General features: G+C 62.5%; 52 protein-coding genes and 2 riboswitches (1 of these 54 running past the window's edge). Of the genes, 31 read left to right on the top strand and 21 right to left on the bottom strand.

Going from position 1 to position 57,542, the window contains the following annotated elements; genetic code table 11:
• The 3 genes from RE4_RS26240 to RE4_RS26230 all read left to right on the top strand — a co-directional run.
• Positions 1-1,107, top strand: the 3' portion of a protein-coding gene (locus RE4_RS26240) for a PucR family transcriptional regulator (RefSeq protein WP_020906015.1). The gene continues 429 nt to the left of window position 1, outside the view; the window shows 1,107 of its 1,536 coding nt (coding positions 430-1,536); the start codon falls outside the window, past its left edge; the stop codon is at positions 1,105-1,107.
• A 60-nt stretch (positions 1,108-1,167) separates the two neighbouring features.
• Positions 1,168-1,282, top strand: a riboswitch (SAM riboswitch).
• 53 nt (positions 1,283-1,335) lie between these two features.
• On the top strand, positions 1,336-2,661 hold the full coding sequence (locus RE4_RS26235) for an aminotransferase class V-fold PLP-dependent enzyme (RefSeq protein ID WP_019746685.1): 1,326 nt from the start codon (positions 1,336-1,338) through the stop codon (positions 2,659-2,661).
• A gap of 210 nt (positions 2,662-2,871) precedes the next feature.
• The gene (locus RE4_RS26230; protein WP_060939646.1) at positions 2,872-3,486 is read left to right on the top strand and encodes an LLM class oxidoreductase; all 615 of its coding nucleotides are present in this window, start codon (positions 2,872-2,874) and stop codon (positions 3,484-3,486) included.
• On the opposite strand, the gene RE4_RS26225 is transcribed toward RE4_RS26230, so the two are convergent.
• Positions 3,465-4,343, bottom strand: coding sequence for a DNA-binding transcriptional regulator (locus RE4_RS26225; RefSeq protein ID WP_060939660.1), 879 nt, complete (start codon positions 4,341-4,343; stop codon positions 3,465-3,467). The genes RE4_RS26230 and RE4_RS26225 overlap by 22 nt on opposite strands.
• Before the next feature lie 143 nt (positions 4,344-4,486).
• On the opposite strand from RE4_RS26225, the gene RE4_RS26220 reads away from it, so the two are divergent.
• Together RE4_RS26220 and RE4_RS26215 are read left to right on the top strand one after the other, a co-directional pair.
• Positions 4,487-5,485, top strand: a complete 999-nt coding sequence (locus RE4_RS26220) for an alpha/beta hydrolase family protein (RefSeq protein WP_060939659.1) — start codon at positions 4,487-4,489, stop codon at positions 5,483-5,485.
• Complete coding sequence (locus RE4_RS26215) at positions 5,478-6,689, top strand: saccharopine dehydrogenase family protein (RefSeq protein WP_060939645.1); 1,212 nt, start codon at positions 5,478-5,480, stop codon at positions 6,687-6,689. Before RE4_RS26220 ends, RE4_RS26215 begins: the two co-directional genes overlap by 8 nt.
• Here the strand turns inward: RE4_RS26215 and RE4_RS26210 are convergent, their stop codons facing one another.
• Positions 6,690-7,034 (bottom strand): PH domain-containing protein, encoded by a 345-nt coding sequence (locus RE4_RS26210; protein ID WP_019746690.1) that lies wholly within the window; start codon positions 7,032-7,034, stop codon positions 6,690-6,692.
• A 93-nt stretch (positions 7,035-7,127) separates the two neighbouring features.
• On the bottom strand, positions 7,128-7,505 hold the full coding sequence (locus RE4_RS26205; RefSeq protein ID WP_020906022.1) for a hypothetical protein: 378 nt from the start codon (positions 7,503-7,505) through the stop codon (positions 7,128-7,130).
• Positions 7,506-7,568: 63 nt separating this feature from the next.
• On the opposite strand from RE4_RS26205, the gene RE4_RS26200 reads away from it, so the two are divergent.
• Positions 7,569-8,147 carry a CGNR zinc finger domain-containing protein gene (locus tag RE4_RS26200; RefSeq protein WP_060939644.1) on the top strand — a complete coding sequence of 193 codons (579 nt, stop codon included), beginning with the start codon at positions 7,569-7,571 and terminating at the stop codon, positions 8,145-8,147.
• Positions 8,148-8,306: 159 nt separating this feature from the next.
• Positions 8,307-9,914 (top strand): ABC transporter substrate-binding protein, encoded by a 1,608-nt coding sequence (locus RE4_RS26195; RefSeq protein WP_060939643.1) that lies wholly within the window; start codon positions 8,307-8,309, stop codon positions 9,912-9,914.
• A gap of 341 nt (positions 9,915-10,255) precedes the next feature.
• Here RE4_RS26195 and RE4_RS26190 read toward each other — a convergent pair whose 3' ends face one another.
• Positions 10,256-11,758: an MFS transporter gene (locus tag RE4_RS26190; RefSeq protein WP_019746694.1), complete on the bottom strand. Its 1,503-nt coding sequence runs from the start codon at positions 11,756-11,758 to the stop codon at positions 10,256-10,258.
• 158 nt (positions 11,759-11,916) lie between these two features.
• Here RE4_RS26190 and RE4_RS26185 point away from each other — a divergent pair, with 158 nt between their 5' ends.
• Positions 11,917-12,591, top strand: coding sequence for a TetR/AcrR family transcriptional regulator (locus RE4_RS26185; protein WP_029254375.1), 675 nt, complete (start codon positions 11,917-11,919; stop codon positions 12,589-12,591).
• Here the strand turns inward: RE4_RS26185 and RE4_RS26180 are convergent.
• Positions 12,581-13,540 carry a DMT family transporter gene (locus RE4_RS26180; RefSeq protein ID WP_060939642.1) on the bottom strand — a complete coding sequence of 320 codons (960 nt, stop codon included), beginning with the start codon at positions 13,538-13,540 and terminating at the stop codon, positions 12,581-12,583. The two genes, RE4_RS26185 and RE4_RS26180, sit on opposite strands and share 11 nt — an antisense overlap.
• Positions 13,541-13,686: 146 nt before the next feature.
• Here RE4_RS26180 and RE4_RS31805 point away from each other — a divergent pair, with 146 nt between their 5' ends.
• Positions 13,687-14,091, top strand: coding sequence for a YHS domain-containing protein (locus tag RE4_RS31805; protein WP_306305301.1), 405 nt, complete (start codon positions 13,687-13,689; stop codon positions 14,089-14,091).
• 79 nt (positions 14,092-14,170) lie between these two features.
• Here RE4_RS31805 and RE4_RS26170 read toward each other — a convergent pair whose 3' ends face one another.
• From RE4_RS26170 to RE4_RS26160, 3 genes are all read right to left on the bottom strand, one after another.
• The gene (locus RE4_RS26170; protein WP_201799167.1) at positions 14,171-15,493 is read right to left on the bottom strand and encodes an MFS transporter; all 1,323 of its coding nucleotides are present in this window, start codon (positions 15,491-15,493) and stop codon (positions 14,171-14,173) included.
• On the bottom strand, positions 15,477-16,004 hold the full coding sequence (locus RE4_RS26165; protein WP_019746699.1) for a carboxymuconolactone decarboxylase family protein: 528 nt from the start codon (positions 16,002-16,004) through the stop codon (positions 15,477-15,479). The genes RE4_RS26170 and RE4_RS26165 overlap by 17 nt, the downstream gene beginning before the upstream one ends.
• A gap of 73 nt (positions 16,005-16,077) precedes the next feature.
• Positions 16,078-17,508, bottom strand: coding sequence for an MFS transporter (locus RE4_RS26160; RefSeq protein ID WP_020968303.1), 1,431 nt, complete (start codon positions 17,506-17,508; stop codon positions 16,078-16,080).
• A gap of 251 nt (positions 17,509-17,759) precedes the next feature.
• Here RE4_RS26160 and RE4_RS26155 point away from each other — a divergent pair, with 251 nt between their 5' ends.
• The 3 genes from RE4_RS26155 (at position 17,760) to RE4_RS26145 (ending at position 19,556) form a co-directional block, all read left to right on the top strand.
• On the top strand, positions 17,760-18,566 hold the full coding sequence (locus RE4_RS26155) for a DUF8832 domain-containing protein (RefSeq protein WP_060939640.1): 807 nt from the start codon (positions 17,760-17,762) through the stop codon (positions 18,564-18,566).
• 198 nt (positions 18,567-18,764) lie between these two features.
• Complete coding sequence (locus tag RE4_RS26150; RefSeq protein ID WP_031332788.1) at positions 18,765-19,130, top strand: metal-sensitive transcriptional regulator; 366 nt, start codon at positions 18,765-18,767, stop codon at positions 19,128-19,130.
• A gap of 159 nt (positions 19,131-19,289) precedes the next feature.
• Positions 19,290-19,556, top strand: coding sequence for a 6-carboxytetrahydropterin synthase (locus RE4_RS26145; protein WP_223257977.1), 267 nt, complete (start codon positions 19,290-19,292; stop codon positions 19,554-19,556).
• A 41-nt stretch (positions 19,557-19,597) separates the two neighbouring features.
• Here the strand turns inward: RE4_RS26145 and RE4_RS26140 are convergent, their stop codons facing one another.
• Both RE4_RS26140 and RE4_RS26135 read right to left on the bottom strand, forming a co-directional pair.
• Positions 19,598-21,199 (bottom strand): ABC transporter substrate-binding protein, encoded by a 1,602-nt coding sequence (locus tag RE4_RS26140; protein WP_060939639.1) that lies wholly within the window; start codon positions 21,197-21,199, stop codon positions 19,598-19,600.
• Positions 21,200-21,367: 168 nt separating this feature from the next.
• The gene (locus RE4_RS26135) at positions 21,368-21,805 is read right to left on the bottom strand and encodes a hypothetical protein (protein WP_060939658.1); all 438 of its coding nucleotides are present in this window, start codon (positions 21,803-21,805) and stop codon (positions 21,368-21,370) included.
• 111 nt (positions 21,806-21,916) lie between these two features.
• Here RE4_RS26135 and RE4_RS26130 point away from each other — a divergent pair, with 111 nt between their 5' ends.
• Complete coding sequence (locus RE4_RS26130) at positions 21,917-22,591, top strand: class I SAM-dependent methyltransferase (protein WP_020968309.1); 675 nt, start codon at positions 21,917-21,919, stop codon at positions 22,589-22,591.
• On the opposite strand, the gene speB is transcribed toward RE4_RS26130, so the two are convergent.
• On the bottom strand, positions 22,555-23,511 hold the full coding sequence (gene speB, locus RE4_RS26125) for an agmatinase (protein WP_003941134.1): 957 nt from the start codon (positions 23,509-23,511) through the stop codon (positions 22,555-22,557). The genes RE4_RS26130 and speB overlap by 37 nt on opposite strands.
• A gap of 146 nt (positions 23,512-23,657) precedes the next feature.
• Between speB and RE4_RS26120 the strand changes: the two genes are divergently transcribed.
• The 4 genes from RE4_RS26120 to RE4_RS26105 all read left to right on the top strand — a co-directional run bounded on the left by RE4_RS26120 (position 23,658) and on the right by RE4_RS26105 (position 30,306).
• Positions 23,658-24,293 carry a helix-turn-helix domain-containing protein gene (locus RE4_RS26120; protein ID WP_020968310.1) on the top strand — a complete coding sequence of 212 codons (636 nt, stop codon included), beginning with the start codon at positions 23,658-23,660 and terminating at the stop codon, positions 24,291-24,293.
• A gap of 133 nt (positions 24,294-24,426) precedes the next feature.
• Positions 24,427-25,272 carry a carbon-nitrogen hydrolase family protein gene (locus RE4_RS26115; RefSeq protein ID WP_021342734.1) on the top strand — a complete coding sequence of 282 codons (846 nt, stop codon included), beginning with the start codon at positions 24,427-24,429 and terminating at the stop codon, positions 25,270-25,272.
• Entirely contained in the window at positions 25,269-26,957 is a 1,689-nt protein-coding gene (locus RE4_RS26110; RefSeq protein ID WP_060939638.1) for a flavin monoamine oxidase family protein, read from the top strand. The genes RE4_RS26115 and RE4_RS26110 overlap by 4 nt, the downstream gene beginning before the upstream one ends.
• A gap of 127 nt (positions 26,958-27,084) precedes the next feature.
• Entirely contained in the window at positions 27,085-30,306 is a 3,222-nt protein-coding gene (locus RE4_RS26105; protein WP_060939637.1) for an NAD-glutamate dehydrogenase domain-containing protein, read from the top strand.
• On the opposite strand, the gene RE4_RS26100 is transcribed toward RE4_RS26105, so the two are convergent.
• Complete coding sequence (locus RE4_RS26100) at positions 30,283-31,800, bottom strand: PucR family transcriptional regulator (RefSeq protein WP_060939636.1); 1,518 nt, start codon at positions 31,798-31,800, stop codon at positions 30,283-30,285. The two genes, RE4_RS26105 and RE4_RS26100, sit on opposite strands and share 24 nt — an antisense overlap.
• Before the next feature lie 128 nt (positions 31,801-31,928).
• Between RE4_RS26100 and gabT the strand changes: the two genes are divergently transcribed.
• Positions 31,929-33,293 carry a 4-aminobutyrate--2-oxoglutarate transaminase gene (gabT, locus tag RE4_RS26095; RefSeq protein ID WP_007727077.1) on the top strand — a complete coding sequence of 455 codons (1,365 nt, stop codon included), beginning with the start codon at positions 31,929-31,931 and terminating at the stop codon, positions 33,291-33,293.
• Between the two features lies 1 nt (position 33,294).
• Entirely contained in the window at positions 33,295-34,740 is a 1,446-nt protein-coding gene (locus RE4_RS26090) for an NAD-dependent succinate-semialdehyde dehydrogenase (protein WP_060939635.1), read from the top strand.
• 52 nt (positions 34,741-34,792) lie between these two features.
• On the opposite strand, the gene dszD is transcribed toward RE4_RS26090, so the two are convergent.
• The 3 genes from dszD to RE4_RS26075 all read right to left on the bottom strand — a co-directional run bounded on the left by dszD (position 34,793) and on the right by RE4_RS26075 (position 37,172).
• Positions 34,793-35,371 carry an NADH:FMN oxidoreductase DszD gene (gene dszD, locus RE4_RS26085; protein WP_003941189.1) on the bottom strand — a complete coding sequence of 193 codons (579 nt, stop codon included), beginning with the start codon at positions 35,369-35,371 and terminating at the stop codon, positions 34,793-34,795.
• A 208-nt stretch (positions 35,372-35,579) separates the two neighbouring features.
• Complete coding sequence (locus RE4_RS26080; RefSeq protein WP_019746727.1) at positions 35,580-36,053, bottom strand: YbaK/EbsC family protein; 474 nt, start codon at positions 36,051-36,053, stop codon at positions 35,580-35,582.
• A 15-nt stretch (positions 36,054-36,068) separates the two neighbouring features.
• Positions 36,069-37,172, bottom strand: coding sequence for a membrane protein (locus tag RE4_RS26075; protein WP_003941129.1), 1,104 nt, complete (start codon positions 37,170-37,172; stop codon positions 36,069-36,071).
• Between the two features lie 126 nt (positions 37,173-37,298).
• Between RE4_RS26075 and RE4_RS26070 the strand changes: the two genes are divergently transcribed.
• The 3 genes from RE4_RS26070 (at position 37,299) to RE4_RS26060 (ending at position 41,856) form a co-directional block, all read left to right on the top strand.
• The gene (locus RE4_RS26070) at positions 37,299-37,883 is read left to right on the top strand and encodes a TetR/AcrR family transcriptional regulator (RefSeq protein ID WP_029254386.1); all 585 of its coding nucleotides are present in this window, start codon (positions 37,299-37,301) and stop codon (positions 37,881-37,883) included.
• Positions 37,884-37,928: 45 nt separating this feature from the next.
• Positions 37,929-38,102, top strand: a riboswitch (M-box (ykoK) riboswitch).
• A 346-nt stretch (positions 38,103-38,448) separates the two neighbouring features.
• Positions 38,449-41,142, top strand: a complete 2,694-nt coding sequence (mgtA, locus tag RE4_RS26065) for a magnesium-translocating P-type ATPase (RefSeq protein ID WP_060939657.1) — start codon at positions 38,449-38,451, stop codon at positions 41,140-41,142.
• 9 nt (positions 41,143-41,151) lie between these two features.
• Positions 41,152-41,856: an MgtC/SapB family protein gene (locus tag RE4_RS26060; protein ID WP_003941187.1), complete on the top strand. Its 705-nt coding sequence runs from the start codon at positions 41,152-41,154 to the stop codon at positions 41,854-41,856.
• Positions 41,857-41,874: 18 nt separating this feature from the next.
• Here the strand turns inward: RE4_RS26060 and RE4_RS26055 are convergent, their stop codons facing one another.
• The 5 genes from RE4_RS26055 to RE4_RS26035 form a co-directional block, all read right to left on the bottom strand.
• A complete protein-coding gene (locus tag RE4_RS26055) occupies positions 41,875-43,236 on the bottom strand; it encodes a lipase family protein (protein ID WP_030534835.1) in 1,362 nt (453 codons plus the stop codon).
• Positions 43,237-43,300: 64 nt separating this feature from the next.
• Entirely contained in the window at positions 43,301-43,750 is a 450-nt protein-coding gene (locus tag RE4_RS26050; protein WP_037125435.1) for a GNAT family N-acetyltransferase, read from the bottom strand.
• 18 nt (positions 43,751-43,768) lie between these two features.
• On the bottom strand, positions 43,769-44,245 hold the full coding sequence (locus RE4_RS26045; protein ID WP_060939634.1) for a GNAT family N-acetyltransferase: 477 nt from the start codon (positions 44,243-44,245) through the stop codon (positions 43,769-43,771).
• Positions 44,246-44,419: 174 nt separating this feature from the next.
• On the bottom strand, positions 44,420-45,541 hold the full coding sequence (locus RE4_RS26040) for a DUF475 domain-containing protein (RefSeq protein WP_060939633.1): 1,122 nt from the start codon (positions 45,539-45,541) through the stop codon (positions 44,420-44,422).
• A gap of 137 nt (positions 45,542-45,678) precedes the next feature.
• Positions 45,679-46,254, bottom strand: a complete 576-nt coding sequence (locus tag RE4_RS26035) for a TerD family protein (protein ID WP_020906049.1) — start codon at positions 46,252-46,254, stop codon at positions 45,679-45,681.
• Between the two features lie 243 nt (positions 46,255-46,497).
• Between RE4_RS26035 and RE4_RS26030 the strand changes: the two genes are divergently transcribed.
• The 9 genes from RE4_RS26030 (at position 46,498) to RE4_RS25990 (ending at position 56,750) form a co-directional block, all read left to right on the top strand.
• Positions 46,498-47,643, top strand: coding sequence for a hypothetical protein (locus tag RE4_RS26030; protein WP_030534832.1), 1,146 nt, complete (start codon positions 46,498-46,500; stop codon positions 47,641-47,643).
• A gap of 92 nt (positions 47,644-47,735) precedes the next feature.
• Positions 47,736-48,893: an HpcH/HpaI aldolase/citrate lyase family protein gene (locus RE4_RS26025; RefSeq protein ID WP_021342746.1), complete on the top strand. Its 1,158-nt coding sequence runs from the start codon at positions 47,736-47,738 to the stop codon at positions 48,891-48,893.
• Positions 48,890-50,179 (top strand): phosphoribosyltransferase family protein, encoded by a 1,290-nt coding sequence (locus RE4_RS26020; RefSeq protein ID WP_019746736.1) that lies wholly within the window; start codon positions 48,890-48,892, stop codon positions 50,177-50,179. Before RE4_RS26025 ends, RE4_RS26020 begins: the two co-directional genes overlap by 4 nt.
• Positions 50,176-51,285: a cysteine protease StiP family protein gene (locus RE4_RS26015; protein ID WP_021342748.1), complete on the top strand. Its 1,110-nt coding sequence runs from the start codon at positions 50,176-50,178 to the stop codon at positions 51,283-51,285. The genes RE4_RS26020 and RE4_RS26015 overlap by 4 nt, the downstream gene beginning before the upstream one ends.
• A gap of 56 nt (positions 51,286-51,341) precedes the next feature.
• Positions 51,342-52,139: a hypothetical protein gene (locus RE4_RS26010; RefSeq protein ID WP_060939656.1), complete on the top strand. Its 798-nt coding sequence runs from the start codon at positions 51,342-51,344 to the stop codon at positions 52,137-52,139.
• Positions 52,140-52,166: 27 nt separating this feature from the next.
• Entirely contained in the window at positions 52,167-53,561 is a 1,395-nt protein-coding gene (locus tag RE4_RS26005) for a TerD family protein (protein ID WP_060939632.1), read from the top strand.
• 158 nt (positions 53,562-53,719) lie between these two features.
• Entirely contained in the window at positions 53,720-54,613 is an 894-nt protein-coding gene (locus RE4_RS26000) for an SGNH/GDSL hydrolase family protein (RefSeq protein ID WP_060939631.1), read from the top strand.
• 40 nt (positions 54,614-54,653) lie between these two features.
• On the top strand, positions 54,654-56,210 hold the full coding sequence (locus RE4_RS25995) for a TerD family protein (protein WP_060939630.1): 1,557 nt from the start codon (positions 54,654-54,656) through the stop codon (positions 56,208-56,210).
• An 84-nt stretch (positions 56,211-56,294) separates the two neighbouring features.
• A complete protein-coding gene (locus tag RE4_RS25990) occupies positions 56,295-56,750 on the top strand; it encodes a tellurite resistance TerB family protein (protein ID WP_003941110.1) in 456 nt (151 codons plus the stop codon).
• A 56-nt stretch (positions 56,751-56,806) separates the two neighbouring features.
• Here RE4_RS25990 and RE4_RS25985 read toward each other — a convergent pair whose 3' ends face one another.
• Complete coding sequence (locus tag RE4_RS25985; protein WP_046377875.1) at positions 56,807-57,328, bottom strand: 2-oxo-4-hydroxy-4-carboxy-5-ureidoimidazoline decarboxylase; 522 nt, start codon at positions 57,326-57,328, stop codon at positions 56,807-56,809.
• Positions 57,329-57,542: the final 214 nt, after the last annotated feature.

Here is a 57,542-nt window from a genome sequence, read left to right as displayed (position 1 = left end):
GCCGGCGGAAGCGTCGAGAATCTTCTGTCGGTGCTGCTGAACACATTTCAGCGTTCGTTCATCCTCCTGGACGCGTCCGGACGCCCGCTGACCGGCGCCGATTTGTTGTCCGACGCTGATCGAGCAGCCGCCGGTATGTTGTCGGGCCGCGGGGCGCCCACCACTGTTGAATTGGACTCCGGCGGGGTCCTGATTGCGTGCCCGGTGATGTCCGGCGCAGCCCGAGAGCCCTGGCTGGCGGTGCTGCTCCCGGTGCGTCAAAGCGTCGAAGAGGCTTCTCTCTCAGTGGTTCTCGACGTGGCCTCGTTGGCTGCCGGGCACCGACTGGCCGTTGCACGCATGGTCGACGAGCGTGAAGCGCGCCGGCGTAGCGCGCTACTCGGTGAACTGATCGACACGTCAGCAGACGCCACACCCGGACTGCTCCGGCGCGCACTCGACGCGGGTTGGGCACTGGACGGATGGCATATCGGCATCAAAGTCCTGGCGGTCGGTGAGGTCGACCTGGTGGCCAGGCGCAGTGAGGTCGCAGACGCCCTCGCCGCCGAGGGAATCGACGCCAATGTCGTGGAACAGGCTGACGGCTGGGCAGCGTGGACCACTCTGCCGGGCGAGCCGCGACCGGAGTCGATCACCAGGATCGCCGAGAGCATCCGTGCAGCTCAGGCGAGGTTGGAACCCACGATGGAGACCTGGGTCGGTGTGGGACGCGCACACGACGGTCCGGCTGGAATCGGTGCGTCCCTGTCTGAGGCCGGGGATGCCGCTCGGCTCGCGGGTTCGAGGTCGCAGACAGGCCGCTTCCTGCACGTGGACCGCCTGGGGCTGGCGCAGTTGCTGCTGGCGTGGACGCGAACCGACACGTTTCAGCCCGCAGCCGCGGCGCTGCTCGCGCCGCTACGCGATTCGAATGGAGAGTTGCTCGAGACTCTGTCGACGTACCTCGACGAAGAATCGTCTCTGGCTCACACCGCAACCCGAATGGGCTTGCACCGCAACACCGTATCGAGTCGGATCGATAGAATTCAGCGCCTTCTCTCGGTGGATCTCGCAGATCCGGAAACGAGACTCGCGCTCCACCTTGCTTGCCGGACCATCGCGCCCTGACGGAGATCTTCGCGGCTTCGTCTTGACAAGCACGGGAGGTTCCTGCCATCCTCGTTGCCAGGTCACGAGTACCAGTGTTCAGCCCCGGCTTGCTGGTCGGCAACCCTCCTCCGCGGTGGGGTGCTCCGGGTGACGACCCGGCTGCGTTCGAAAACGAATGCGGCAAGCGCGGACTCTTCCGGGGCCATCACCCGACGAACGAGTCCTTGAACGTGAGGATTGTCTTCGATGACTGCTGTATTGAGTGCCGACACCTGCCGCACCACCGCGATTGCCAAGGTTTCGGGTGCTGACCTGCAGGTTCCACTGGTTCAGGGTGGCGAATGCTCCTACGCCAACTTCGACTACGCCGCGAGTGCGCCGGCATTGGCCCAGGTCACCGACCGTATCGCCGAGTTGCTGCCGACATACGCCAGCGTCCACCGCGGTGCCGGCTACGCGTCTCGGATCTCCACGCTCACCTACGAGAACGCTCGTGAATCCGTTGCTCGTTTCGTGAATTGTGCCGACGATCAGGTTGTCGTCTTCACCCGGAACACCACCGATTCGCTGAACCTGCTTGCGCAGTGCGTCCCCGGCAGCACCGTCGTCCTCGATGTCGAGCATCACGCAAACCTGTTGCCGTGGAACGACGCTCGTATCGTCACCGCCGCAGACACCATCGAAGAGACGATCGAGCGTCTGATCGGTGAACTGTGCACCAAGCCTGCAGCGCTGCTCGCAATCACCGGTGCCTCCAATGTGACCGGCGAGATCCTGCCGATTGCACGCTTGGCTGACATCGCTCATCGTTGCGGCGCACGTATCCTCGTCGACGCTGCTCAGCTGGCTCCCCACCGTCGCATCGACCTGCAGGAATGCGGCGTCGACTACATCGCTTTCTCCGGTCACAAGCTCTATGCGCCCTTCGGCGCGGGTGTTCTGGTCGGACGCCGTGACTGGCTCGACGAGGCTCAGCCGTACCTCGCCGGCGGCGGCGCCGTGCGTGAGGTGACGATCGAGTCCACGGAGTGGGCCTGCGCGCCTGCCCGCCACGAGGCAGGTTCCCCCAACGTTCTCGGTGCGGCAGCCATCGCGACCGCATGCGAAACCCTGCACGCGCTGGACTTCGACGTCATCGCCGAGCACGAGAAGGCACTCACGGCCCAGCTCACCGACGGATTGTCCGCCATCGAGGGCGTCTCGCTCGTGCGACTGTGGAATGACGCACCGGACGCCGTCGGAATCGTCACCTTCACCGTCGACGGATTCGAAGCGGGCGAAATCGCCGCATTCCTCTCCGCCGAGCACGGCATCGGAGTTCGCGACGGTCGCTTCTGCGCACACCCGGTTCTCGCACGCCTCGGCCTCTCCGGCGGTGCAGTTCGCGCCAGCCTCGGCCTCGGTAGTAGTTCGGACGACGTGACGCGGTTGGTAGACGCCGTGAACATCCTGGTTTCGAATCAGCGTGATTGGAACTACGCCAAGACTGCCGGTGCGTGGAACCCCGTGCCCGAGACCCGCCCCTTCCTCGGAGCCGCAGACGACAACGCCGGCGCAGCCGAGTGCGTCTGAGCTGAGCTCGGTCCCCGAAAACTCGAACGGACAACTAGCATGGCAGCCATGGCACCAGCGGATTTCCCCGCCACCCCTTCGAGAGTGAGCATCACTCTCGGTCAGTGGTGCCGTCGCCATGTCGATCTGTGCCGCACCTCGTCAGGAATGTGTTCGAGCTGACGATTCGTCTCGCTCATCCCATACTTTTCTGATTTTCGGAGGTCTCACATGTCTTCACGCGCTTCGCATTCTCTGCACGTAGCGGTCGAGTTGACCGGATCCGGTCACCATCCGGCAGCTGAGGGCGCACCCGGCAACCTGCCCATCATCGGCGGCGACTACTGGGTGGACCTCACCGAGGGCGAAAAGCCTCTCGATTTAGCTTCATTCCCTACCAATGTGGTTCGGATTCGCGCTGCGGACCTGCGTGAGGCACAGCTCGAACGTGCACGGATACGCGCTGCTGTCGCCGAAGAAGGACGCGATCCCGACAGCGTCGCAGTACTGGTCGATCTCGAGATTCTGATCGCGCCGGAAGCTCGCTCCGCCCGTAAAGAGCTTGCACAGTTGGACAGCGCGTTGACGGCGCCGCGGGTTCCCGTTTCGCTTCACTACGTCGGAACGCCTTCCGGTCTCGGCAGTTTGATCGCCGATATCCGAGCTGCCGAGGTCGCCGACGGCGTTACGTTGCTGCCTCTCGCATTGCCTCGCACGCTCGAGCATCTGGTGGACAGCACCATTCCGTGGCTTCAGGATCGCGGACTTGTCACACCGTCCACCGCAGTCGACGAGGTTCTCGGGCGTTTCGGACTGCCACCCCGTCAGCGCACGCTCGCGTCCTGATCGTCACCGATTGCATCTGAGTACAGGTGGAACAGCGACGGTAAGTCGTCGGCACCGTCCACCTGTGCCAGAAGCGTCCAGCATTGCGCAGTGATCGACCGAGCCCTCGTGCCGATCCAGTTGGTGGGCAGTAGTTCCGGTGGCAACAGCGGATCCGGTTCCATGGCTCGCGTGAATTCCGCTGCGAGTTCGATGGTCATCGTGACAGCATCGGTACCCGGACTGTTCTGCAGTTTGTGCAGGCGTGCGGTCGCTACGTCGAGTAGCCGTTCGTATCCGTCAGCGATCTGGTCCAGTGGCCACAACTGCGCGGCAATCTTCACAGGGTCTTCGAGCATGCCCACTTTCAGATCTCGAGTGGTAAGAGAAGACAGGTGCTGTTCGACGTCGAGTTCGGCGGCCGCATCGCGAATATACGGTTCCCAGGCGTGCGGCGAGACGTACAGACCGCCCTGGACGAGCGCGCCGCCGAGGTAAACGACCCTGGTACGCAGCGCATCTCGCGCTTTCCGTGACGACTCCGGAATTGCGAATCCGGCCAGGTGCCAATACCCGTCCCACGGCGTCACAGTGTCGCGGTCTTGTTGATAGGCCAGCCGAACGAATTCGACGTCGGGTTCCATCTCGCGCAGGGCTTTCGGCGTTGCTCGTAGCGTGGCCTGCCGCCCGCGACCTTCCTGAGTGAACTTCCCCTCGGTGACCAACCGCTTGATGCACAGCCGAACCTGTTGATCAGTTTTGCCGAGGGCGTCGGCGGTGGCATAAAGGGTGCGTCCGTCGACAGTTCCGTCCGTGCGCAGTAGTCCCTCGATCAAGATCCTCGTGGGTACATCGACGTCCCTGTCGGTCATCGCCATGTCCTTTCCTCGCTTCTCGACATCTTCGCCCACAACTGTACTATCGAATGCAATACGATCGTTTCAAATTCGTACGTTAGGGCGGGAAGATGGCAGCGGAATCGATGAGCGAGGGCAAGAGTAAGCCTCGTTTACGCAGGTGGATGGTTACTTCCCCGGCGGTGGTCGTTGTTCTGATCGCGACTCTGGTGGGCTGGACGCTGTACCAGAACACCTATGACATCCGTGAGGAAAAAGTGACGATCACCGGGGGATCGGTGCCGCTCCAGGGAGTCCTTGCACTGCCCGAACACGGTGACGGTCCCTTCGGGCTCGTGGTTTTAGTCCACGGAGACGGCCCGGTCGATGCAACACATGAGACGTTCTATCGACCGGTGTGGGAGGCGTTCGCAAAGGCGGGGTACGCGTCACTCTCCTGGGACAAGCCGGGGGTGAATGGGGCACCGGGCAATTGGCTCGATCAGAGCATGGACGATCGCGCGGCAGAAACGGAAGCGGCAATCGAGTGGGCGCGGGGACGTTCGGATATCGATCCGTCTCGTATCGGTCTGTGGGGTGCAAGCCAGGCAGGGTGGGTGATGCCCAAGGTGGTGAACCTCGACCCGGACGTAGCGTTCGTCATTGCCGTGGGTCCCGCGATCAACTGGCTCCAACAAGGCGAATTCAATACCCTTGCAGAACTTTCCGAGAGAAATGCGTCGGCCGACGAGTTCGAGAAAGCGCGGGTCGATCGTGCGAAGAACTTGGATCAGTTGGCCCGTGATGCATCGTTCGACGATCTCGTGGCCTCCGGCGAGGCCGACGGTCTCACCGAAGACCGGTGGAACTTCATCCGAAAGAACTACCTCTCGGATGCGCGAGCCGATCTCGAAACCGTGAAGGTTCCGGTGCTCTTGATCATCGGCGGACAAGACGTCAACGTCGACGTGGCTGATACCGAAAGGGTGTACCGCGAATTACTCGACTCGCCAGGGCAACTGGTGGTCAAGAAGTACCCCGACGCCACTCACTCGATTGTGGAGAAGGACCTCGAAGACTCGGAATTGATGTCGGCTCTGGTGGCCGTTCTTGCTCCCCGTTCGATCTTCGCTCCCGGCTATCTAGCGGATCAGACTGCATTTTTGGAGGGAATTCATGGCTGACGGAATCACGGTTGTCGCACTGGGTGGTGCCGGTGCCATGGGCTCGGCAGCAGTTCGTCTTGCTGCAACATTGCCGGGAATCGGCAAGGTAGTAGTCGCGGATCGCGATATCGATGCTGCGAAGCGTCTTTCAGTTGAACTGGCGCAGGCGTCAGCGGAAGTCGAGGCGCGCAGCATCGACGTCACGGACGGTCGCACGCTACGTGAATTGCTTGACGGCGCAGACGTGGTCGTCAATACGGTCGGACCGTTCTTCCGTTTCGGCGTCGGCATTCTCCAGGCAGCGATCGAGACCGGGACTCACTATCTCGACATCTGCGACGACTGGGAGCCGGCCGTCGACATGCTGGAATTGGACTGTGCCGCGAGGGGGGCCGGAATCTGTGCGGTAGTCGGCATGGGCGCAAGTCCCGGGATGAGTAACCTCCTGGCCGCGATGGCAGTCTCGCGATTGGACGTGGTCGACGATCTGTATACAGCCTGGCCGGTTGATGTCGAGGGCGAGGACGAGTCGGTGGACACATTGACTGCAGCGGCCGTTCACTGGATGCAGCAGATCAGCGGCACGGTTCCAGTGGTTCGTGCGGGGCGAATCGTCAACGAAGAACCGTTGCGTTCCATCGCACTCGAACTGCCCGGCGGACGTCGGGGGAACGCTTACGTGGTCGGGCATCCGGAGCCGGTGATGTTTCATCGGACCATCAATCCTGCAGGGCATTCGGCAAATCTGATGGTGATCACACCGGAAACCGTGGCGTTCCTCGACGTTCTCCGCTCCGATATCGACAAGGGGAGAATCGATCTCGACTCGGCTGCTGAAGAATTGGGCAAGCCCTCGCTCCGGCGGATGATCCGTGCTGCGCCTCGAATGCTCACGCGTGCCGGTCATGGATCCTTGCCGTTGTTTTTCGCCTCGGCGACCGGGGTGCGCGAAGGTCGAGAGATGCGCGTCGTGGCACGGATCGCTGACGATTCACCGGTATCGGAGTTACTGTCGGACATGGCCGGTGCAACCGGAATCCCCTTGGCGCTCGGCCTTGCTCAGGTGGTGTCCCGGCTGGCCGACGGAACGATTCGGGATCGGGTCGGTGTGCACTCAGCCGAGAGTGTCATCGACCCGGACGTTCTGTTCACTGCACTGGCGCGGTTGTTCGGTCGAACCGACTGGCGTGACATCGTTACCGTCGAATCCGAGTTTCGCTAGTCAGTTCGCGGCGTGCGATCCGATGCGACTGCGGATTTCGGTCTCGACGCGATCTGCGTCCTTGGGGCTGAATGAAGGCGCTCCGCGGCCGGCGAGGGTGAGTACCACCGCGGTCTCCTTCCACGGGCGTGAAAGATCCAGGCTGTACCACGAGCTGAAATCTGTTGTTCCCCAAATTCGTAAGCGTCCACTCAGCCATGACATGACTCCGAGGTCGACGGATTCGATCTGTGAGTACGGAACGAACTTGCTGACAAACGGGAAGTAATAGTGGCGGATCGTGACGCCCTGATCGTCGATTCGGACGGTCCTGTCCTCGTAGATCGTTGATGTCCCTGTACTCACAGTGAAAACCCGGTCCCTGCTGTTCGACGCTCTCGGCGGATGCCGAAAACCAACCATACAGTCTCTACTGGGAGCGGGTGGCCCGCCCGAGTCTCAGGCGCTGGTAGTCCTCGCGACGACGAGATCGCTCACCGCGATCTGAGCGTTGCCGATTGCCGCCTGAACCGGTTCGCAACTACTCGATGCTCTGGCGAGCGCAAGAACTGCGGTGAGTAAGGCGGCGTCGGGCTCTCCTTCGAACGGTCCGCTCTGGACGTCGAACTTTCCAGCTCGCAACTGCTTTCGGGCATTGATTCCAAGTTGTGAAATGACCTCGTCCATCGCGGTCAGGCACTGGGCGAGTGCGCCGATCGACCAGTAGAGATCGGCAGCGACGACAGGCGTCTCCGATGCCACGGTGCCGGCGCGGCGCAATCGGTGATGAGTGTCTCGGAGTATCTCGGGCAGTCTGTGGTCTGCGCAATGTTTCATCCCGCCGCCTCCGTAAGGTGTAAAGTTGGGTTATTCAATTACGGTAAGGCAGGACGGTAAGGGATGCAAGTAGTTTTAGACGATTACGTCGTCGGTGCGTCGTTCGCGACCGACCTGGTCAACACCTCGCCCCGCGTGTGGGTGGAGGCAGGCGACGCGTTGCGTGATCCTCAGGCGCTTCACGATCTACTGGATGAACATGGACTCTCGCCGGATGCGCTCCGCAACGGGCGTCGGCTTACCGGCGGTGAACTTGCCGACGTGCAGGCACTCAGAGAGGCGATTCGTTCGATTCTCGATGCTCCGACTTCTGATGAGCTCGTTGATCGCACTGATCAACTCCTGCAGACTGTCCCGCATCACGTTCGACTCGTGCCTGATGCCCAGTTCGACTATCGATGGAATGCGTTACCGGACAGAAGAATCGATCTCACGGGCGAACTAACATTATTGATCGGCTACTCGTTGCTGGGGACTCTGCGCACATTGGGGTACGAACGATTCCGCCCATGCGCGTCGCCGACGTGCAACGGGGTGTTTGTCGATACAAGCCGGGGAGGGCGACGCCGCTACTGCATGCCGGCGTTGTGCGGCAACCGAATCAACGTCGCGAATCACCGTCAACGGCAGCGTCGTACTTAGTCGTCAACGATGGCGTCGTACTTAGCGTCTGCGATTGCCCGGTCGATAGTGACAATCGAACAGAGTACGGCCGACTGTATGGGGAACTTCAACGAGATACAGACCACGTCAGTCCCGCACGATTGTCGCCATGGCAACTCCTAGTAGATGGCGGCTCGTATGAAAGCCCGTTCTGTCTCCGCGACAGCAGTTATCAGCGTTGGCGTATTCACTCTGGCCGGGTGTGGCGGCGCATCCAGTCCCGAAGGTTCGGTCGGTGAGTATGCAAAGGACGGCAGTTTCACGACTGTCATCAACGCCGATCCCGGAAATCTGCACCCTCTGATCACAAACCTTACGTCGACTCAGATCGTGAACGCGTACTCGTACGATTCGTTGATCGACATCGATGCGCAAACCCGCACGGTGCGTCCGTATCTGGCGGAGAGTTGGCGTGAAGAAGGAAACACGCTGAAGTTCGTGCTCAAGAAGGGCGTCACTTGTGCCGACGGCACTTCCTTCACCGCGCAGACCGCAGCCGATGACATCAACTGGGTCATGGACCCTGAAAACGCTTCACCGCTACGAGGATCCACCGTGCCGTCGTCGACGGTCGCGTCCGCGAACGGTGACGAACTGACGGTCACTACAGCCGAACCGGCACCCTTCTTGCTCTCCCGAATAGGCTCGATGCGGCTTCCGTGCGCTGCGACGCTCGAAGACCCGGCCAGTATCCGTTCGAGTAGTAACGGAACGGGTCTGTTCAAGGTCACCGAAGTTGTTCCCAACGATCACATCACGATGGAACGCCGCGACGGTTACACCTGGAGTCCGAACGGTGAGACCACTTCCGACACTCTCGGGGTGCCGAAGACAGTGACGATCAAGATTGTCACCGATCCGAGTACGACGGCGAATCTTGTTCTCACCGGTGGAGTGAATGCCGCGGCGGTGACCGGTTCGGACGAGGAACGAGTCTTGGCAGCGGGTCTGGATTCGAAGACCTACACCACGTTGTCCGGCGAGTTCATCTTCAATCATTTCGCGGCCCTACCCACGGCAGACCGTGCTGTACGGCAGGCCCTCGTGCAGGCAGTAGACCTGGACGACTACACCGAGATCACCACCGGCGGTAAAGGAACCCGTGCACGCGCCCTCGCGGTTTCGGAACCCCTTGCCTGCGACTACAACAGTGTCGAAGGGACGATCCCCGATTTCGACGTCGATGCAGCAAAGAAAACGCTGTCCGACGCAGGTTGGAAGGCGGGTCCCGACGGCCTCCTGACGAAGGACGGTCGACCGCTTGCCCTCAACGTAATTTTCAACAACTCACGCGATACAAACTCTGCCGCCGCGGAATACGTAGCAACACAGTGGGAAGGACTGGGCGCGAAGGTGAAACTGACCGGCGGCGACTACAGTTTCGTCATTGCCAACACATTCAGCACCACCGACCTGTCGTCGTGGGACGTTTCCATCGGTTTGACGCTGGGGAGTGATACGCCGAGCATCTTTGCGAAGTACTTCACCGGCCCGCCCAAACCTGAAGGAGTGAACTTCGCTTCCCTCGACAACAAGAAGTACATCGAATTGTCCACTGAGGCTTCGCTTCTTCCCGGTGACGAGTCCTGCAAGGCCTGGGAGGAAAGTGAGCGCGCGTTGTTCAACGACATCGACCTGCTGCCGGTATCCACGACTCCCGCTCACATGTTCTTCAACGGCGCAACGTCGATCTACCCGCCGTCGAGCGGAATCCTTCCGGGCTCGGCGATCCGTGTCCTGAAGTAGGACCCTCGGCAAACGCTCACTTTCGGGTATTGATCATCCGAAGTGCAAACCGAAATACCACTGCAGCACCGGCACCTGCAGCCAGGCCGGCGACGACATCGGCAAGAAGAACACCGACGCCTATGCCCAGGACGGCAGCAGCGGCGACGGCAAGGGCGACGTCAGCACGAGGAGCGGCGATCGCGGCATCCTTTCCCCGAGTATCGAACGAGCACCCATCTCAACGGAGCATGTCACGAAACGGTCGTCTGCAGGTGTATCAACCGCAAAATGTGTGAAACGCGTCGGCCCCGGCGGAGTTGGACTCCGCCGGGGCCGTGCTGTGTGTGTTGCGCACTTGCTCAGTGCGTCGGGACGGATTCCTTCGACGTGGTCGGGGACGTATCGGTGTGCTGGCTACCAATCTCCTTGCGGGAGTTCGAGCCGTTGAACCGAGGGAGGAAACCGGCCAGGACGAGTGCGATGACGGCGGATCCGGCAGCGAGGGCCATGACGACGCGGAAAGCGTTCTCCGACGGCAGCGTTGCCCCACCGACGGACATGGTCATCTGGGCGATGACGACACCCGCGATGGCGCTGGCGAATGATGTACCGAGGGAGCGCATCAGAGTGTTGAAGCTGTTGGCCGCTCCGGTCTCGGACGGAGGAACAGCCCCCATGATGAGAGCGGGCATTGCGCCGTAAGCCATACCGGTACCGGCGCCGATGATTACTGCGATCACGATCAGTTCCCAAATCGAGTGCATGGCGAAAATGCCGATGCCGTAACCGATTGCGACCACAATGGCGCCGAGCATGAGCGTCACTTTGGGGCCGTGCGAATTGGTGATGCGTGAGGACAGCGGAGAGATCAGCATCATGATGATGCCGGAGGGAGCCATGACCAGACCTGCGGTGAGCATCGAACCGCCGAGGCCGTAACCAGTGATTTCAGGCAACTGGACTACCTGGGGAAAGACCATGCTGGCGGCGAACATCGCGAATCCGAACACGATGGATGCGAGGTTGGTGAAGAGCACCTGGCGGCGGATGGATACGCGTAGATCCACCAGCGGCTTGGGGGTGCGTAGTTCCCACCATGCCCAGAATCCGAATATCAGGATCGCGGCGCCGAACAGGGAAAGCGTGAGCGTGCTCGTCCAACCCCAGTCGCCACCCTTGGAAATTGCGAGTAGAAGAGCGATGAGGGCGGCTGAGAGTGAGATTGCTCCGCCGAAATCGAACGTGCCTCCTGTGCGAACCGCCGATTCGGGGACCAGGACGACAACAAGAACGGCCGCAAGCGCGCCGAGCACGGCTGACGCCCAGAACAGGACGTGCCAGTCGGCGTACTCGGCGATCAAAGCCGCGATCGGAAGCCCCAGAGCGCCACCGACTCCCAGCGAAGCGCTCATCATCGCAACAGCGCCGGCGAGCTTCTTGGGTGGAAGCACGTCGCGCATCACACTGATACCCAGCGGAATGACACCGGCAGCAAGGCCTTGCAGGATTCGGCCGGCAACGAGGGGGATAACGCTTGAACTGAGGGCTCCGACCACGGAACCGGTTACCAACAGCGCCATGCTGATCAGGAGCAGACGGCGTTTGCCGAACATGTCGCCCAAGCGGCCCATGGTCGGGACGGCGACGGCGGCGGCGAGCAACGTGGCGGTCACAGCCCACGCGGTATCGGACGCCGGCGCGTTCAGGTACTCGGGCAGATGCGGGATGATCGGGATGACCAGCGTCTGCATGAGCGAGACGACGATGCCGGAAAACGCCAGAACAGCCACCACTGCGGTGGTGGCTGGCGACTTCGTTGTCTGTGGCGGCGTTGTCGGTGGTGGAGAAGTGGTTGACGACATTGCGGTAACTCCATCGGAGGAAGAACGAATAATGGTTTAAGTCAGTTGATTGAACTAAAGTTAAATCAAGTGACTGACTTAACGGAAGGGTGCGCCTCCGATCGTGACGAATATCTCCGGTGCCGAGCAGCTTCGGATGGTCGAGGATGATGGTGTCCATGACTACGAGGACTGAGGACGCGTCGGCCGACGTCGGCGGCGCCGCAAATTCCGCGCGCTCTGCTGCAACCCGAGACCGCATTCTCGCCGTCGCCGAGCAGCTGTTCGCCGAGCACGGAGTCTTCGCGGTTTCGAACCGCCAGGTGAGTGAAGCGGCAGGTCAGGGCAACAATGCAGCCGTCGGATACCACTTCGGGACCAAGACCGATCTGGTCCGCGCGATCGTGAACAAGCATTCCCAGCAGGTCGAGAAGAAGCGTGGCGAACTGCTGTGTGAGATCGAAGGGTCCACAAACGTTCGTGACTGGATTTCGTGTCTGGTTCGGGCGTCGACCGATCACTACGCCGAAATGGGTGGCCCGACTTGGTACGCGCGGTTCAGTGCACAGATTCTCACCGACCCGGTCCTGCGGAAAATCGTCTACGACGAGGTATTGGCCTCGCCCACCCTGCAGGAGACGCTTCGGGGACTCTCTGACTGTCTGGCCGACATGCCGATGAGTGTTCGACGCGCCCGCGCGGACATCGGACGCAATGCGATCGTGCACATGTTCGCCGAACGTGAGCGCACGCTTGCCGAAGAGGGGCCGGAAGCGGTCACGTCATGGGAGGACTTCACGACCGACCTCGTCGACGCGCTGGTCGGACTTTGGACGGCTCCGATCAGCCGCTGACCGGCCGTTTGTCCGCGCTAGCCGCCCGCCCCGGGGCAACCCTGCGCAATGGATCTCGCGTCGGCGGAAGATCCAGGAGCAAGCCCACTCCGGCAAGAATGATGACAAGACCGCCAACGAGCGCGAAGGTAACAGGCTCGTTCAACCACAGCACTCCGATGGCTGATGCCGAAATCGGAACGAGAAGAGTGACGGCCGATGCCGCGACTGGACCCGCCTGACGAATTATCCAGAAGTAGACCAGGTAGCCACCGGCGGTAGCCCCCAGCCCCAGGGCTGCCACGGCGATGAGTGGACCGACGGTTATGGGCCCCGGTGGGGGAGCGACGGCGGACACGGGCATCAATAGGGCAACCGCGGCAAGTTGTTGTCCGAGGGCTAGTGTCATCGGTGGAGTGTCCTGGAACGACTTTCGTGCGTAGACACCTCCGACTGCGTACAGCAGCGCCGCGGTCAAAGATGCGCCAATGGCCAGCATTGCGTGACTGTCGATCGCTGACGGAATTCCACCGACGAGCACCGAGACGCCGACGATGCCGATCGCGACCCCCGAGACTTTTCGCCAGGTGATCTTTTGTCGAAGCCAGAAAGCGGCGACGAATACGGTGAACATCGGCGTCGTGGCATTCAGGATCGACGCCGTCGACGAGTTGAGGCCGACGATCGCAGTTGCGACAAGCGTCAGGGGCCCAGCGACGTTGAGGGCTGCCAGCAGTAGGAATGCAGGAAACCGGTGACCGACCGCGCGCCAGGTCGATCTGCTGGAAGCCGTTATCAGTGCGAGAACCAACGCTGCAACAATGAAGCGGCCGTGCGTCGTGCCGACGGCGCCGAGTGTTGGTGCTGCCACCGCAACGAGGGGGAACGAGCTTCCCCAGAGCGCGCCGACCAACAGCAAAGCTCCAACCACGGCGAATCGGCTGCTGCCGATTGCTTTCCAGTTCTTCATTGCGCCTCTTCGTCGACGACCTCGCGGACATGGATGGCCGATGCCAGACCTACCCTATACCCCCAGTAGGTATAATTCTTCTTGTGTCATGATGCTGTAGGTGATCCGAGACTGGGGACGCATTATTCGTTCTCCTGCAATGGTTTATGTGTCGAGGTGCTGTACGCGCAGACCTTCAAGTTATCTCCAATATACCTATAGGGGGTATATTGGTGGTTGTGTCGGGCTCGCTTTCCGGGCCACATCCGTCCAGCAAAAGAACAGGAATCCCAATGAGTAGTTGTGGCTGTGGAAATACCCCGAAGGCCGACGCCAATGGCGCTGTAGGCACTGTCGGTACGGCGATGCCGACCGGTGGGAAAGACCTACTCAACTCTGGCAGTAGTGAACTCGTCGAATGTCGGGTCATGCCCGGCAGTGTGATCGAAAAGGCGCGTGCCGAAGCGGAAGGCCTGTTCCGTGACTACGAAGGTAATCGGTACTGGTTTTGCTGCAAGGGTTGTGGTCCTCGATTCGACGCAAATCCGCGGAAGTACGCTGACGTGAGCTGAGCGAAAAGTGGTGGTGCAGGCGATGGCTGCACCACCACTTTCGTTGAGGCCCAATCGGGGTTCGGGCAGACCGTCGACATCAGACGGTGCGAGCGCACGCGCACTGGGTGGCCGCCAAGGTGCATTCGCCTCGCGTGGTTTCGTACGTCGCTTGTACGGGCAATTCAGCAACTGTCTCCCGAGGCCAAAGTGCAAATCCTGCAACGGCTCCCACTGCGGCAAGCGCTGCAAGGATGCTCCAGGTGACCGCAAATCCCGCGCTCGAACCCACCCATCCGGCGATCGGATAGGTGACAAGCCAGGCGAGGTGTGACAGGGAGAACTGGGCTGCGAACACCTCCGGTATACCTGCGGGGTCGACGGAGCGCCGAAGTACTTTTCCGGTCGGCGTGACGATCATGGCCATCCCGGCGCCGACGAGTGCCCACACTGCGGCAGTGAGCATCCACGTGAATACACCGGCCACGGCGAGGGCTGCTGCCGCGCTGGCACTGACGACCAAGACAACGGAACCCGCTGTCATCACAGTGCGTTCAGCGGTTCTGTCGAGAACGCGTGGAAGAAGCAGCGCGGTCACCAACGTGCCGGTGCCTGACGCGGCAAGCATCCACGCCACGTCGGATTGGGTTCCACCGAGCTCGTCGCGGACGTAGTTGACGGTGTTGACCACGACGATCGAACCGGCTGCTGCCACCACGAGATTGAGTGCCATGATGCCGCGCAGTCGCGGTGTGGTCACGAAGATTCGCACCCCCGACGCGATCCGATCCCACGCCTTGCGGTGAGTACTCCGGCGAGCGTTGGGGATTCGGGTGGCCAGCACGAGCAGTGCCGAGACCGCAAAGCCCACGGAGGTGGCGACGAACAACAGGTTGAATGTCATGAAGGACAGTGCGACTGCGGCAAGAACAGGGCTGAGCAGGCTTTCCATCGTGTAAGCGACCTGCGATGCCGACAGTGCGCGGGTGAAATCGGCCTCGTCGGTCACGATGTCAGGGATGACCGCTTGGAACGTGGGAGTGAACGCTGCCGACGCAGCTTGGAGAACGCCTACCAGCACGTAGATGTGCCAGATCTCGCTGACGAAGGGCAATGCGATCACGACCGCTGCACGAAGGGCGTCGAGGGCAACGAGGAAAGCCCGTCTCGGCAACCGGTCGACGTACGCCGCCGCGAGTGGAGCGATCACGACGTACAGGGACATCTTGATCGTCAGCGCGGTGGCCAGCACAGCTCCGGCGCTCGGCCCAGCGAGTTCGTAGGCGAGTAGACCCAGCGCAACCGTCGCCAATCCGGTGCCGAACAGCGCGATGATCTGGGCGCTGAAGAGCAGGCGATAGTCGCGAATCAAGAACAGACGCATGCTGTTCCGTTCCGGTGCGGTCCTAGCGGTCCGGTTCATCTGGTTTCACTCCCGCGACAAGATTGAAAGCTCCGGTCAGGACATTGAGGGCGACGATTCCGACGACGTCGGCGATCTCGCGATCACCGTAGCCGTGCGCTCGAAGGCCCGCGATGTGTTCGTCTGAAATCGAGGCAGGCTCCCGATAGACGCGAAGTCCGAGGTCGATCATTGCCGCGATGGCAGGATCGGCGGACGTGCCCGCGCGGGCACGCTCGATCTCGTCCGCCTCGACGCCGTTGGCGTGCGCGGCGGCAACGTGGGCTTCGAGGCAAACAGCGCAACCTTGCTGGACCTGCACGGCGATCGAGATTCGCTCGGTGATCTTGCGGCTCAGTTTCGCTCGCTTCATTGCCCGGCTGAGTTGCAGATAGCCACCCAGTACGGCGGGCGAATGAGCCATCGCCGCGACCATGTCACCGACCTGTCCATGACGGTTGACGAGTTCGGCGAGAAGGTCTTTAGATGCACCGACAGCGGTGGTGGGCGTGAGAGATGCAAGGCGCGACATAACGAGTCCTAAGTGGTTCCGCCGGTGGTGGGTTCGGCTGGTGACAGCCGGCCGAACCCACCACCGGAGTTGGTCAAGAATTGACGGTGGATTGAACGGTTCGAGGATCGTCGACCTTGGTCGACCGCATCACGACCGCGGTGATTGCTGCGCCCACCACTGCGATGGCGGCTGCTCCCAGGAACACGGCGGAGAAACCGTTCGTCAACTCCGTCAGGTCACCGAGTTGATCAGCGCCGAACACTGCTGCGATCGCGGTCATCACCGCGAGGCCGACAGCCGAGCCGACCTGGTAGCTGACGTTGACGATGCCGGAAGCCAATCCGCCCTCTTCCGGGCGTGCAGCCGAAATCGCCGTACCGAGTGAGGGAATGAACGCCAGCGTCATACCTGCCGCAGCCACGAGCGACGCCGGCAGTACGTCGACCCAGAAGTTGCCGGTGGGCCGGATCAACGACATCCAACCCAAACCGATTCCCAGTACCAGCAATCCGGTCACGATCATCGCTTTTGCACCGAAGCGTGCCATGGCCCGTGGTGCCACGACGACCATGCCGAGCATGACGAAGATCGTCATCGGCAGCAGCGCCGCACCGGCCGGGAAGGCGCTGTATCCGAGCACTTGCTGCAGGTACAGGTTCAGGAAGAACCACATCGGTATCCAGGCAGCGCCGAGGACGAGCTGAGCGATGTTCGCGGCACCGAGGTTGGGCGCCTTGAAGATTCCCAGACGCACCAGAGGTTCCCGACGCTTGGACTGGATCAACACGAATGCACCCAACAGCGCGGCCGAAACGGCGAGCGCCAGCCACGTCTGCCCGGATCCCCATCCGACATCAGGTGCTCTGACGATGCCGAAGACTCCGACAGCAAGACCTGCGGTGACAGCGAGTGCGCCGAGGAAGTCGATCGACCCGGTACGTGCCGGTGCGTTCGGCATCAGGAGGGGAGTAGCGATCAGCGCGATGACGGCGATGGGAATGTTGAGGTAAAACACCCAAGGCCAGCTGGTGTATTCGGTGATGACGCCGCCGAGGAACACTCCGGCCGTACCGCCTGCCGGGGCGGCAGCGCCGTAGATGGACAGCGCCTTGGTCATCTCTTTCTGCGTGCTGCCGAACAGCATCATCAGCAAGGTGAGCGCCGATGGTGCGATGAGTGCGGCACCGGCACCCTGAACGGCGCGGCCCGCAAGTTCGACGGCAACGTTACCGGCGGCACCGGCGACAACGGAACCGATCAGCAGGATCAGCCAACCAGCGGAGAACACTCTGCGGGCGCCGAACAGGTCGGACAGGCGGCCGCCGAGGAGGAGTAGCCCGCCGAATGCGATGACGTACGCATTGAAGACCCAGGTCAGGCCTTCCTGGGAAAAGCCGAGATCGCTCTGCATCTGGGGGAGAGCGACACCGATGATCGAGGTGTCCATGATGACCATGAACTGAGCGGCGGCGATCAACGCCAACGCCCACCACTTACGGGTGGATTTCGGTTGTGTGGACATTCTGAGTTCCTTACCTCTACGGGGTATAGGTGATGCTCGTGTGGTCAGGGGGTGTCGAAAGCGAGCCTGGGCGACATCGGCGCAGCGCTTCGTTGAGGTGCGCGGGGAAATGCTGTTCTTGGAACTCATTCGGCCGGCGCTCTGCGTAGATGCGCATCGGATCTCCTTCGAGTGAATTCATGGTGTTCGAGTAGTTCGTTGCATACCCTAGGGGGGTATGGTACAAATTGCAACAGGTTCGAATTCAAGGAGTGTTGAACCCGACGCAGACGGCAACGAAAGTGCTGCCGACCCAAACTTTGGAGGGCAAGATGTTCAGCGGCAACGGCTACACACTGGAATTGGCAACGTCGGAGGCGGCCGTCGGCAGCCATGTCCCCTTGCAGTTCCGGATCCTGGATTCGGTTGGAACTCCGTTGACCAGGTACACCGACACCCACGACAAGCAGTTGCATCTGATCGTGGTCGGTCTGGACCTGACCGGATTCCAGCACGTGCATCCCGAATTGGACGAGAACGGAAACTGGCGTGTGTCAGTCGATTTCGATCACGCGGGAGACTACCGAGTCTTCGCTGACTTCACCCCGGACGGGGGTGACGGAATGACGCTGAGTGCGGATGTACGCGTCGCCGGGTCCTATGATCCTCGGCCGTTGCCCGCCGCTGCTGCCGTCACGACGGTCGACGGCTATACCGTCTCTCTCGAAGGCGCGGCCCATGCCGGCCAGACATCGAAGCTCACGCTCTCGGTCAGTCGTGACGGAATCCCGGTCACAGACTTGCAGCCCTACCTTGCCGCGTACGGGCATCTGGTCGCGTTGCGTGCCTCCGACCTCGCCTATCTCCATGTGCATCCGGATGGTCATCCGGGTGACGGTGTCACGCCGGCTGGACCGGCAATCACCTTCTACGCCAACATGCCGAGCGCTGAGGACTACCGGTTGTTCCTGGACTTCAAACATGGCGAAGTGGTGCGTACGGCGGAATTCACTCTGACGGCCGACAATGCGACCACGCCTGGGGTCGAACACTCGAGCCACTCGCACCACGGGCACTGAGACCGAATGAGTTTCGCAGCAACGGGAAAACGGGCATGGGCGATCACCATGCACCCATCTGTTCGTGCAGTAGCGAAATGCGTGGCGATGTGCGCAGTGATTGCTCTGCAAGACAACGGAAGTCGAAGAGTATCCGCTCATCGCCCCGGTAACGAGAATTGTTGCGAGGTCACGCGTTGACGAACAGGAGGACATCGAATGTCGGAAGCGACAGCAGTGGGCAACGCTCCAAGCAGTGCCCCGGGCAATGATACGACCGGCGATGTGTGCTGCACGGGTGATTCCCACGGCTACATCACCGCCAAGGACGACTACCTAGGGCGCCTGCGTCGCATCGAGGGTCAAGCCCGCGGCCTGCAGCGCATGGTCGACGAGGACAAGTACTGCATCGACATTCTCACGCAGGTTTCGGCGATGACCAAGGCTCTCCACGCGGTGGCCATGGGGCTGCTCGAGGACCACATCAGCCACTGCGTCGTCAAAGCTGCCGTTGACGGTGGTCCCGAGGCGGAGGCAAAGGTGAAGGAAGCGACCGACGCGATTGCGAGGCTCGTTCGCTCGTAGAACTGTGCTCGACGAACATTGATACCGTGGTCGTCATGTTCAGCATCGAGATCCGTCGTACATTCGCTGTGAGGCAAGGGTTTCCGGCGGCTTCCGGCACCCGTGCGGGACGCAAAGAATTTGCCGCCGCTGATGCCTGCCGAGGGATTTCGTGTGACGATGCGAGTCGGGTTCTCGTTCGAGGACGACCAACTCGGCGAACGTGGATGGTTTGTCGACACGGACGCTCTCGACGAGTCCGTCGATCGGTGCGCCGAGCGATTGGCGAGCGGTGTCTGGCCGGAGATTTTCGATTTCCGTCCGTCATTCGAGAACGTTGCGAAGTGGTCTTTCACGGAACTTGCGTCCACGATTCCTCAGCTGACCTACGTCGAGCTGGACAACGAGACGATAGGTGTGGCAACGAGATACGTCAGATCGCACTGATCTGACATATCTCGTTACCACAGGGGTTTCGATCGATCGGACTACTGGTAGAGACGCAGTGCAGACCCGATGAAGGACTTACCGAATGCGAGCCCGGCCTTGTTGAAGTAGAAGCTCATGTTCGTATTCGCGAACGGCACCGCGGACACCGTCTTGGTGATCTGCGACTCGGCGTCTGCCCACTCTGCGCACGCTGCGTCGCCGGTCAACGCGGAAGCCTTGGCCACCGCTGCTTCGTAGGCGGGGTTGTTGATCGAAGAGAAATTCTTACCGGCTGCCGGAGCAGGTCCGGTGAAGAACGGGGTGAACCCGCTGGGAATCGAATTGTTGATCTGGATCCATGCGATGTCCCACTGATTGTTGTCTTTACCGCTGAGCATGACGTCGACAACTTTGGTCTGGTCGGCTCCCGTTACCTCGACGTTTGCGCCGAGATCCGACCATGCAGATTGAGCGAGTTCGGCTGCTGCGCTGCGAGCCTCTTCGCCTCCTGCGTAGAAGAGGCGGAGTGTCAACGGGTTTCCGTCTTTGCTTCGTTTTCCGTCCGACCCGGCGGTCCAGCCGGCCGCGTCCAAGGTTGCCTTCGCTGCGCTGACGTCGTAGTCCGGAATGTTGCCGGTGACGGAGTCGTACACGCAGGCGCGGGGCTCTACACCGACGAGACTTGTTGCGCGGGTGCCCTGGCCGGCAGTGATAACTTCTGCCAGATCGTCGAGATTGACTCCCTGGATGAGTGCTTTGCGAACGGCGGGATCGCTGGTGGGATTGTTCGCGATCTGGTTGAAGTACATCTGACCGGACGGCATCGGGCGATTGATCGAGGCGAAATTGGCGGCTTCGATCCGGTCCTTGTCCGGACCGGCGATCGGAGATGCGTTGAGTTCGCCGGAGAGAAGCTGGTTTGCGGCGGTGCTGACATTGGGTGCCATGACAGCGATGACGGTCTTGGGGACACCTGGTGTGTCGGAGGTGGTGTCGTCGGGGCCCCAGTTGTAGCCGTCACGACGCTCGAACGTGTAGTGGTCGTTGGCGGCGACTTCGGTGACTTCGAACATCCCGGAACCGAGAGACTTCTTGTTCGAGGCGGTCGGGTCCGCGAGTCCGGCGTCGCACATGATCGGGAGGCGACTGACCGTGAGGAGGAGGAAGGGGCTCGGCGCCGGAGTGGTGACCGTGATGGTGCGGGTCGCGGGATCGGCAGTGGCCGAAGCGCCTACGGGGACCGTGGTGCCGCGTTGTTGTGAACCGTTGGCCGGATCAGCCACGAAGTTGATGTTGTTCGCGACGGTCTGCGCGTTCAGCGTCGACCCGTCGGTACAGGTCACTCCCTCGCGGATGGTGAAGGATGCGGAGGTCGGCGTCTCTTCCCATTTCTCTGCCAACCACGGTTTGAATTCACTGGTGTCCGGATCCTGGTAGACCAGGGAGTCGTAGGCCAGCCTCGAGATGTCAGCGGTTGCCGCGGAGCCGGACATGATCGGGTTGAGTGCACCCGGATCGGCTTGCAACGCATAACGGAAGGTTCCGTCTGTCAGAGGTTCACCGCCGTCGGAGCCCGAGGACGTGTCTCCCGAGCTGCAAGCCGACAACACGAGTGCGAGCCCCGCGGCCGTTGCAAGTGCCGGATAAGAGCGGTGTTTCATTGTGCCTCCGTGAAGGAGCCAGGGCCCGAGCGAAATTCGAGAGGGCGCGGTCGAGTGTGACCGCTAAATCTTGGCGTAGGACGTGACGGGCATCTCGGTCGATCTTCACGAAAATCATGCCGATTTTTGTTCGATCTCACGAGAACCGGGGTGATGAACCAGTTCAGGTCACGGTGAGTCGAGGTCATTTTGCCGTGGCCACCCGGTTGCAGTGAGTACAACGGCAGGGACCGACGTCAACGGAGAGATCGGGCCGAGGGCGAGGAGATCTTCGTCTTCGTCGATCTCGGACCAGAATTTTTCAGAAGAAACATCGAGGCCGAGAATGATCCACGGCGGTCCGGCTTCTTGAAAGGCAAAGGAGACTCTGCCGGTTCGCGGAACCGTCGCATCGAACAGGTGGTCTCCGACTGGATATCCCTGTTGCTCGCCCACCAACGTCAGGGTTGTCGGTTCGAAGGACGCCTCGCGCAGCATCTTCTCGACTGCGCGGTCGAAACTCTGCTGAGTGGTGAACTCTTCGTCCGCGTTCGAACCGCTGAACTCGGGGAAATGCGCACAACACAAAACGTGTGAGCCCTCTGAGTTGCAGTAGAGACGAAACACGGGAAATCCACCTGCCACGAAGCGTGACGTTAGCAGAGCGTCGAAATGGAGAAGTTGCTGTTTCGGCAAAGATGGTTGCGTGAGTTGTGGAAGGTCGTTCATCCTGGGTGCATGAGCCACGAACACCACAATCACCACGAAAACTCTGAAACCACCGAGAATCCGTACGCCAAGGCGGACGCACAGTTCTGGAACTCGCTGTACGAGGAACGTCCCGCGCGCTGGAGCGGAAATCCCAACCCACAGTTGATTGCCGAAGCCTCCGACCTCGAACCGGGCACTGCACTCGACGTCGGTTGCGGCGAAGGCGCCGACGCTTTGTGGTTGGCACGTCGCGGGTGGAAGGTCACCGGCACCGACATATCGTCGGTAGCGCTCAGTCGCGCCCAGGCTCACGTCGAGGGCGAGGGCGTCGACATCGAATGGCTGGAAGCCGACCTGACGAAGTGGGATCCGCAGGGTCGATCGTTCGATCTGGTGTCCGCGCAGTTCTTCCACATGCTCGAACCCGCGCGCGGGGAATTGTTCCGTGCTCTCGGAGATCTGGTCGCGCCGGGCGGGCATTTGCTGATCGTGGGCCACTCGCCCCACGAGTCGCCCACCGAACATCATCGGGCAATGCTGCATACACCCGAATACGTGGAGTCGCTGTTCACCGATGGTTGGAAGGTGTTGGTCTCGGAGTCGCGGGAACGTGATCTTCCCGCGAACCCCGAGATGCATCACACCACGGATACCGTTGTGCTGCTTCAGCGATTGAGTGCGAGCACCGACAGCAACTCGTAAGCGACGTGAGCCGCTGCGATACCGGTGATCTCGGCGTGGTCGTACGCCGGTGCTACCTCGACGATGTCGGCGCCGACCACGTTGAGTCCCACCAACCCGCGCAGTGTGTTCAACAATTCGCGAGAGGTCATGCCGCCCGCTTCGGGTGTTCCGGTACCCGGAGCGTGGGCGGGATCGAGCACGTCGATGTCGACGGAGACGTACACCGGGCCACCGTCGAGGCGCTTACGCATGCGCTCGACGATGCTGGCGACGCCGTCGACCTCGTAGTCGTCACTGCGGATCACCTGGAAGCCGAGGACGCGGTCGTCTTCGAGGTCTTTCTCGCTGTAGAGCGGTCCACGGATACCGATGTGCTGGGAACGCTCCATGTCGATCAGGCCTTCTTCGCTGGCGCGACGGAAGGGGGTGCCGTGAGTGAAAGGCTGACCGAAGTAGGTGTCCCAGGTGTCGAGGTGAGCGTCGAAGTGCAGGACGGCGATCGGGCCGTGATCGCGGGCCAGTGAGCGCAGGATCGGAAGTGCGATGGTGTGGTCGCCGCCGAGCGTGAGCACGGAGGAACCGTCGGCGCGCAGGTCGGTCACGGCGGACTGAACCGTCGTGAGAGCTTCCTGAATGTCGAAGGGGTTGACGCCGATGTCGCCGAAATCGGCTACCTGCTGGTTGGCGAAGGGCGAGACCTTGAGCGCGGGGTTGTACGGACGCAGCAGCTTCGACGCAGCGCGGATGTGCCCCGGACCGAACCGAGCGCCGGGTCGGTAGCTGACACCCGAATCGAAGGGGATGCCGAGGATTGTCACGTCGGCGCGCGAGACCTCATCGAGGCGCGGCAGACGCGCAAAAGTGGTCGGCTCGGCGTAGCGGGGGACGCGCGTGGCGTCGACGGGTCCGATGAACGATCCGGGGTTGTTGGTAGCCATGTGCAGAGGTCCCTGCTCTCGATTCGGCGCACACCGGGCGCCCTTCAGTGATGTAGCTCTCTGAGCAAGTATGGTTTCTTCAAGAGGCTCGGTTGTCAACCCCTGTTTCCTGAAAGGGACACGGCGGTCGTGAAGGAGTGGGTTCAGTGGCCAAGGCGAAGGAAGCGGTCGAGCCGGTCGGACCGCGCATCGGGGCGAGGCTCAAGGCGGCACGTCAATCGAAGCGGTTGACCCTCGACGACCTGGCCGAGGCCTGTGGTGTGACGAAGGGGTATCTCTCGAAACTCGAGCGCGATCACGTCAACGCGTCGGTGGCGACCCTGATCAAGGTGTGCGCGGTGCTCGAGATCCCCGTCGGATCCCTGTTCGAGAATGCGTCCGCCGGTGAAGTAGTCCGCGCCGACGCCATGCCGCAAATCAGCTTCGGTGGCGAAAAGATGACGGAGTACCTGCTCACGCCTACCAACGAGCGTCGAATTCAGGTGCTGCTCGGCGAGCTGGAACCAGGCGGCGGAAGTGGTCAGGAGTTCTACAGTCTGCCGATCGACGTGAACTTCGTGCACGTGCTGGAGGGCGGCTTGCGGGTCTCGTTCGAGGGCGGTCGGACGGATCCGAACGGTGAGGCCGTCGATGCCGAAGACGTCGTGCTTGCGGCGGGCGATTCCTTCACATTCACGCCGACGCACAACCATAGTTTTCAGGCCGAAGGCTCGGTTCTGGCGAAGGTTCTGTGGGTCTTGAATCCGGCATTGCCGGAAGGGCCACGCGCGTCGCCTTCGTGAGACACGAATCCGTGAATGTTGATTCTCAGGAAACAAGAGTTGACATGATTGGCGGCACCCGTCACGCTGGTAGTTGTCCCCGTCACACACACCGTCGAAAATTGGCGTCACGGAACTCCTGAAGGAGCGCACCATGCATGTCGATTCAGTTCGAGTTGGCCTGTTCCAAGGTCCGCTCACCACCCCGGACACCTTTGCGTCGGTGGAGTTCAACCTCGCTGCAATCGACACCGCTGCCCGCGAGGCTGCGGCATCCGGTGCGAAGATCCTGCTGACGCCGGAGATGTCCGCAACCGGCTACGACATCGGCGAACTGGTGTCGCTGCGCGCGGAACCGGCCGACGGCCCGATCTTCGATTCCGTCGCCGAGATTGCTCGCAGTGCAGGCATCGCCGTCGTCTACGGCTACCCCGAACTCGACGGGGGAGACGTCTACAACAGCGTGCAGGTGGTGGACCGCGACGGCACTTCGCTTGCGCACTACCGCAAGACACACCTGTTCGGCACGCTCGACCGCGAACATTTCCGGCCAGGTGAGACCCTGGTGGTCGGGTTCGATTTCGAGGGCATCCGCTGCGGATTGTTGATCTGCTACGACGTGGAATTTCCCGAAGCGGTTCGGGCCCATGCCGACGCCGGTACCGAATGGCTCATCGTGCCGACGGGGTTGATGACTCCGTACGAACACATTGCGCAGCAAGTGGTTCCGGCCCGCGCATACGAGAGTCAGATGTTTGTCACCTACGTCAATCGCTGCGGCGCCGAAACCGAGCTGACCTACTGCGGTCTCTCGTGCGCCATCGCACCCGACGGTGCCGAGTTGGCGCGGGCCGGGGGCGGCCAGGAATTGCTCTTCGCGGATATCGCCGCCGCCACCGTCTCGCAATCGCGCACCCTCAACACGCATCTCGACGATCGACGCCTCGATCTGTATCCAGACCTTTCTGTCACGACTGTCTCCAAGGAGAACCGTAGATGACCATCCCAGTAGCTCCGGACAGTTCCTCGGAACCCGGCAAGCAGCCGCCCCTCACGATGTTCGGACCGGATTTTCCGTTCCCGTACGACGACTACGTTTCCAGTCCGGCGGGACTCGGCTCGGTGCCCGATCTGGCACTGGGTACAGAAGTTGCCGTGATCGGTGGTGGACTCTCCGGCATGATCGCGGCCTACGAGTTGCTCAAGGTCGGTCTCAAACCGATTGTCTACGAAGCTGATCAGATCGGTGGCCGGATGCGGTCGGTCGAGTTCGACGGGCACCCCGGGGTTGTCGCCGAGATGGGCGCAATGCGTTTCCCACCGTCGTCGACGACGTTGTTCCACTATCTGAACGAACTGGGTCTGCAGACCGAGGAGTTCCCGAATCCCCTTGCCGAGGTCACGCCGAGCACCGTCATCGATCTCAAGGGTGAGAGCCACTACGCGCACACTCTCGAGGATCTGCCGCCGATTTACACCGAGGTGGCGCAGGCCTGGCAGCGCACTCTCGAAGAGCATGCCGATCTGATTCCGTTGCAGCAGGCCATTCGTGACCGCGACACCGCAGAGATCAAGCGGATCTGGAACGACCTCGTGGTGCGCTACGACGACCAGACGTTCTACGGATTCCTCGCCGCGTCGAAGCACTTCAAGTCCTTCCACATGCGGGAAGTGTTCGGGCAGGTCGGATTCGGTACGGGTGGTTGGGATACCGACTACCCCAACTCGATCCTCGAAATCCTTCGTGTGGTCATCACGGCCGCCGACGACGACCACCGCGGCATCGTCGGTGGATCGCAGCAGCTGCCGATGCGGTTGTGGAACCGCGCCCCGGATCACATGGCGCATTGGCCTGCCGGTACGACGGTCGCTTCGCTCAACGACGGCGAGACGCGTCCCCGCGTCACCGAACTCCGGCGTACCGAGCCCGGCAACATCACGGTGACGGACTCCGAAGGTTTCATTCGCACGTATGCGAGTGCCGTTGTGACAGTGCAGAGTTGGATGCTGCTGAACAACATCAGGTGTGACGACGATCTGTTCCCGATCGACCACTGGACTGCGATCGAGCGAACTCACTACATGGGTTCGACCAAGGTGTTCGTTCTCGTCGACCGCCCGTTCTGGAAGGACAAGGACCCCGTGACCGGCCGTGATTCGGTGTCGATGACACTGACCGACCGTATGAGTCGCGGCACCTACCTGCTCGATCAAGGCGAGGGCAAGCCAGGCCTGATCTGCTTGTCGTACACCTGGTCGGACGATTCGCTGAAGCTGCTGGCGCTCGACGCCACCGAGCGCATGAACATCATGCTGCGCTCTCTCGAAGAGATCTACCCAGGCGTGGACTTCCGCAGCCACATCATCTCGAGCCCGGTGACGCTGTCGTGGGAAACCGAGCGCGACTTCATGGGTGCGTTCAAGGCGAACCTTCCGGGGCACTACCGGTACCAGGAGCGCCTGTTCTCTCACTTCGTGCAGAATGATCTCGAACCGCGTCATCGGGGAATCTTCCTCGCCGGAGACGACGTGTCGTGGACTGCCGGCTGGGCCGAGGGCGCGATCCAGACCGCGATCAACGCGGTATGGGGCGTCGTCAACCATCTCGGCGGCGCTGCGCCTACCGAGAATCCCGGACCCGGCGACGTGTTCGAGGAGCTCGCTCCGATCAGGTTGGGCGACTGAGCTCACCGCAACTGCCGAAATGTCGTGCCCGATGGGGGTTGGTACTCCTATCGGGCACGACCTCTTTCCGGTGATCCACGCAACACTGGAAAGTGTTCGGATCCAATAATTTCCAGGAGGGTGTTCAATGGCGAGCACATCATCGGCGACCAAGACCGCAGCTGCAGAATCGAGACCCGCGGGCGGTGATCGATCCGGTGACCCGGCGCTCGAACTGGTCGCCGAATTGGCAGCAGCGGGCCAGCGACTCGTCTTCCGTCAGGGCGACGACTTGAACAGCGACGACTTGAACAGCGGTGCCCTGAACAGTGACGATCTGACCTGTGTGGTGCTGTGGCCGTCCGGAGAACCCTCCCTCTCCGATCTGTGCGAGAACTTCGAGTCCCTCGGACTCCGAGTTTCGACGCACCGCCCGCTTCCGACCGTTCTGGGTTCGGCACACTACTTCACCTTCGAGCCGAGCACCTTCGACGGCAGTGCGCTCGAGAAGATGGCGGACGCCTTCGAAGCCGTCATCGCCGGACAGACCCGGATGGACGCATTCTCCAGTCTGATCGGACGAGCAGACATCACGTGGCGCGACGCAGAGTTGCTGCGCGCTGCGTGCCGTTTCCTCGCTCAGGCTCGTATCGGGTTGTCCGAGAGCTACATCGTCGGAGTGTTGGCAGCGAAGCCGCTCTTCGTACGGCAGGCAATCGAACTCTTCACCGCGCGTTTCGATCCCGCAGTAGCAGGTTCGCGTGAGACGGCCGTGGCCACCGCGGCGGCGGCCATCGACGAATCAGTCGACGGTGCAGACACTCTCGACGAGGATCGCGTCTTGCGCGGTGTGCGTTCATTCTTGCAGGCGACTCTGCGCACCAACTGGTACCTGCGCGGTGAGGCCGGCGAGCCGCTGCCGTACGCGTCGTTCAAGATCGACTCGCAGTTGCTCTCCACCCCGCAGAAGACAGTTCCTTTCCGCGAGATCTACGTCAGCGCACCCAATGTCGAAGGCGTGCATCTGCGTAGCTCCTCCGTCGCGCGTGGTGGCCTGCGTTGGTCGGATCGATACGAGGACTTCCGCACCGAGGCTCTGAGTCTGATGAAGACCCAGAGCGTGAAGAATTCGCCGATCGTTCCCTCGGGAGCCAAGGGTGCGTTCGTGGTTCGGGGCACGTCGTCACCGACCCCGGCGCAGGTGCAGGAGTCGTACAGCACCTTCATCCGCGGCTTGCTGGACGTGGTGGACAACATCGTCGACGGCGCAGCGGTGCACCCGGCAGAAATAATCGAGTACGACGGTGAAGACTCCTACCTCGTCGTGGCGGCGGACAAGGGGACCGCACGGTTCTCCGACGTCGCGAACGGCATCGCCGTCGAGCGTGGTTTCTGGCTCGGCGACGCTTTTGCTTCCGGCGGTTCGGCCGGCTACGACCACAAGGCGATGGGCATCACCGCTCGCGGCGCCTGGGTAGCGGTTCGACGCCACTTCGCCGAGCGCGACCTCGATGTCGACACCGATCCGTTCACCGTCGCGGGCATCGGTGACATGTCCGGCGATGTGTTCGGTAACGGAATGTTGCTCTCGCACAAGATCCGTCTGGTCGCGGCATTCGATCACCGCCACATCTTCATCGACCCGAACCCCGACACCGAGACGACGTTTGCCGAACGCGCTCGCCTCTTCACCGTGCCGCGCTCGTCCTGGGACGACTTCGACCGCACCGTGATGTCGCCTGGCGGTGGCGTCTGGCCACGTAGCGCGAAGTCGATCCGCCTCCCGCTCGAGGCGCGTCAGGTCCTCGGTATCACCGAGGAGAAGCTGACTCCGCAGGAACTGATCCGAGCGATCCTGTGCGCTCCGGTGGACCTGTTGTGGAATGGCGGCGTCGGTACCTACGTGAAGGCGTCGACCGAAAGCAACGTCGACGCGGCCGATCCGTCCAACGACGCAGTTCGCGTCAGCGCTGACGAGTTGCGTGCAACCGTGGTGGGTGAGGGCGGCAACCTGGGTTTCACCCAGCGTGCCCGCATCGAATATGCCGCTGGCGGAGGACGAATCAACGCCGACTTCATCGACAACGCGGCAGGCGTGGCTACCTCGGACCGTGAGGTCAACATCAAGATCGCACTCGCAGAGTTGGACGCGACCTCGCGCAATGAACTACTTGCGGCGGCCCAGGACGAGGTAGCCGCATCGGTACTCGAGGCCAGTGAAGATCAGACCCTCGCGATCAGCCTGGCCGAGCACCGCGCTCCCGCCCTACTCGATCAGCACGAACGGTTGATCGAGAACCTGGTCTCGGCGGGCGCGATGAAGCGCCTCGAAGAATCATTGCCGGACGCCAAGGCGCTGGCGGTCAGGGCGCGAGCCGGGCAGGGCCTACTCCGTCCGGAACTTGCTGTGCTGGTGGCGCAGTCGAAGAACGTGCTGACGGCGGAATTGGGGGCGTCGACCGTCCCGGACAATCAGATCTTCGCCGATCGTCTCCCGCAGTACTTCCCGCTCTCCGTCGTCGAGGCAGCACCGGACGCGGTCCGCGCACATCGGTTGGGCCGCGACATCATCATCACCTCGGTGGTCGACGAACTGGTCAACCGCGTCGGACCCGGCGTGCTGTTCCGGCTGGAGGAACACCTCGGAGTCCACAGTCCGGAAGCGGCTCTGGCCTACGCAGTGGTCAGCGAAGTGCTCGGCACCGAGGAACTTCGGCGCGAGATCTTGAACTCTGAGCTGCGCGCCACCGAGCAGTTGCAGGCTCTCGATCGCTTGCAGCAGTTGTTGGAATCCGAGATGAGCTGGGTGTTGCGTCGTCCGGGAGCAGCCGGCCGGTTCACCGTGAACCCGCGAGCCGACATCGATCGATGGGCCGCGCCGGTGCGGGCTCTCACCGAAGGGCTGTCGGCCAGCGACCGCATCGAGGCGTCTTTCGGGGCGCTCGCCCTGGCTGACATTGCTTTGCAGGAGAATACGACGGTTCAGGCCGCGGCTGCGATCTACCGGGAACTCTCCGACACCCTCGATCTGGGCGATGTTCTCGGGGGCGTCGACGTTGCCGTCGGTGCCTCGCATTGGGAGGTCATGGGCAGCGCTGCCGTCCACGCCAGGTTGACGGCGCGTTTCGCGGACCTCGTGTCCGGAGCGCTCGGGGAAGGTATTCCGGAGGTCGTCGAGTTGTGGACCGCCGCCAATCCGCAAGCGGTGCGCCGGTTCACGGCTTTGATGTCGAGCGTGAGCCGCAGTGGAGCGCTGGACACCGCCCGTCTCTGCACGGTCGACGCCGAACTCGAACTACTCGTTCGCGGTGCGTCCAGTTTCGCTTCGGTGCACGCCGCGGAGCGTTCAGCGACCCTCCCAGGCGAGTAGCGATAGCAGCAGTTCGGCTCTGACCCTGGCCTGTCCGAGGTCGCATTGCAGCAGTTCCTCGATGCGTGCGATGCGACCTCGGAGGGTGTGCCGATGAACACCGAGTTCGGCTGCGGCCGATTCCCATTGGCCGTTTGCCTCGAGATAGGCGCGCAAAGACGCGACCAGCGCGGTCCCGTGTGCCTGGTCGTGTTCCGTCAGCACCGGGATGGTGTCCGCAGCCATTGCGATCAGTGCCTCACGGGCAGGCTCGGATGCCAGAATCGTCGAACCACTCAGAGCGTCGAACTCGAGAATGCGGGCAGTGGCCGTCGTGAGATTGGCCGCGGCGCGGGCCTGGACGAGTGCGCGCGGTGCGTCCAGAAGACGGTGAGGGGTGCTGATTCCGGCCCGCACCGTCTTCGCCTCGGTGGGGGAGAGCTGCGCCAGTAGTGTTTTGGCAGTGTCGATTGTGTCGGTTCCGCGAAGGAGGACGGTCAGCGAACCGTCCTCGGATTGCGCGAACAACGGCCGGCCTGCTCGCGCGAGAGCGTTGTCGAGTTCGCGAAGAACAGGGCCGAGTCCGGATCCGCGAACGTGGACGACACGGACATTGCCGTGCGTATCGCTCGCTTCGTCCAAGTACGACGGCACACCGTCCTCGGGGATTCGGCCGTCGAGTAAGAGCCCGAAAGCCATGGCGTTGAGTCGAGTTCGCTCGGCCCGTAGTCGAACCGGTTTCTCGAGTTCGAGAGTGAGCAGCGAGACCGCATGCCCGAGCAACACTCTGTCGATATTGCTCAGGGGCCCGGCGCCCGCCATGGCGAGGTAGCCGTGCCAACTGTCGGTGACGCCGACGGGGGACAGTGTCAGCGTCCGTTCGGGTGTGCTCTGCGAGATCGACGCCGGAGCGTTGGGATCGCGGGTGGTGGCCGAGACCGCGCGAACCTCGGTGATCAACGACTTCTGGTTTGCCGGATGCACCGCGGTGATCCGATCACCGACAAACGCCACCGAAGTTTTTGTGGCCGTGGCCAGTTCACGCACGATCGCCGACACGCCACCGCGCAGCGCAACGCGGGTGATGCGTGTCTGTACTTCTGCCGCGCGGAGTACCGATTCGTATTCCTGCTGGCTCAGACGGGTCATCACCGCGCGCGTGACCGCCGCGAACGGGGTCGTGAACGGCACTTCCAGCAGGGGGAGCCCGCGACTGCGGGCGGCGGCAATCAGGTCTGCGGGCACACTCTCGTGGGAAAGGCCGGTCCCGAAACCCAGAGCCGATACTTCTGCGGCGGCCAGACGGTCGATGTACTCGCTGTAGTCGGTGGCGTCCGCGCCCACCAGTGCCAGCCCGGTGGTGAGCACCAATTCGCCGCCGGAAAGCCACGGGGTGGGGTCCGTCAGCTCTGTGGCCTGTGCAAACGTGACGGGGTGGGTGGCAGCTGCTCGGTCGGTGAGCAGAGCCAGCGAGAGGTGTTTCTGGCGCAAGAGCCACGAGATCGGAACCGTCACCTGATCAAGGCTAGCTGTCGTTGCCGATATGGAGTAGCCCTGAAGCTTCGGGTATCCATTTCGGCAGTGCTTGCGATGCTTCGCGCGTCGCATACTCGAATGCAATACACAACCGAGAGGGTGGTCACATGAGTGCAATCGAATACCGGCTTCCGCAGGAGCGTCGCATCGTCACGGAGTTCCCGGGCCCGCGCTCGGCTGCGCTCGCCGAACGCCGTAAGAAGGTCGTCGGCGCCGGCGTCGCATCCACCCTCCCGGTCTACGTCGCCGACGCAGACGGCGGAGTCATCGTCGACGTCGACGGCAACTCGCTGATCGACCTCGGTGCCGGTATCGCGGTGACCAGCGTCGGTGCTTCCAACCCGGCCGTCGTGTCCGCAGTTCAGGATCAGGTCGCGCACTTCACCCACACCTGTTTCATGGTCGCTCCGTACGAGGGCTACGTCGAGGTCGCCGAGCGTCTCGCCGAGCTCACCCCCGGTGACCACGAGAAGCGTTCCGTGCTGTTCAACTCCGGCGCAGAAGCCGTCGAGAACGCCGTCAAGATCGCCCGTCACGCAACCGGTCGCGACGCAGTCGTCGTCTTCGACCACGCGTACCACGGCCGCACCAACCTCACGATGGCACTGACATCGAAGTCCATGCCGTACAAGAGCGGCTTCGGTCCGTTCGCCCCCGAGGTCTACCGCGTCCCGATGTCCTACCCGTACCGCGAGGGCCTCAACGTCGACGGCTCCAAGATCACGGGTGAGCAGGCCGCACAGCGCGCCATCACGATGATCGAGAAGCAGGTCGGTGCTGCCAACACGGCCGCCATCCTCATCGAGCCCATTCAGGGCGAGGGCGGATTCATCGTTCCCGCAGAAGGATTCCTCCCGACGCTCGTCGCGTGGGCCAAGGAGAACGGCGTCGTCTTCATCGCCGACGAGGTTCAGGCAGGCTTCGCTCGTACCGGCGCCTGGTTCGCCAGCGATCACGAGGGCATCGTCCCCGACCTGGTCACTCTCGCCAAGGGCATCGCAGGCGGCATGCCGCTCGCCGCTGTCACGGGCCGCGCCGAGCTCATCGACGCCGTCCACCCCGGCGGCCTCGGTGGCACCTACGGCGGTAACCCCGTCGCCTGCGCCGCTGCATTGGCGTCCATCGACCAGATGCGCGAGCTCGACCTCTGTGGCCGCGCACGCACCATCGAGTCGACCGTCGTCGGCCGAATGAACGCACTGGCAAAGGAACTCGACGTCATCGGTGACGTTCGCGGTCGCGGCGCCATGCTCGCCATCGAGCTGGTCAAGCCCGGTGGGCAGGAGCCGGACGCCGATATCACCAAGAAGATCGCCGCCGAATGCCTCGCTGCCGGCGTCGTGATCCTCACCTGCGGTACCTACGGCAACGTCATCCGTCTGCTCCCGCCGCTGGTCATCTCCGAAGAGCTGCTCGACGACGCGTTGACCGTCCTCGAGACCGCTATTCGCACTGCAGCACAGGGGAACTGACATGTCCAACGTCTCGGATCTTCTCGACTCGGTACCCAAGGGTCTCTGGCTCGGCGGCAAGCTCGTCCCGGCCGAGAAGACCTTTGCGGTCTACAACCCGGCAACGGGTGAGGAACTCGCCCAGGTAGCCGACGCCACCGCTGCCGACGGTATCCGTGCGCTCGACCTCGCCGCTGCGGCGCAGGAAGACTGGGCGGCCACGCCGGCACGTGTACGCGGCGAGATCCTGCGCACCGCCTTCGAATTGCTGCACGCCCGCGCCGAGGACTTCGCGCTGATGATGACCCTGGAAATGGGTAAGTCGTTGGCAGAGAGCCGCGGTGAGGTCAACTACGGCGGCGAATTCCTGCGCTGGTTCAGCGAGGAAGCAGTACGCATCGGCGGACGTTTCACGCAGGCTCCGGCCGGCAACGGTCGCATCCTGGTCACCAAGGAAGCCGTCGGACCGGTCCTTGCGATCACCCCGTGGAACTTCCCGCTCGCCATGGGCACACGCAAGATCGGACCGGCGCTGGCTGCCGGTTGCACCATCATCGTCAAGCCCGCCGAGGACACGCCGCTGACCATGCAGCTCCTCGGTCAGGTGTTCGCCGATGCCGGTCTGCCCGACGGTGTGCTCTCGATCCTCCCGACGTCCGACGCGGCCTCCATCAGTGGACCGCTGATGGAAGATGCGCGTCTGCGCAAGGTCACCTTCACCGGCTCCACGGGCGTCGGAAAGCTGTTGGTGCGCAATGCCGCTGACAAGCTGCTCCGCACGTCGATGGAACTCGGTGGCAATGCGCCGTTCATCGTCTTCGACGACGCCGACATCGACGCAGCTGTCGACGGCGCAATGCTCGCGAAGATGCGTAACGGCGGCGAGGCCTGCACCGCGGCCAACCGCATCTACGTCGCCAACTCGGTGCGCGAGGAGTTCACCGACAAGTTCACCGCCAAGGTTGCGGCCTTGAAGGTGGGCGCCGGTGACGCCGAGGGCACCAACATCGGCCCGCTGATCAACACCAAGCAGCTCGCAACCGTCACCGGACTCGTCGACGACGCCGTGTCCAAGGGCGCTCGCGTTCGCACCGGTGGATCGGCGCCCGAAGGAGCCGGCTTCTTCTTCACCCCGACCGTTCTGGATCAGGTGCCCGCCGATGCGCGCCTGCTGAAGGAAGAGATCTTCGGACCCGTTGCGGCAGTGATCGGTTTCGACACCGAAGACGAAGCGATCGCGGCTGCGAACAACACCGAGTACGGCCTCGTGGCGTACTTCTACACCCGCGACATCGACCGGGCGATGCGCGTCTCGGCCAAGCTGGACACCGGCATGGTCGGCGTCAATCGCGGCGCGATCTCCGATGCTGCGGCGCCGTTCGGTGGCGTGAAGGAATCGGGCTTCGGCCGTGAAGGCGGAACCGAGGGTATCGACGAGTATCTCGATACCAAGTACGTAGCGCTGTAACTTGCTGTGCGCCTTTATTAACCGCGGGCGGTTAATAAAGGCGCACAGTTGTCTATTGACCTAACGGAGTGGGGCGGTAGTACTTGCCCTCGTGGTAGAGCAGCGGTGCGGCAGCGGATTCGTCGTCCTCTTCGGCGTGAACCCGCGTGACGAGTCCGATGACCAGCGTGTGGTCGCCGACAGGGATCAACTGGTCGACCTTGACGCGCATCCAGCTGGGGGTGCCGTGCAGAACCGGCTCCCCGGTGTCGAGCACTGCCCACAGCGACTCGTCTGCAAAACGCTGATCGGCGCTACGCGCAAAGCGCTGGGCCAGATGCTGCTGATGTTCGCCGAGAAGGTGGATAACCAAAGACTCGGCGGCCTTGAGTGCATTGATGCTCGACGACGTCTCCGCGATGTTGAACGAGACGAGCGGCGGCTCGAGGGAGACGGACGAGAACGAGGTGGCGGTGAAACCCACCGGGCCGGTACCCGAATCGAGGGTCACGACGGTGACACCGGCGGGGTGGCGGCGAAGCGCTGCACGGTAGTCACCGGCGCAGATGCCGGTGGACAACTCGGGCGTCGCTGCTACTTCGGGGACGTCGGGGGTGGTGTGGCTTGAAACGGCATTCGGCTTGTCAGACAACGGGAACTCTCCGGCTGGAACTCGAGGTGTGCGGTGTGGTCGAGGTGACTGCGCTCGGCATACACAGACATGCGTCGGTGCGGCACAGATCTACGTGTCGTCGACGCCAGTGGTTACCGGCCGGGGTCCTGGTTGCAGTGCACATGGTGCGTCCAACTATAGGTGGACGCACGTCTGAGTGGGTTCGGACCGGGTTGGCTGAAGTGCGTCAGTCCATGTCGACGGCGAGGCCGGCCGTGATTCGAAGGAGTTCGGAGTACGTCGTGCGAAAGACCGTGTTCGGGTGCCCGGCAGCAGCCCACAATTCGGGGTACTGCTCGAGGGCGGTATCGATGTAGGTGGGCAGGTTGGTGGGATGCCCGAGCGGTGCGACCCCACCGATCGGCTGGCCCGTTGCCGACTTCGCCATTTCCAGCGGCGCCCGCGTGAGCTTGCCTTCGAGGCGTTCGCCGGTGGCTTTCAGATTGACCTGATGTGCGCCGGAGACCAGCAGTAGGACCGGGTCGTCGTCGAGAAGGAACACGAGCGACTTGGTGATCGCGCCTACCTCCACCCCGACGGCCGCCGCTGCCTCGGCCGCGGTGTGCGTGGCTTCGGGCTGCGTGACGATGACGCCGTGGTGACCCCGTGAGATCAGTGTTTCGGCGACGTGCGAGGCGTTGGGGTGGAGGAGGCTCGTCATGAGTTCAGACTAGGACTAGTCGGCGTTCGCCACAGCTGGAGTCGGCGTCGTGTCGGTGGACTTTCGGTTGCGACGGATCGTAAAGCCGAACAGCATGACCGCACCGATCAGTGCGTACAGGAAAAGCGTCAGAGCAGGCTGGCCGACGCCGACGTTGTTGAAGTAGACGATGCTCCGCACGCCTTCGGTGCCGGCGCCAGGTGTGATCCATCGGCCGATGGCGGCATAGAACGAGGGAATCACGTTGGAGCCGAATGCGCCTCCCGCACTGGGATTGCCGAGAATCACGAAGACGGCGATAGCCAGCGGGACTGCCAGAACGCCGATGGCAGCGCGCAATCCGAGTGTGAACATGGCGGTGCCGAACACCACGGCTGTTCCCAGGATCCACAGCGGGAACCAGTGGCCCGCGAAAGTTCCGAGCACGTGTGAGGTGATGAGTGCGCCGAGGGCTCCCGAGATGATCGAGTAGATCGCGATCACGCCCGTGTGTGCGCTTGCCTGGCGGAGAGTCTTCGGCGCACCGATGAACAGTCCGATGGCTGCCGCAAGGAGATAGCCGCCGACGACCCAGCCGACCGAGAGGTAGAAGCCGGAGAGTCCGCGGTTGTCGTGTGCTCCGACGGGGATCTCGTCGCGGACGACGAACTGTCGGTCCTGCGTCGCCTCGACCTTCGTGAACACCGCTTCGAGCGACGTCGCGATGGAGCTGCCGCCCGCGCTCGCGGTGATCAGGGTGTCCGGTCCGGCCGGGTTGATGACAAACGCGCCCTGGATCTCGCGGTCGTTGATCATGCGGCGAGCGGTCGCCGTGCTGTCGACCACCTGAGCATCGAGCGGGCTGCCGTCGATGGCGTTGAGTTTGTCGGCGATCTGCTGATCCATGCCGTCCGGTGTGCCCTGATCGGCGATGACCGCGATTTCGATGTCTCGCGGAGTGGGCTGATGGAAGGCGGCGACGTAGCTGAGGATGAAGCCCATCTGCAGCAGGAGCACGCCGACGAACAGCGCGGCCATCACCTTGGGTGCGCCGTATTTCACGAGCAGATTGTCGTGGTGGTGTTCGTCGTGGGTGGAGCTGTTGTCTGGTGCGGCGTGTGCCGGATGCGTAGTGGTCACGAAAGAGTCCTGATCTTGTCGAAAGTAAAGAGCTTGTCAATACCCGAGGTATTGAATACTCTAGGTATCGTGACTGAATCTCGTCAACCGGACTGGACGCCGGTAACCCGCCCCGGACGTGACGTGGTGCGGCAAAGACTGCTCGACGCTGCGGCGGAGGAGTTTGCGGAGCGCGGATTCAGTGCTGCACGTCTCACTGAAGTTGCTCGCCGAGCGGGCTTCACCAAGGGGGCTGTCTACTCCAACTTCGAGTCGAAACAGGATCTGTTCGCCGAACTGTTCGCGCAACGGTCTCTCGAACTGGCCGGCCGTGTGCTTGCCGAGATCGCCGGGATGAACCCGGCCGACGCGGCAGGCAAAGGTGGCGAGGCCATTGCAACGTGGATGGTCGACGACCCGGGGTGGTCACTGCTCGTCCTCGAATTCGGAGTGCTCGCCGGACGTGATCCGCAGATCGCTCAGGCGTACTTACGTGAGCGTCGCCACTTGCGCAGTCAACTCGTGGAGTTGATCGGTGAACGTGCCCGCGAATGGGGAGTGGACGATTCCTTCGATGTGCGGACCACTGCAATCTCGTTGATGGCCTTGATATCCGGGCTCGTTCTCGAGCACTCGGTGGATCCGGAAGAAGTTGATCAGAGCGTCATGGGTGCCGCCGTGACGGCACTCTTCGCCGGCGCCGTCGCACGGGCAGGATTGCCCGCCGTCTGAGTTGCTCGGTTGACAGGCAACAGATTTGAGAACTACCCTCTGGGTGCAGTACCTCGTTAGGTGAGGCTTCTGCACGAACACAGGCCACTGATCTCACGACGTCGAGAGACGCCCAAGGTTAGGACAGATCTCCCCGGCTTAAGGGGTGATCCAAAGTGGCTTCCCGGTCTTGATCGGGACACGTCGTGCAGTGCCAAAACTCGGACGTGGAGGTGTTTTCGCAGCTTGATGCCGGTTTCTTCCGGCGAAGGCGAGAGTACGTCGATATTCGGTTCTCCTGGCGTGTGCTGTGCGCATGTACTTTGTGTGGCGTCAACGGACGCCCCGAACTTTCAGGAGGTGACCATCGTGGACGACCCGCCGAGTCGATATTCGACCCATCCTTCTGTTCTTACCGACGGTGCTCACCCCGGCATTTTGCTCGTCAGTCTCTGACCTTCGCACCCTCGGTTTCATCTGCGCGGCTTTGTCGCGTCCGCTGACGACTTCCGTTGTCGTTCAGCGCATTCTGCTGCCTCATGCACTGGCACTGTCCCGTGCACGCTGGCAGTCGAGGAGATTCGTCATGTCATTTTCCGTTCTCGCATTGCGGCCACGGCCCACGAGAAACAGTGCACAACAAACACCTTCAACGGTCCTGGCAAAAGAAAGCGCACAGGAATTGGTCGACTACTCGGCCTCGGACACGCGCACCGTTCTCGCAGATCTGACTACGACGGCCAACGGCCTTCGTGACGATCAGATCGACGATCTTCGTCGGCGATACGGGCGCAACGATGTCCGCCACGACCGCCCGGCACCGGCGATCGTGCAGTTCGCGCAAGCTTTCAAGAATCCGTTCATCTTGATCCTGGTGTTCCTCGCCCTGATCATGGTCGGGACCGACGTGGTGTGGGCAGACCCGGAAGACGGTCCCTCCTACGAGGGCATCATCACCCTCGGGCTGATGATCTTTGTCAGTGTGTCCCTGAGGTTCTGGCAGGAATACCGTTCGACTCGGGCTGCCGAGGCACTCAAGGCCATGGTCACGACAACTGTCGCGGCCACCCGCAAGATCAACAACACCGTGGTCACGGCTGAGATTCCGATCGAGCAGCTACTGCCAGGTGATGTAGTCCAGCTTGCCGCCGGCGACATGATCCCGGCCGATGTCCGCATCATCCGGGCCAAGGATCTACAGGTCAATCAGTCAATGCTCAGCGGTGAGTCGATGCCGGCCGAGAAGTCGGCGGAACCGTCGACGGGGATCGACGTCGATCGGCTGCTCGAGGCCGAGAACATCGGGTTCATGGGTACTTCCGTCGTGTCGGGCAGCGGCACCGCCGTCGCGGTGCACACCGGCAAGCGGACTTACTTCGGCGCCATGACAGCACAATTGGCGTCCAAGCGACCCGAAACCAGCTTCGACGTCGGGGTGCGCAGTGTCAGCTACCTGCTGATCAAGTTCATGCTGATCATGGTTCCCGCGGTTTTCATCATCAACGGACTGACCAAGGACTGGAGCCAAGCACTACTCTTCGGCGTCGCCACCGCGGTGGGGTTGACCCCCGAAATGTTGCCGCTCATCGTGACTGCGAACCTGGCCAAGGGTGCGCTCCACATGTCGCGCAAGAAGGTGATCGTCAAGCAGATCAACGCGATTCAGAACTTCGGCGCCATGGACGTTCTGTGCACGGACAAGACCGGAACTCTCACCGAGGACCGCATCGTTCTCGGTGAGCATCTCGATACCGCCGGACGTAAGTCCGAGGACGTATTGCGTCTCGCGGCAGTCAATTCCGTGAATCAGACCGGATTGCGCAGTCTTCTCGACGACGCGGTGATCGAGGCCGCCGGTCCCGAAGTGGCCGAGGAGATCTCGCGTCGGCACGGGTTGGTAGACGAGATTCCCTTCGACTTCAAGCGCCGTCGACTCTCCGTGGTGGTCGACCACGGCGACGCCGATCTGATCGTCACCAAAGGTGCAGTGGAAGAGCTCCTTTCGGTCTGTGAATCGGTGGAACTGGACGGGGTGACCCACCAATTGACGCCGGGATGGCTGGCCCGAGTCGACCGTCTGGTCGCGGAACTGAACGGTCAGGGCAAGCGAGTGCTTGCGGTGGCAACCAAGACAGTCGTCGAAGAGCAGCGCCGCGAGTACTCGACGGCCGACGAAGAGGGTATGACCCTGGTCGGACTGCTGGCCTTCCTCGACCCGCCGAAGGAATCTGCGGCCGGGGCGATCGAAGCCCTCGCGAGCCACGGAGTCGCGGTCAAGGTAGTGACGGGTGACAACGAACTGGTCGCCGAAACCGTCTGCGGCAAAGTCGGTATCGATGTCGGGACCGTGGTCTCCGGTGCCGAGATCGAAGCGTTGAACGACGACGCCCTCGACGAGTTGGTGCAGCGGACAACCGTCTTCGCGAAGACGGATCCGATGCAGAAGGCACGCATTGTCGAATCGCTGCGCCGGGTCGGCCACACGGTTGGTTTCCTTGGTGACGGTGTCAACGACGCACCCGCACTTCGGGCGGCGGACGTCGGCATCTCCGTCGACACAGCGGCGGACATCGCCCGCGAATCCGCGGACATCATCTTGCTGGAGAAGGACCTCGGCGTACTCGAACAAGGAGTCATCGAAGGGCGTCGTACCTTCGGAAACATCCAGAAGTACATCAAGATGACTGCGTCGTCGAACTTCGGGAACGTCTTCTCGGTGCTCGTCGCCAGTGCCTTGCTGCCGTTCATCCCCATGATTCCCGTAGTTCTGTTGTTGCAGAACCTGATCTACGATCTCTCGATGCTCACGATCCCGTGGGACCGCGTCGACGACGACTTCCTCGCGAAGCCCCGCAAGTGGGAGACCAAGAGCCTTCGCCGGTTCATGGTGTTCATCGGCCCGATCAGTTCGATCTTCGACATCTCGACCTTCGCGCTGATGTGGTTCGTGTTCGCTGCCAACTCTCCCGAGCATGCAGCGCTGTTCCAATCGGGTTGGTTCATCGAGTCATTGATCTCGCAGACGCTGATCGTTCACATGATCCGCACCCGCAAGATCCCATTCATCCAGTCGCGTGCTTCGCTTCCGGTACTGCTCAGCACGGGCGCCGCCTGCGTCTTCGCGCTGGTGTTTCCGTTCACGTCCTGGGGCCATTCCCTCGGGTTGGTTTCACTGCCGTGGAACTACTTCCCGTGGTTGGTCCTCACTCTCGCGGCTTACTGCGTCGTCACGCAGGTGGCCAAGGGAATGTTCATCCGTCGATTCGCGACCTGGCTCTAGGAGTTCACCGTGGAAATCCACGTCATCCTTGTGCGGATAGCGCTCGGACTCGTCCTCGGCGCTGCCGTCGGGATCGAAAGGCAATGGCGCGCAAGGATGGCGGGTTTGCGAACCAACGCGTTGGTGAGCTTGGGTGCGACGCTCTTCGTCATCATGGGCGCGTACGGGTTTCAGGGGCCGGACGCTGATCCGACGCGCGTCGCAGCGCAGATCGTCTCGGGGATCGGCTTCCTCGGTGCCGGGGTGATCATGAAGCAGGGAGCCTCGGTCACCGGCCTGAACACCGCCGCAACCTTGTGGGCCACGGCCGCCGTCGGCGCGCTGGCAGGCGGCGGAATGTACTGGGTGGCGGTGTTCGGTGCCGGTGCAATCATGTTGGCGAACACGTTGTTGAGGCCGTTGGGTCGGATGATGGATCACCAGCCTGCCCGCACCGGACGCGAGGAACCGCCGGCTGACTACACCTTCGAGGTGACCTGCCACGGTGACGCCGAAGCTCACATCAGAGGGCTTACCGTGCAGTCCATTTCGAGGCCGGAGTTCCAGCTCCGGTCAGTGCAGTCCTTCGACATCCCGGACAGCGACCGCGTACGAGTGGTCGCGGAATTGGCCGCAGCGGAGCGTGACGACGGACTCCTGGAATCCGCCGTCAGCCGGCTTAGCCTGGAACCGTTGGTGACTCACGTTCGCTGGGAGGTGGAGCCGTCGAAGTAGATTCGAGGTCTCGGTCAGCTAGCGTGCATGTTCCTGCGGCGCAAGAGAGTTCCCCGGTGCGATATTCGCGCAGTTCGACGGAGCAGGCTTGCCGGTGAATCGGTCGTCGATCCAGGTGAGCGCACCGGGGAGCCAGAGCATGGCGCCGAGGAAGTGGCTGATGGTGTCGTACTGGTCGTACTGAATCGGCAGGCCGGCGTCGCAATACTTGCGTGCGAGGGTACGGACGTCGCCCGTGATCATGACGCCGTCGCCCGCTCCGACGCCGGGGCCACCGGGTTGGGTGCCCTCGATGGTGCCGTTGGCCGCCTGAGCGATGAACATCGGAATCGTCGGTGTGGCTGCGGTGCCCATGTTGATCTTGTTCACGACATCGACGTACTCGGGAACCGTATTGGGATCGGCGTACTCGGGCTTGACCAGTTCCTGCCAGGTCAGACCGGGGTACTGTGCCAGCACGTTGCCGATGGACGCGTCTTCGAGTCGAGCCATGACGTCGCGTCCACGGTCACTGAGATACTTTCCGAAATCGATGTCGTACGAACGCGCAACGCCGACGATTGCCATGCCGACTACGCCGCCCCACCCGATGCTTCCGCTCGCGTAGCGAAGGTTGTTGGCCGGATTGACCAGCACGCCGCCCTGCGCGGCACCGATCAAGTTGTCGTTGATCTCCGGTGCGTACGCGGGAGCGAGGATCGAAGCCCAGTTGGTGGCGATCGCTCCGCCGGAGTACCCCATCAGCGCGATCTCTGCGTCGTCGGTGATTCCGGTTTCCGGGACATCTTTGGCCGCACGCAGAGCGTCGAGCGTCATCATCCCGTATTCGGGTCCGGCAGCGAAGTTTGCATCCGGGCCTTCGGTGTCCGGGACGACGATCGTGTAGCCGAGGGCGAAGAGCGGCCCGAACAAGGCTGCCTCGATGGACGTGAAGGTTCCGCCGACGTTGAAATTGCGCCCACTCGGCGTCCAATCTCCGATCGGGGTGTTGCCCGCGATGGCCCGCGACGGACTGTCGTCGGGGTTCAGTGAATCGTAAAAGGATTGGTACGAAACAACTTTATCCGGTTGAGCGTTGGCCGGGCGCAGGATCGAGGTGACGTTGGCCGACGGCTGACCGAGGGCGTCGGTTGATCGGTAGAGAACCTGCACTGCCTGTATCGGGGTCGGGATGTTGAGAAGGGTGTACGGCACGGTGCGAGTCTCGAGGACCGCGCCTGGAGCGTACGACGAGAGAGGCGCCGCGCCCTCGTAGCTGTAGAAACTGTCATCAGGGGACTGGGCAAGAGCCGGCTGCGCGAGTGCTGCCGGTGCACCGACGCCTGTCAGTGCAACCGCGAGTACTCCGACAACTGTGCGAGATAAGACCCTTGACGACATACTCGTCCTCCACATTGGTGTGCCACGCCCCACCCTGAGATCGCGGTGTGACGACCACCATATATTACTCGCGGGTAATGTGGGGATCGGTGAGATCGGGCGCAGGCTCGAGGTCTCGGCGTAGGAAGATTTCGGAGGACTCGCCTGGGAGTAACAGAACTCCCGCGTCGCTGTATCCCATTGCGCGATAGAAGTTCTGGGCTGATTCGTCGGCGAGTGTGGAGGTGAGGACCTGCGAGTGTCCCGCGCGGCTCATGCGTTTTTCCCAATCTGTGACCAAAGCGCGCCCGATGCCTTGGCCGCGGTTCGAAGACAGGACGGTCAGCATGTTCATGAACGGAATCTCGTCCCAGAACAAGCCCCAGCGCAGCCATCCGATTGGTTTCCCGCTGTCCTCGGCGACGAGTATCCGGCCGCGTTGGATCACTGACGCGAGTTCCTCGGCTGCGATGTGTGAGTCGTGCTCACGTAAGAACGGCAAGTCTGTCTGCGCTGCGACGCGAATGTTCACCACAGAAGTCAGTATCGCCGTTCACTCGGAGTTGATGGCGTTCGGCTTGGACAGGTAGACGACTCCGGGGATGTGGCTGGGGTCCGGCGGCAATTGGGAGTAGCCCGCTCGGGTGTACACGCGAATGTTCCGCACGCTCTTGCTTCCGGTGAACAGCTCGAAACTTGTGATGTGCTCCGGAGCGTTCTGTTCCACGTGCTGCAAGAGGCGTCGGCCGAGGCCGTTGCCCGCCAAGTCCGGTGCCACCATGAGGCGCCCTATCTGCCATGCGGTTCCGTCGGCTGTGCCGCGGACGGCCCCGACGAGCCGTCCGCCGCGTCGTGCGGCCCAGACCGTCGACTGCTGAACCCAGGCTCGGACCGTGGGTAGGTCCTCGTGGAGCGGGGGTATGTCCATGCTGTTGTTGGAGATTGCTTCCGAGACCCAGCAACAGCGTTGTAGAACAAGGATTTCCGCGGCGTCCTCGTCCGTTGCGCGCTCTATGACTATCTCGTTCATGGTTTCCCTTACGAATAGGTGTTTCGCACCCGCAGGGCAATTGTTCACCCGCAGGCTGAATTTGACGCGCGGCTGAACAATTGGCGCGCGGCTGTGAATGCAGAGAGTTTCAATTCAGGCATAACAAACAAAACGCCCGCAACCAATTGGTCGCGGGCGTTTCGAGAAAGAACGTCAGACAGTTGCCGGAGTGTTCTCGTCCAACTTCGGATCTGCGTTCGCGATTCGCTTGTTGCGAATGAGGCTGCTGATGAAAGCAGCGCCGATCAAGAAGACACCGACCAGGCCGGTGATGATCTCGTTGATGTGAACGCCGATGGACACCATCAAGATGACGGCCAGAGCGCCGATGGCCCAGTGCGCACCGTGTTCGAGGTAGACGTAATCGGAGAGCGTGCCCTTGCGGACCAGGAAGACCGTGATGGAACGGACGAACATCGCGCCGACGAAGCCGAGGCCGAGGGCGATGATGATCGGGTCTGCAGTGATGGCGAATGCGCCGATGACGCCGTCGAACGAGAAGGACGCGTCGAGGACCTCGAGGTAGAGGAACAGGAAGAAGCCGGCCTTACCGGTCGCCTTCGCGAGCTGCGTGGGGCCGCCGGACTTGGCGGTTTCTTCCTCTTCGCCTTCTTCCGGCAGATTGAACAGTTCACCAAGTCCGTTGACCGCGATGTAGGTGATCATGCCCAGAACGCCCGAGATCATGACGGTGGAGACCTTGTCGTCAGCGGCGAGGAACGAACCACTCAGTACCAGGACGATGCCGGCCACGACGACGGAGAGCTGATCGAGCTTGCCGATGCGAGCGAGGGGCTTCTCGAGCCAAGACAGCCAGGTGATCTCACGCTCTTCGAAGATGAAACCGAGGAAGAGCATCAGCAGGAACATGCCACCGAAGGCAGCGATCTGCGGGTGAGCGTCGGTGAGGATGGTTTCGTAGCTCGGCTCGCCGTTGGTGAAATATGCGGCGTCGTCCGCAGGCGGGTTCAGTGCGAGGTCGAGTGCGGCTACGGGTCCGAGACCGGATGCAGCCCAGACGATCACGAGCGGGAACACCAGACGCATACCGAAGACGGCGATGATGACGCCGATGGTGAGGAAGATCTTCTGCCAGAATTCACTCATTCTTTGCAGAACAGTGGCGTTGATGACGGCGTTGTCGAAGGAAAGCGAGATTTCCAGAATCGACAGGATGATGACGAGGAACAGTGCCTCGGGTCCGCCGTAGATGAACGCAACGATCATCGCGAGGATCGAAATTGCGATGGATAAACCGAATATTCGCAGTACCACGGAGCGTGGCCCTTTCTAGTTGGTCAATGCAGAGTGGTTACTGCAAGCGGTCTCTCACCGCATCCGAACGTGAAAACGGGGAGGGTTCCACAGACTACTGCGGAACCTTCCCCGAGTCAGCTCGTCGAGAGCGAAGATCAGACGTTGACGCCGTAATCGCGCGCGATGCCGGACAGGCCGGATGCGTAACCCTGGCCGATTGCGCGGAACTTCCACTCTGCACCGTTGCGGTACAGCTCACCGAAGACCATGGCGGTTTCGGTGGAAGCGTCCTCGGAGAGGTCGTAGCGAGCGAGCTCGTTGCCGTTCGCCTTGTCGACGACGCGGATGTACGCGTTGCGAACCTGGCCGAAGGACTGCGAGCGAGCCTCTGCGTCGTAGATCGAGACGGGGAAGACAACGCTTTCGATCTCGGCGGGAACCGCTGCGAGGTTCACGTCGATCTGCTCGTCGTCGCCTTCGCCTTCGCCGTCCGTGTTGTCACCCTTGTGCTCGATCGAGCCGTCGGGCGAGCGGAGGTTGTTGAAGAAGATGAAGTGCTGGTCGGAGAGGACCTTCTTGTTCGAGCCTGCGCCGATTGCGCTGGCGTCGAGGTCGAAAGCAGCTCCGGTGGTGGAACGCGCGTCCCAGCCCAGGCCGACGACCACTGCAGTCAGGTTCGGGGCCTCCTTCGTGAGAGAGACATTGCCGCCTTTGGTCAAGCTGACGCCCATTCAGGGGTCCTTTCAAGAGGAGAGACAAGGCCCACTACGACGCGAAGTCGTCTTGGGAGTGTGTTTACCTCCACCACCCTAACCGCAGTTCCGGTGTGTTCGCCGTAACAGCAGAATTACGAACCGAGAAGCGAAGTGCTGGACCCGTAGGATTCAATCGTGGTGGGAAGATGGTCGGAGCGCTTCAATCGGGGGGCAAGAGTGGGGGAGTCGGTCAGTCGTGCGCGGGAGGCGCAGACGGCCATGGTTTCGGCGTTCCTCGACATGGACAAGCGGCAGACCATCGCGTCGGCAGCAGTCGACGCTTCCGCCGAGCTGTATCCCGAGCGAGGGTTGCGCGCTGCGTGGGAACCCGTTCGGGATCGGTGCTTCCAGGCTGCGTCGGACTACCTCGACACCTCCGAGCGCTATGGCAACGATCAGGTACTCCACCAGAACCCGAACGGTGCTCGGGCGGCGTTCGAAAAGTCGGTAGCCGAACTCGTCGAGGCGGCGAAGGGCGTCGACGCCTTCTACAACGGGCATCGTGCGCACCTCGAGCAGGCGACGGTCACGATGTCCGCCATTCCCGTCCTCGGCCAACAGGCCCGAACCCTGGCAAACGCCGTCCGGGAAAAACTGGCTGCCACCGATCAGCGCTATCGCGAGTACCCGTCGGTGGTGACGGCCTCCGAACACCTCGACGACGCAGTTGCAGCGCTCGACAACGCGCGCTCATCCGGTCGCGCCGACGCAGTCCGCACGCGGGCCGAGAGTGTCCGCGAAGCGGTATCGACGCTCGAGGAAGCATTGGCAGAAGCCCCGTCGACCCAGCACCGTGCCGAGATGACGATCTCCTCGGTCTCGACCAGGTTGTCGGCAGTGCGCACTCGAGTGGACCGCCTCGACCCGGCGTATTCCGCACTGCTGCGCGAGTTCAACGCCGCGAGTTCCGCTGACCTCGTCGACAACAGCAGTCGCAGTCGAGCGCATATCGATCAGGCCGACATCGATCTCAAGGAAGCGAAGCAGTCGCTGGCTGCGGGAAACCCCGAACATGCACTCGCTTTGATGGCCGAAGCCCGCGTGCACCTCGCCGACGCCGAAGCGTGTGCCGACGCCGTGACGGACCGTCTCGCTACTCTGCGTGCAGTTCGGGCAGATCCGAGCCAAAAGGAACGTGAGGTTCGTTTCCGGCTGAAAGACGCCCAGATGTTCGCTGTTAACCAAGGGTTGGTGGCGGAGTGGGGCTCCGTACTCGATGCTCAACTAGCAAGGATCGAGCGAGCGAGTGCGTCACTGTCGGGAACTCATCCGGACTACTGGTCGTATGTATTACAGCTGGACTCGGTATCGACGTTCATCACCGAAGTTGTCGAGAAGATGCGGGCGCGAGCCGGCAAAAACTGAATGGTCGGGCCGATCGGGGGATCGGAGTTGCTCGACGCGTTGTCACAGGGGGTCGTTTCATGGACTTGATTGCGGTTACAGAGAGAAGAGAAATGCAGCACTTTCAACATCTCGAGGATGACGTGCGGGAGCAACTGTTCCTGCATGCGCCTCGATCGTTCGCGGATTCCGACGAGAGGGATCTGCTCGCGATTGCTCTGGGTGCAACTCTCTACGTTCCTGCCACCCGAGCCGGGTTGGCCGACATCGTGGTCAAGCGTGCGTCCGAGGGCGTCAGCTCGATGGTGCTCGATCTCGAGGACGCCGTCGCTGATCACGAGGTCGAATCGGCGCGGGCAAACGCGGTTGACGCTCTCGACAAGATCGCGTCCACCGACGCCGTCGGCATGCTGCTGTTCGTGCGGGTTCGTGAAGTCGCGGACATCCACAAGGTCGCCGCGTCGTTGACCGAGGGGCGCGCCGCGCTCACCGGGTTCGTCATCCCGAAGTTCGGCAGCGAGTCCGGCCCCGTGTTTCTCGACGCCGTCGCGGACGCATCCGAGTTGCTGGGTAAGCATCTCTACGCGATGCCGGTACTCGAATCACCCGCGCTGGTTCACCGCGATACACGTGATCTCGAATTGCGCACCATCAGTGGGATTCTCGCGCAACACCGCGAGCGCATCCTTGCCGTCCGCATCGGCGCCACCGACATGTGCAGCACCTTCGGTATCCGCCGCGACCGCGATCTGACCATCTACGACGTGCGCGTGGTGGTCGACGTCATCGCCGACATCGTCAACTACCTCGGGCGTGCCGACGGTTCGGGTTTTGTCATCACCGGGCCGGTGTGGGAGTACTTCGCCGATCACGAACGCATGTTCCGGCCGATGCTGCGCGCCACCCCGTTCGAGGAACATGACGCCGTCCGGTTCCGTCAGCATCTCGTCAGCCGCGACCTCGACGGCCTGCTCCGTGAGATCGCGCTGGACCGAGCCAATGGAATCCAGGGCAAGACGGTCATCCACCCGTCGCACGTCGCGGCGGTCAATGCTCTCTCCGCGGTCACGCACGAGGAGTACCACGATGCCCTCGACATTCTCGGTGCCGATGCCGGGGGAGTGCAGGCCTCCGGCTACCGGAACAAGATGAACGAGATGAAGCCGCACCGCAATTGGGCCCATCAGACTGCGCTCCGCGCTCACGTGTTCGGTGTGACCAACAAGGGGATCACGTTTGTCGAGTTGCTGACGGCGTTGGTCGATCGATGACAGAGGTTGTCCAGTCCCGGGACGTTCCCTGGGCTACAGCAGAATTCGGCTTGGACCTCGTTCACGGTGATTCGTCACTCGGGCATTCGGTGCCCGATCTGGTGATCCCGGGACTTCGGCGGAATCCGCGTCGCGCTCATCTGCTGGTGTCCACCGTGCTGGGAAAGCACGTGCCCACCGAGCCGTCCGTGGTCATCGGCGCTGCCGACGACCTCGGCGATCTGGTGCGGACAACCCTCGGTGAGGGTGTCGACGTCGTCGTGCTCGGGTTTGCCGAAACCGCAACAGGTTTGGGCCACTGCGTCGCAGCTCGCCTGCACGCTCACTGCTACCTGCACTCCACGCGCCGAGACGTACCAGGTGCCGCGACGCTCGCCGGATTCGAGGAGGGGCACTCGCACGCCACGAGCCATCTGATGCAGCCGACGTCCGCCGAACTGTTCGAGAACGACCTGCCACTGGTCCTCGTCGACGACGAGATCTCCACCGGCGCCACCGCGATCGATGCCATCCGGGCACTGCACGGGCAATGCCCGCGCAGCCGCTATGTCGTGGCCTCGCTGGTGGACATGAGAACCGAGGAACACCGAGCCGCCAGCGAAGCCGCGGCCACGGAACTGGGTGTACGAATCGACTACGTCTCTCTCGCTTCGGGTTCGACGGTCCTGCCCGACGGCCTGACCGAGCGCGTCACGGCGCTGGATGCTCCGGATCTCAACCCGATCGGTGATCGCCGCGGCACGCTGTCTCGGATGGATCTGCCGTGGCCCGCGCAAGTCCCCGACGGAGGCCGGCACGGTTTTCTCGATGGCGACACCGCGGCATTCGAGTCAGCCGTCGAGGCAGCGGTGTCCATTCTCGGATCGTCGATCGACGCGTCGCGTGCTGTGATCGTGATCGGTCACGAGGAGTTGATGTACCTGCCACTGCGCATCGCCGCGGGCTTGGAAAGCTCTGGGCGAGCGGTTCGGTACCAGACCACGACGCGTTCACCCGCCTACGTCGTCGACGTGCCGGGATACCCGCTGCGTCGCGGGTTCACCTTTCCGGCACCGGAACTGGGCGAGAACGAACCCCGATACGTCTACAACGCGCAGTGGCCTGACGCGGCGGTCGACGCCCTTGCCTTGCTCGTCGTGGACGAGCCCGCCGATACCGATCGGTTGACGGCGATGGACGGGGTGATCGAGGTGTTACGGAACTCCGGCACCGACGTCCTGGTCGCCACCGTTCGCGGGGCCGATCCGTCGGCGCTGCGAGAATCCAGAGCAGGAGGCTCGTCATGAACGAACCATTGGTCGGGCCCGAATTCGGTTCGTACGCGCCGGGCGAAGTGAAGTGGCTGCTCAAGGATCTTTCGCACGTGGATCTCGAAGCGGATGTATCCGTGCGCGAGAAGCGTATTCAATCGGGTGAGGCGCACTATGCCGAGTCTCTTCCCATCGAGTACCAACCCGATCAGGCATACCGGGATCTGTTCGAGACGGTGCTCGCCGAGAGTGCTCCACGGTTGGCGCGCGCTGTCGGGACCGTGATGGACTTGGTCTTGGCCGAGCGGGGGAGTGACATCACGCTGGTCTCACTCGCCCGGGCCGGAACACCGATCGGGATTCTGATGCGGCGCTGGGCCCAGCAGACCCGCGGGCTCACGTTGCCGCACTATGCAGTGTCTATCGTCCGCGGCAAGGGTATCGATTCCGTCGCACTCGATTATCTTGCGCACCATCACGACTCGGAGAACGTCGTCTTCGTCGACGGCTGGACAGGTAAGGGCGCCATCGCCCGCGAACTCGACGCAGCGTTGACGGAGTACCACGAGGCGGGTGGAGCCAAGTTCGACTCCGATCTGGCTGTTCTCGCCGACCCCGGCCACTGCGTGCGAACGTACGGAACCCGCGACGACTTCCTGATCGCGTCGGCGTGCCTCAATTCGACGGTGTCCGGCTTGGTCTCACGAACAGTCCTCAACGACACCCTTATCGGGCCCGGCGATTTCCACGGCGCCAAGTTCTACGCCGACCTCGCCGACGTCGACGTCTCCAATCGGTTGCTCGACGTGGTCTCGGCCGAGTTCGACTCCGTTCGCGGCGACGCAGCGGATTCTCTTGCTGCAGTGCTCGATTCCGATCGGACGCCGACCTGGGCCGGCTGGGAGTCGGTGGAGAAGGTGCAGGCCGAGTACGGGATCTCGACGGTCAACTTCGTCAAACCCGGTGTCGGAGAAACAACCAGGGTGTTGCTGCGCCGGCTCCCCTGGAAGGTTCTGGTGCGTGAACTCGACGCCCCGGAGCATGCACACATTCGGTTGTTGGCGCAGGCCCGCGGGGTTCCGGTCGAGGTGGTACCCGACCTCGCCTACTCGTGTGTCGGGCTGATCAAGGACATCACGTGAGCCGTGCGGACACCGCTGCGTCCCAGGTCCTGATCGCTACGGATCTGGACCGCACGATGATCTATTCGCAGGCCGCGATCGGCGGCGATCCCAGTGGCTCCGACCTGGATTCGGCGCCGAGCCCGTTGTGCGTCGAGTACTACAACGGCGGTCCGCTCTCGCACATGAGCGTCGAATCGATCGAACTGCTGACCGCGCTGACCTCGCGGGTTCCGGTGATTCCGACAACCACCAGGACCATTGCGCAGTTCCAGCGGATCGATCTTCCCGGCGGACCGTGGAAGTACGCCATTACGAGCAACGGCGGAAACATCCTGGTGGACGGCGAAGCCGATCGCGAGTGGCGAAACGAGATCGACCGTTCGACCAGCAAGTCCGGCGCCGAGTTGCCGCAGGTTCAGGCGGAACTGGAATCGCGGATCGACTCGAGCTGGGTCAGTTCCATTCGTGTTGCCGACGACCTGTTTCCGTACCTGGTCGTCGATCTGGCCGTGATGCCGAGTGAATTCGAAACCGAATGGAATCACTGGTGCGTGACGCGGGGCTGGAACGTTTCGCGTCAAGGCCGGAAGATCTACACGATGCCCGACGCCGTGTCGAAGTCACGAGCGCTGGCAGAGGTGCGCCGCAGACTGGTCGAGTCGGGTGATCTGGATCAATCCGCAGTCGTGATCTCGGCAGGTGACGGCGCATTGGATGCGGACATGCTCGAATACTCCGATTTCGCGATCCGGCCGAGGCACGGTGAGCTGGAAGAACTGAATTGGCAACGGCCGACCGTTACTGTGACAGAAAGGTCCGGTATCGCAGCGAGCGCGGAGATATTGCGGTGGTTCTCTTCCGCGCTCGGGTAATACACGCTCTCTATGAAGGGGATTTAGTTGTCTGTATCGCTTGCCAAAGGGCAGAACGGCCCGCTGGACGTCTCGGATGTAGTTGTGTCGGTTCAGCTGGCTGCAGCCGCTGACCTGTCTGCACTCCTCGTGACGAGCAACGGAAAAGTTCGTTCCGACGCCGACTTCGTCTTCTTCAACCAGCCGACCGGACCCGGCGTGCAATTGGTGCCCAACCCGGGTGGCATTGCCTCACTCCGAGTCTCGCTCGCCGGCGTCCCTGCCGATATCGAGCAGGTTCGCGCCGTCATCACGCTCGACGACGCTTCGTCGAACTTCGGGCGCAGCGCTGCTCCCACCGCTCGGGTCTCCGACGCGGCCGGGAACGTGTTGTACGAGTACGTGATCGACGGTCTCACCACCGAGTCCATCGTCATCGCGCTCGAGGTGTACCGACGCCAGGGTGCGTGGAAGGTGCGCGCCGTCGGCCAGGGGTACGCGGGTGGATTTGCCGCGCTGGTCACCGATCACGGTGTGTCCGTCGACGATGCGCCCGCGCCGCCGCCGCCCACTCCGGTCGCGGCTCCGGCTCCGATCACCCCGCCCTCGTCCGTCGCTCCTACTCCGCCGGCGTACAACCAGCCGCCGCAGCAGCAGCCTTCGTACAACGCGCCGCCGGTTCCGCCGGCCCCGCCCGCGTACAACCAGCCGCCTGCCTACAACCAGGGACCGACGCCGCCGGCCTACCCGCCGGCGCAGCAGCCTGCGTACAACCAGCAGCCGACGTACAACCAGGCACCCCCGGCGCCTCCCATGCAGAACCAGCCGCCGGCGCAGCAGCCCGAGGTGAGCCTGGTCAAGGGACGCCCCGTCAGCCTGACCAAGGGCCAGAAGGTCACGCTCCGCAAGGAGGGCGGCGTCGCGCTCACCATGATCCAGATGGGTCTGGGTTGGGATCCGATCAAGAAGAGCGGTCTGTTCGGAAGCCGTACCGCCGACGTCGACCTAGACGCTTCGGCACTCCTGTACGCCGACGGCAACCTCGTCGACGTCTGTTACTACGGTCAGCTGACGTCCAAGGACGGCTCGGTCCGTCACATGGGTGACAACCTGACGGGCGACGGAGATGGTGACGACGAGGTCATGCTCGTCGATCTGCAGCGGGTCCCGGCTCACGTGACCACCGTGATCTTCACCGTGACCTCGTACCGCGGACACACGTTCGAGCAGGTCTCCAACGCTTTCTGCCGTCTCGTGGACAGCACCACCAACTCTGAGCTCGCTCGATACACGCTCCAGGGCGGCATGGCTTTCACCGGAATGGTGATGGCAAAGGTGTACCGCGCGAACGGCGAATGGAAGCTGCAGGCCATCGGTGAAGGTATCCAGGCCAAGCACGCAGGAGAAGCTGCGCCGCAGCTGGGACGTTTCCTCACTGCTTGAGTCGAGACTGCATAGTCGAGATGAATCCGGTTCGGCGGTAGGTGGTTTCGATCGCCGTCCGCCGAACCGGACATCGTTGTCCCCTCCGTGCGTTAACCTCATGCGGCATGTCGAGCCGTCAGTCGAGCGGCCGTGCGCGAGAGGACTTGGCACAGTAGATGATCACTCGAGGGAAACTTCTCGGTCGGGCGGCGGCCATCGCAGGCGTTGTGCTGGCGCTCGTGAGCACCGGAATCGCGCAGGCTTCGGTACCCCAGTCGGCACCGCCGGCAGGTTTTTCCGAGACCGGGATCAAGTACGTCGCCCTCGGTGACTCCCGCGCCTCCGGTCCAAGGCTGGAACCGATGTACCCCGACGCCTGCTCGCGTTCGTACGAGAACTTCGCGGGCAAAATCTCGCGGGCGCTCGACGTGGCCGAGTTCGCTGATGTCTCTTGCAGCGCGGCACGCGCCGAGAACATCATCGACACCCCACAGCTGATTCCGAACTACTGGCCCGTCCAGCTCGATGCCGTTCACCCGGACACCGACCTGATTACCATCTCGATCGGCGGCAACGACTCCAACAGCATCTTCCTCGGCCCCCTGTGCGTCGCTCCGGGACCAGGAACCGATCGTGGATGCCGGTACGACCCGCTCGCGAATTCCGTCGCCCAGTCCGGAATCGACCGGGCTGCCGGAGAATTGGATCGCATCCTGACCGCGGTCACGCAGCGCGCGCCTAACGCTCGCATCTACCTGATCGGAGAGGGCGGCATGATCTCCTCTCGCGGATGCTGGCCGAACATCCCGTTCTCAGACGCCGACGCAGCCTGGTTCATGGACTACTTCGCTCGCTACAACACGAAGTTCGACGAGGTCGCCCACGCCCACGGTGTGCGCACTGTCGACATTGCGGCGGCGAGCATCGCCGGCGGGCACGACGCGTGTGCGAGTGCAGATCAGCGTTGGTTCGAAGGCCTGTTCTCGGAGTCGACGGCGCAGCGCTTGCACTTCACGGACGCCGGGATGACCGCGGTGGCCGATCTAGTGGTGGCGGACCTGCAAGGCTGACCGAGAGAGCCCGGTCATGGCATAGTTCGCTGCTGTGGGTATGACTTTTGTTCCCGGACAGAACGCGCCGCTGCAGGCGCCCGTGGTGACGTTTCGAGCCGAGAGCCAGACGCCGTTCGACGTGTCGGCGCTGGTAGCGGACGCGAACCTGCGGGCATTGACGTCCGCGGACTTCGTGTTCTACAACCAACCATCCACCGCTGGAGTGCAACTCGACCAGAGCGGCATCCGGGTGGAACTCGATCGACTTCACCCCGATGCCGCAGCAGTGTTGTGCATCGTCAGCGTGGATCCGGCAGCGACGGCCGCGGGAGCCTTTCGCACGGCCGGGCTCTCCGCCACCCTGAGCGATCAATCCGGTTCGGTCCTGGCCGAATTCGCGATCCCCACCGCAGGCACCGAGACAGCGGTCATCTGCTGGGAGCTGTACCGAAAGTCCGGTGCCTGGAAGATTCGGGCCGTAGGGCAGGGCTATGCGGGTGGTCTGGCGGAACTGATCTCGGTGCACGGCGTCGAGGTCGACGACGAGCCGGCGCAACCAGCCCCGACAGCCGCGCCTGCGTGGGACTCCGCGGTGGAGCCGTTGGAGGTGGGCCGCGGCCTCGAGCGTGCGTGGATGATCTTCGAGGACGCCTCCCGATCTGCCGCTTCCTTCGTCTCCAGCAGTGAGTACGCGCTTGCCCGTTTGGACGAGGATCTGACCGCAGCCGTCGCAGATCCGTCGTTGCGGAACTCGGCAGCGGGAGTGGCGGCGCGCGATGCCGCACAGAAGCGTCACGACGACCTCGTCTCACTCGCGCGGGACAATCACGCCCGCGACAGCGCTCAGCTTGCGCACGAACTCGGTGTGATCGACGGCGTGCTCCCACGGTCGATGGCGTCGTGGAAGTCGGTGTCGTGGGCGGGTACAACCGATCCGGCCCAGATCACGGCCGTCAGCGACGGAATGCGTCTGGGCGAGCTTTCGGCTCCGGACCGCGGCACGCTCACCGTTCCCTACTGCGTCCCGCTCCCACTGCGTCGGCCCATCTGGGTGGACAGTACGTCGAGCAAAGCAGCGCTCGGTCTGATCAGTGCCGTCACCGTGCGCGTCATGGCCGCCGGCCCGATGCCGCTACTCGACGTCGTCGATCTGACCGGCTCGCTGACGCCACTGACCGACCGACTGGCACCGATGCTCGCGGGGCCGGTCATCACCGCTCACACCGAGATCTCGGCGCGCTTGCGGGCACTGGCCGAGGCCGTCGACATGGGCGAACTCGCGCGAATGAGTGGTGTCGCAGATGGCCCGAGTTCCCTGCGCCTGTTGATCCTCAGCGATTTCCCGCACGGATACTCCGCCGAAGACGCACAGACCATCATGTTCCTCGCCGAACGCGGGCCGGCAATCGGTTTGTCCATACTGATTGTCGGAGAGGACGAGTCGAACTTCGCGGAAGAATCCGTCGCCGCACTGTCCGAGGGGTGCCAACATCTTTCGGCAGCAGGGCAGACGGAGGTTCACGATCCGTGGACCCGCACGCAATGGCACTTCACCCCGGACGTGCTCGACCCGATCTCCGGGTCGCGAATTCTGGCAGTGTTCGACCGCACCTAGTGGCCGATGGCGGATTGCCGAGCGCACAGGCAGAGTGGTGGTACGACCACGCGCGGTGTGTGGCGGCAATACTCGAGGAGACTCATGGCATTCTGGGATCAGTTGAAGGCTAAGGCTCAGGAGATGAACGGCCAGCTCAAGACAAAGACCAGCCAGTTCCAGAACAAGGAATTCAAGAACGCGAGCATGGCAATGTGCGCGTTGATCGCCGCCGCAGACGGTTCGATCGATCCGTCGGAGCGTCAGAAGACCGCCGCGCTGATCATGAGCAACGAGTCGCTCGCGGTCTTCCCGCCGGACGAGCTTCGTGAGCAGTTCGACTGGTACTGCAGCAAGCTGTCCTCGGACTACGAGTTCGGCAAGGTCGAGGCAACCGCGACCATTGCCAAGCTCAAGTCGAAGCAGGATCAGGCCCGCGCGGTCATCCAGATCGGCATCATCATCGGCGGCGCGGACGGCAACTTCGACGAGCACGAGCGCGGCGTCGTACGCGACATGTGTTTTGCAGTCGGAATCTCTCCGGCCGAGTTCGATCTCTGATCGATTCAGAGCATGAAAGCGGGTGCGGCGCGAAAGCGCCGCACCCGCTTTTCTTTTCAGTACTCGGGATAACCGTCCTCGGGTCCCAGCATGCGCTCGATCCTCGTCCGCGTGATCTTGGCGAGCTCGTCGACGCAGACCTTGCGCTCGACGGACCGCTCGTTGGACATGCGCTGGCCGATGTTCTCGAGCAGGTCGTCGGCGTCGTGGCCGTGCGAACACCACAGATACCGGAAGCCGAAGTTCCGCTCGTACTCCTCGCCGGCGCGATAGATGGTTGCCATGACGGCGTCGTCCGGAACCCAGATCGAGCATTGCTCGAGGTGGGACGGCACGCTGTTCTTGCGGACGCCGACCGGTGGATGGCATTGCAGGGCGCGTTCGACGTCGACGTCCGAGAGGTTGAGAATCGCGTCCTCGGCGCGCGAGAGGATCTCCGCGTGATCGGCGAACGGACGTCCGTCGCTGACCCACCCGGCCCAGGTCAGCGAGCAGCAGCACTCGAACAGTGCGTGAACTGCCTTCTGTCGCGGTAGTTCGTTGAAGCGCTCCAACCCGATCGATTGATGTAGCAGCATGTGACCTCCCGGCCCGTTGTGCCTTCAGGCGCGCTCGACATGCCGCGCGGTAACCAGATGCGCGACCATTTCGATAATCCGCCGCTTCACCTGGGAAAGGAAGGTTTGCTCACCGAGTTTTCAGGTTCTTAACGCGGCGTAACGAGCTGACCCACACAACGCAGGAGCCCCACCGGCGACAACCGGCGAGGCTCCAGACCGGGACCCCTTGGAA

Source organism: Rhodococcus erythropolis NBRC 15567 (assembly GCF_001552595.1).
Taxonomy (GTDB): domain Bacteria; phylum Actinomycetota; class Actinomycetes; order Mycobacteriales; family Mycobacteriaceae; genus Rhodococcus_F; species Rhodococcus_F erythropolis.
The sequence above is the reverse complement of the archived record's forward strand: the minus strand, read 5'-3'. Positions and strand labels throughout refer to the sequence as shown.

Excerpts from the sequence above, each read along its gene's own strand:
- RE4_RS26110 (WP_060939638.1), top strand. The coding sequence starts at position 25,269 with ATGACCATCCCAGTAGCTCCGGACAGTTCCTCGGAACCCGGCAAGCAG.
- RE4_RS26215 (WP_060939645.1), top strand. The coding sequence starts at position 5,478 with ATGGCTGACGGAATCACGGTTGTCGCACTGGGTGGTGCCGGTGCCATG.
- RE4_RS26025 (WP_021342746.1), top strand. The coding sequence starts at position 47,736 with ATGCAGCACTTTCAACATCTCGAGGATGACGTGCGGGAGCAACTGTTC.
- RE4_RS26000 (WP_060939631.1), top strand. The coding sequence starts at position 53,720 with ATGATCACTCGAGGGAAACTTCTCGGTCGGGCGGCGGCCATCGCAGGC.
- RE4_RS26105 (WP_060939637.1), top strand. The coding sequence starts at position 27,085 with ATGGCGAGCACATCATCGGCGACCAAGACCGCAGCTGCAGAATCGAGA.
- RE4_RS26015 (WP_021342748.1), top strand. The coding sequence starts at position 50,176 with ATGAACGAACCATTGGTCGGGCCCGAATTCGGTTCGTACGCGCCGGGC.
- RE4_RS26220 (WP_060939659.1), top strand. The coding sequence starts at position 4,487 with ATGGTTACTTCCCCGGCGGTGGTCGTTGTTCTGATCGCGACTCTGGTG.
- RE4_RS25995 (WP_060939630.1), top strand. The coding sequence starts at position 54,654 with ATGACTTTTGTTCCCGGACAGAACGCGCCGCTGCAGGCGCCCGTGGTG.
- RE4_RS26045 (WP_060939634.1), bottom strand. The coding sequence starts at position 44,245 with ATGAACGAGATAGTCATAGAGCGCGCAACGGACGAGGACGCCGCGGAA.
- RE4_RS26090 (WP_060939635.1), top strand. The coding sequence starts at position 33,295 with ATGTCCAACGTCTCGGATCTTCTCGACTCGGTACCCAAGGGTCTCTGG.
- RE4_RS26030 (WP_030534832.1), top strand. The coding sequence starts at position 46,498 with ATGGTTTCGGCGTTCCTCGACATGGACAAGCGGCAGACCATCGCGTCG.
- RE4_RS26180 (WP_060939642.1), bottom strand. The coding sequence starts at position 13,540 with ATGAAGAACTGGAAAGCAATCGGCAGCAGCCGATTCGCCGTGGTTGGA.
- RE4_RS26010 (WP_060939656.1), top strand. The coding sequence starts at position 51,342 with ATGATCTATTCGCAGGCCGCGATCGGCGGCGATCCCAGTGGCTCCGAC.
- gabT (WP_007727077.1), top strand. The coding sequence starts at position 31,929 with ATGAGTGCAATCGAATACCGGCTTCCGCAGGAGCGTCGCATCGTCACG.
- RE4_RS26185 (WP_029254375.1), top strand. The coding sequence starts at position 11,917 with ATGACTACGAGGACTGAGGACGCGTCGGCCGACGTCGGCGGCGCCGCA.
- RE4_RS26035 (WP_020906049.1), bottom strand. The coding sequence starts at position 46,254 with ATGGGCGTCAGCTTGACCAAAGGCGGCAATGTCTCTCTCACGAAGGAG.
- RE4_RS26140 (WP_060939639.1), bottom strand. The coding sequence starts at position 21,199 with ATGAAACACCGCTCTTATCCGGCACTTGCAACGGCCGCGGGGCTCGCA.
- RE4_RS31805 (WP_306305301.1), top strand. The coding sequence starts at position 13,687 with ATGTGTCGAGGTGCTGTACGCGCAGACCTTCAAGTTATCTCCAATATA.
- RE4_RS26115 (WP_021342734.1), top strand. The coding sequence starts at position 24,427 with ATGCATGTCGATTCAGTTCGAGTTGGCCTGTTCCAAGGTCCGCTCACC.
- RE4_RS26145 (WP_223257977.1), top strand. The coding sequence starts at position 19,290 with ATGCGAGTCGGGTTCTCGTTCGAGGACGACCAACTCGGCGAACGTGGA.
- RE4_RS26225 (WP_060939660.1), bottom strand. The coding sequence starts at position 4,343 with ATGGCGATGACCGACAGGGACGTCGATGTACCCACGAGGATCTTGATC.
- RE4_RS26205 (WP_020906022.1), bottom strand. The coding sequence starts at position 7,505 with ATGAAACATTGCGCAGACCACAGACTGCCCGAGATACTCCGAGACACT.
- RE4_RS26150 (WP_031332788.1), top strand. The coding sequence starts at position 18,765 with ATGTCGGAAGCGACAGCAGTGGGCAACGCTCCAAGCAGTGCCCCGGGC.
- RE4_RS26020 (WP_019746736.1), top strand. The coding sequence starts at position 48,890 with ATGACAGAGGTTGTCCAGTCCCGGGACGTTCCCTGGGCTACAGCAGAA.
- RE4_RS26160 (WP_020968303.1), bottom strand. The coding sequence starts at position 17,508 with ATGTCCACACAACCGAAATCCACCCGTAAGTGGTGGGCGTTGGCGTTG.
- RE4_RS25990 (WP_003941110.1), top strand. The coding sequence starts at position 56,295 with ATGGCATTCTGGGATCAGTTGAAGGCTAAGGCTCAGGAGATGAACGGC.
- RE4_RS26230 (WP_060939646.1), top strand. The coding sequence starts at position 2,872 with ATGTCTTCACGCGCTTCGCATTCTCTGCACGTAGCGGTCGAGTTGACC.
- RE4_RS26190 (WP_019746694.1), bottom strand. The coding sequence starts at position 11,758 with ATGTCGTCAACCACTTCTCCACCACCGACAACGCCGCCACAGACAACG.
- RE4_RS26235 (WP_019746685.1), top strand. The coding sequence starts at position 1,336 with ATGACTGCTGTATTGAGTGCCGACACCTGCCGCACCACCGCGATTGCC.
- mgtA (WP_060939657.1), top strand. The coding sequence starts at position 38,449 with ATGTCATTTTCCGTTCTCGCATTGCGGCCACGGCCCACGAGAAACAGT.
- RE4_RS25985 (WP_046377875.1), bottom strand. The coding sequence starts at position 57,328 with ATGCTGCTACATCAATCGATCGGGTTGGAGCGCTTCAACGAACTACCG.
- RE4_RS26165 (WP_019746699.1), bottom strand. The coding sequence starts at position 16,004 with ATGTCGCGCCTTGCATCTCTCACGCCCACCACCGCTGTCGGTGCATCT.
- RE4_RS26055 (WP_030534835.1), bottom strand. The coding sequence starts at position 43,236 with ATGTCGTCAAGGGTCTTATCTCGCACAGTTGTCGGAGTACTCGCGGTT.
- speB (WP_003941134.1), bottom strand. The coding sequence starts at position 23,511 with ATGGCTACCAACAACCCCGGATCGTTCATCGGACCCGTCGACGCCACG.
- RE4_RS26130 (WP_020968309.1), top strand. The coding sequence starts at position 21,917 with ATGAGCCACGAACACCACAATCACCACGAAAACTCTGAAACCACCGAG.
- RE4_RS26195 (WP_060939643.1), top strand. The coding sequence starts at position 8,307 with ATGAAAGCCCGTTCTGTCTCCGCGACAGCAGTTATCAGCGTTGGCGTA.
- RE4_RS26080 (WP_019746727.1), bottom strand. The coding sequence starts at position 36,053 with ATGACGAGCCTCCTCCACCCCAACGCCTCGCACGTCGCCGAAACACTG.
- RE4_RS26200 (WP_060939644.1), top strand. The coding sequence starts at position 7,569 with ATGCAAGTAGTTTTAGACGATTACGTCGTCGGTGCGTCGTTCGCGACC.
- RE4_RS26170 (WP_201799167.1), bottom strand. The coding sequence starts at position 15,493 with ATGAACCGGACCGCTAGGACCGCACCGGAACGGAACAGCATGCGTCTG.